Origin of the sequence: Ruegeria sp. HKCCD4315 (assembly GCF_013112245.1) — a bacterium.
GTDB lineage: Bacteria > Pseudomonadota > Alphaproteobacteria > Rhodobacterales > Rhodobacteraceae > Ruegeria.
In genome coordinates this window covers 1-57,671 of the sequence record NZ_WVRN01000001.1, presented here as the reverse complement: position 1 = coordinate 57,671, position 57,671 = coordinate 1, and the positions used below count along the sequence as shown (strand labels likewise).

The 57,671-nt window shown below is 52.3% G+C and carries 52 protein-coding genes and 1 tRNA gene (1 of these 53 running past the window's edge); 28 read left to right on the top strand and 25 right to left on the bottom strand.

All coding sequences use genetic code 11. The annotated features are described in order from the left end of the window. The 3 genes from GS646_RS00265 to GS646_RS00255 all read left to right on the top strand — a co-directional run. On the top strand, positions 1–217 hold the 3' end of the coding sequence (locus GS646_RS00265) for a DUF3299 domain-containing protein (protein WP_171648985.1). It extends 548 nt beyond the left edge of the window; 217 of the gene's 765 nt are visible here — the last part of the coding sequence; its start codon lies beyond the left edge, outside the window; the stop codon is at positions 215–217. A gap of 487 nt (positions 218–704) precedes the next feature. Next, positions 705–1,481, top strand: coding sequence for a 2-keto-4-pentenoate hydratase (locus GS646_RS00260; RefSeq protein WP_171648983.1), 777 nt, complete (start codon positions 705–707; stop codon positions 1,479–1,481). 108 nt (positions 1,482–1,589) lie between these two features. Then, on the top strand, positions 1,590–3,062 hold the full coding sequence (locus GS646_RS00255) for a DUF2779 domain-containing protein (protein WP_171679250.1): 1,473 nt from the start codon (positions 1,590–1,592) through the stop codon (positions 3,060–3,062). 84 nt (positions 3,063–3,146) lie between these two features. Here GS646_RS00255 and GS646_RS00250 read toward each other — a convergent pair whose 3' ends face one another. The 4 genes from GS646_RS00250 to GS646_RS00235 form a co-directional block, all read right to left on the bottom strand. Further along, positions 3,147–3,617, bottom strand: coding sequence for an adenylate/guanylate cyclase domain-containing protein (locus tag GS646_RS00250; protein ID WP_371732103.1), 471 nt, complete (start codon positions 3,615–3,617; stop codon positions 3,147–3,149). A gap of 192 nt (positions 3,618–3,809) precedes the next feature. Continuing rightward, entirely contained in the window at positions 3,810–4,346 is a 537-nt protein-coding gene (locus GS646_RS00245) for a hypothetical protein (RefSeq protein ID WP_171648979.1), read from the bottom strand. Then, positions 4,330–5,064 carry a hypothetical protein gene (locus tag GS646_RS00240; protein ID WP_253746802.1) on the bottom strand — a complete coding sequence of 245 codons (735 nt, stop codon included), beginning with the start codon at positions 5,062–5,064 and terminating at the stop codon, positions 4,330–4,332. Before GS646_RS00240 ends, GS646_RS00245 begins: the two co-directional genes overlap by 17 nt. Before the next feature lie 109 nt (positions 5,065–5,173). Then, positions 5,174–5,689, bottom strand: a complete 516-nt coding sequence (locus tag GS646_RS00235; RefSeq protein ID WP_170555158.1) for a DUF805 domain-containing protein — start codon at positions 5,687–5,689, stop codon at positions 5,174–5,176. A gap of 571 nt (positions 5,690–6,260) precedes the next feature. On the opposite strand from GS646_RS00235, the gene GS646_RS00230 reads away from it, so the two are divergent. From GS646_RS00230 to GS646_RS00210, 5 genes are all read left to right on the top strand, one after another. Further along, complete coding sequence (locus GS646_RS00230; RefSeq protein WP_171679251.1) at positions 6,261–6,560, top strand: hypothetical protein; 300 nt, start codon at positions 6,261–6,263, stop codon at positions 6,558–6,560. A 363-nt stretch (positions 6,561–6,923) separates the two neighbouring features. Beyond that, positions 6,924–7,223: a hypothetical protein gene (locus GS646_RS00225; RefSeq protein ID WP_171648752.1), complete on the top strand. Its 300-nt coding sequence runs from the start codon at positions 6,924–6,926 to the stop codon at positions 7,221–7,223. A gap of 55 nt (positions 7,224–7,278) precedes the next feature. Beyond that, the gene (locus tag GS646_RS00220; protein WP_170568101.1) at positions 7,279–7,893 is read left to right on the top strand and encodes a hypothetical protein; all 615 of its coding nucleotides are present in this window, start codon (positions 7,279–7,281) and stop codon (positions 7,891–7,893) included. A 1,359-nt stretch (positions 7,894–9,252) separates the two neighbouring features. After that, a complete protein-coding gene (locus GS646_RS00215) occupies positions 9,253–10,686 on the top strand; it encodes a hypothetical protein (RefSeq protein ID WP_171648750.1) in 1,434 nt (477 codons plus the stop codon). A gap of 61 nt (positions 10,687–10,747) precedes the next feature. After that, positions 10,748–11,617: a metallophosphoesterase gene (locus GS646_RS00210; RefSeq protein WP_171648748.1), complete on the top strand. Its 870-nt coding sequence runs from the start codon at positions 10,748–10,750 to the stop codon at positions 11,615–11,617. On the opposite strand, the gene GS646_RS00205 is transcribed toward GS646_RS00210, so the two are convergent. Beyond that, the gene (locus GS646_RS00205; protein WP_170428316.1) at positions 11,618–12,376 is read right to left on the bottom strand and encodes a hypothetical protein; all 759 of its coding nucleotides are present in this window, start codon (positions 12,374–12,376) and stop codon (positions 11,618–11,620) included. Between the two features lie 182 nt (positions 12,377–12,558). On the opposite strand from GS646_RS00205, the gene GS646_RS00200 reads away from it, so the two are divergent. Continuing rightward, a complete protein-coding gene (locus GS646_RS00200; RefSeq protein WP_170515920.1) occupies positions 12,559–13,488 on the top strand; it encodes an SdiA-regulated domain-containing protein in 930 nt (309 codons plus the stop codon). A gap of 88 nt (positions 13,489–13,576) precedes the next feature. Here GS646_RS00200 and GS646_RS00195 read toward each other — a convergent pair whose 3' ends face one another. Together GS646_RS00195 and GS646_RS00190 are read right to left on the bottom strand one after the other, a co-directional pair. Beyond that, positions 13,577–15,949: an autotransporter outer membrane beta-barrel domain-containing protein gene (locus GS646_RS00195; RefSeq protein WP_371732000.1), complete on the bottom strand. Its 2,373-nt coding sequence runs from the start codon at positions 15,947–15,949 to the stop codon at positions 13,577–13,579. Positions 15,950–16,662: 713 nt separating this feature from the next. Further along, complete coding sequence (locus GS646_RS00190; protein ID WP_171649057.1) at positions 16,663–16,860, bottom strand: DUF3955 domain-containing protein; 198 nt, start codon at positions 16,858–16,860, stop codon at positions 16,663–16,665. Positions 16,861–16,983: 123 nt separating this feature from the next. Here GS646_RS00190 and GS646_RS00185 point away from each other — a divergent pair, with 123 nt between their 5' ends. Both GS646_RS00185 and GS646_RS00180 read left to right on the top strand, forming a co-directional pair. After that, complete coding sequence (locus tag GS646_RS00185; protein WP_171648983.1) at positions 16,984–17,760, top strand: 2-keto-4-pentenoate hydratase; 777 nt, start codon at positions 16,984–16,986, stop codon at positions 17,758–17,760. A 108-nt stretch (positions 17,761–17,868) separates the two neighbouring features. Continuing rightward, complete coding sequence (locus tag GS646_RS00180; RefSeq protein WP_171679250.1) at positions 17,869–19,341, top strand: DUF2779 domain-containing protein; 1,473 nt, start codon at positions 17,869–17,871, stop codon at positions 19,339–19,341. A gap of 84 nt (positions 19,342–19,425) precedes the next feature. Here GS646_RS00180 and GS646_RS00175 read toward each other — a convergent pair whose 3' ends face one another. Beyond that, positions 19,426–20,400, bottom strand: a complete 975-nt coding sequence (locus tag GS646_RS00175; RefSeq protein WP_171679249.1) for an adenylate/guanylate cyclase domain-containing protein — start codon at positions 20,398–20,400, stop codon at positions 19,426–19,428. Positions 20,401–20,865: 465 nt separating this feature from the next. On the opposite strand from GS646_RS00175, the gene GS646_RS00170 reads away from it, so the two are divergent. The 7 genes from GS646_RS00170 to GS646_RS00140 all read left to right on the top strand — a co-directional run bounded on the left by GS646_RS00170 (position 20,866) and on the right by GS646_RS00140 (position 24,131). Continuing rightward, positions 20,866–20,959, top strand: a tRNA-OTHER gene (locus tag GS646_RS00170). A 19-nt stretch (positions 20,960–20,978) separates the two neighbouring features. Further along, a complete protein-coding gene (locus GS646_RS00165) occupies positions 20,979–21,485 on the top strand; it encodes a hypothetical protein (RefSeq protein ID WP_171649018.1) in 507 nt (168 codons plus the stop codon). Next, complete coding sequence (locus GS646_RS00160; RefSeq protein ID WP_171649020.1) at positions 21,464–21,664, top strand: hypothetical protein; 201 nt, start codon at positions 21,464–21,466, stop codon at positions 21,662–21,664. Before GS646_RS00165 ends, GS646_RS00160 begins: the two co-directional genes overlap by 22 nt. 3 nt (positions 21,665–21,667) lie before the next feature. Next, positions 21,668–22,726 carry a hypothetical protein gene (locus GS646_RS00155; RefSeq protein WP_171649022.1) on the top strand — a complete coding sequence of 353 codons (1,059 nt, stop codon included), beginning with the start codon at positions 21,668–21,670 and terminating at the stop codon, positions 22,724–22,726. Next, positions 22,719–22,883, top strand: coding sequence for a hypothetical protein (locus tag GS646_RS00150; RefSeq protein WP_171649024.1), 165 nt, complete (start codon positions 22,719–22,721; stop codon positions 22,881–22,883). The genes GS646_RS00155 and GS646_RS00150 overlap by 8 nt, the downstream gene beginning before the upstream one ends. Positions 22,884–23,027: 144 nt before the next feature. Further along, positions 23,028–23,339, top strand: coding sequence for a hypothetical protein (locus GS646_RS00145; protein WP_171649028.1), 312 nt, complete (start codon positions 23,028–23,030; stop codon positions 23,337–23,339). 195 nt (positions 23,340–23,534) lie between these two features. Beyond that, the gene (locus GS646_RS00140; RefSeq protein WP_170668435.1) at positions 23,535–24,131 is read left to right on the top strand and encodes a hypothetical protein; all 597 of its coding nucleotides are present in this window, start codon (positions 23,535–23,537) and stop codon (positions 24,129–24,131) included. Between the two features lie 362 nt (positions 24,132–24,493). Here the strand turns inward: GS646_RS00140 and GS646_RS00135 are convergent, their stop codons facing one another. After that, on the bottom strand, positions 24,494–25,450 hold the full coding sequence (locus GS646_RS00135) for an AraC family transcriptional regulator (protein ID WP_171649030.1): 957 nt from the start codon (positions 25,448–25,450) through the stop codon (positions 24,494–24,496). Between the two features lie 276 nt (positions 25,451–25,726). On the opposite strand from GS646_RS00135, the gene GS646_RS00130 reads away from it, so the two are divergent. From GS646_RS00130 to GS646_RS00120, 3 genes are all read left to right on the top strand, one after another. Further along, complete coding sequence (locus GS646_RS00130; protein WP_170641941.1) at positions 25,727–27,400, top strand: sulfatase-like hydrolase/transferase; 1,674 nt, start codon at positions 25,727–25,729, stop codon at positions 27,398–27,400. Between the two features lie 95 nt (positions 27,401–27,495). After that, on the top strand, positions 27,496–28,233 hold the full coding sequence (locus tag GS646_RS00125; RefSeq protein WP_170477049.1) for a hypothetical protein: 738 nt from the start codon (positions 27,496–27,498) through the stop codon (positions 28,231–28,233). Between the two features lie 613 nt (positions 28,234–28,846). Continuing rightward, positions 28,847–29,143 (top strand): hypothetical protein, encoded by a 297-nt coding sequence (locus GS646_RS00120; RefSeq protein WP_171649032.1) that lies wholly within the window; start codon positions 28,847–28,849, stop codon positions 29,141–29,143. Here the strand turns inward: GS646_RS00120 and GS646_RS00115 are convergent. From GS646_RS00115 to GS646_RS00100, 4 genes are read right to left on the bottom strand one after another with little or no spacing between them, the layout of a single operon-like run. Continuing rightward, complete coding sequence (locus GS646_RS00115; protein WP_171649034.1) at positions 29,140–30,969, bottom strand: TniQ family protein; 1,830 nt, start codon at positions 30,967–30,969, stop codon at positions 29,140–29,142. The genes GS646_RS00120 and GS646_RS00115 overlap by 4 nt on opposite strands. Further along, on the bottom strand, positions 30,941–31,921 hold the full coding sequence (locus tag GS646_RS00110) for a TniB family NTP-binding protein (protein ID WP_171649035.1): 981 nt from the start codon (positions 31,919–31,921) through the stop codon (positions 30,941–30,943). Before GS646_RS00110 ends, GS646_RS00115 begins: the two co-directional genes overlap by 29 nt. Then, on the bottom strand, positions 31,902–33,854 hold the full coding sequence (locus GS646_RS00105; protein ID WP_171649037.1) for a Mu transposase C-terminal domain-containing protein: 1,953 nt from the start codon (positions 33,852–33,854) through the stop codon (positions 31,902–31,904). The genes GS646_RS00110 and GS646_RS00105 overlap by 20 nt, the downstream gene beginning before the upstream one ends. Continuing rightward, a complete protein-coding gene (locus GS646_RS00100) occupies positions 33,851–34,504 on the bottom strand; it encodes a hypothetical protein (protein ID WP_171678576.1) in 654 nt (217 codons plus the stop codon). The genes GS646_RS00105 and GS646_RS00100 overlap by 4 nt, the downstream gene beginning before the upstream one ends. Positions 34,505–34,625: 121 nt before the next feature. Between GS646_RS00100 and GS646_RS00095 the strand changes: the two genes are divergently transcribed. Next, a complete protein-coding gene (locus GS646_RS00095) occupies positions 34,626–35,450 on the top strand; it encodes a hypothetical protein (RefSeq protein WP_171678578.1) in 825 nt (274 codons plus the stop codon). A 97-nt stretch (positions 35,451–35,547) separates the two neighbouring features. Here the strand turns inward: GS646_RS00095 and GS646_RS00090 are convergent, their stop codons facing one another. The 6 genes from GS646_RS00090 to GS646_RS00065 form a co-directional block, all read right to left on the bottom strand. After that, positions 35,548–36,291 (bottom strand): DUF3299 domain-containing protein, encoded by a 744-nt coding sequence (locus tag GS646_RS00090; protein ID WP_171678580.1) that lies wholly within the window; start codon positions 36,289–36,291, stop codon positions 35,548–35,550. Position 36,292: 1 nt separating this feature from the next. Beyond that, complete coding sequence (locus GS646_RS00085; protein WP_216600526.1) at positions 36,293–37,642, bottom strand: amidohydrolase family protein; 1,350 nt, start codon at positions 37,640–37,642, stop codon at positions 36,293–36,295. 212 nt (positions 37,643–37,854) lie between these two features. Beyond that, positions 37,855–38,976, bottom strand: coding sequence for a linear amide C-N hydrolase (locus GS646_RS00080; RefSeq protein WP_171649045.1), 1,122 nt, complete (start codon positions 38,974–38,976; stop codon positions 37,855–37,857). 223 nt (positions 38,977–39,199) lie between these two features. Next, positions 39,200–40,135: a hypothetical protein gene (locus GS646_RS00075; RefSeq protein ID WP_171678582.1), complete on the bottom strand. Its 936-nt coding sequence runs from the start codon at positions 40,133–40,135 to the stop codon at positions 39,200–39,202. Positions 40,136–40,599: 464 nt separating this feature from the next. Next, complete coding sequence (locus GS646_RS00070) at positions 40,600–42,093, bottom strand: DUF1254 domain-containing protein (protein ID WP_171648600.1); 1,494 nt, start codon at positions 42,091–42,093, stop codon at positions 40,600–40,602. A 34-nt stretch (positions 42,094–42,127) separates the two neighbouring features. Continuing rightward, a complete protein-coding gene (locus GS646_RS00065) occupies positions 42,128–43,639 on the bottom strand; it encodes a DUF1214 domain-containing protein (RefSeq protein ID WP_216600506.1) in 1,512 nt (503 codons plus the stop codon). Positions 43,640–43,735: 96 nt separating this feature from the next. Between GS646_RS00065 and GS646_RS00060 the strand changes: the two genes are divergently transcribed. Further along, complete coding sequence (locus GS646_RS00060) at positions 43,736–44,758, top strand: AraC family transcriptional regulator (protein ID WP_171679248.1); 1,023 nt, start codon at positions 43,736–43,738, stop codon at positions 44,756–44,758. Between the two features lie 914 nt (positions 44,759–45,672). After that, positions 45,673–46,194, top strand: coding sequence for a hypothetical protein (locus GS646_RS00055; protein WP_170556203.1), 522 nt, complete (start codon positions 45,673–45,675; stop codon positions 46,192–46,194). 460 nt (positions 46,195–46,654) lie between these two features. On the opposite strand, the gene GS646_RS00050 is transcribed toward GS646_RS00055, so the two are convergent. Then, a complete protein-coding gene (locus GS646_RS00050; RefSeq protein WP_170556202.1) occupies positions 46,655–47,536 on the bottom strand; it encodes a LysR family transcriptional regulator in 882 nt (293 codons plus the stop codon). A 104-nt stretch (positions 47,537–47,640) separates the two neighbouring features. Between GS646_RS00050 and GS646_RS00045 the strand changes: the two genes are divergently transcribed. The 3 genes from GS646_RS00045 (at position 47,641) to GS646_RS00035 (ending at position 49,607) form a co-directional block, all read left to right on the top strand. Beyond that, a complete protein-coding gene (locus GS646_RS00045) occupies positions 47,641–48,474 on the top strand; it encodes a VOC family protein (protein ID WP_171648596.1) in 834 nt (277 codons plus the stop codon). Next, entirely contained in the window at positions 48,471–49,241 is a 771-nt protein-coding gene (locus GS646_RS00040) for a nuclear transport factor 2 family protein (RefSeq protein WP_170556200.1), read from the top strand. Before GS646_RS00045 ends, GS646_RS00040 begins: the two co-directional genes overlap by 4 nt. Before the next feature lie 63 nt (positions 49,242–49,304). Next, positions 49,305–49,607 (top strand): antibiotic biosynthesis monooxygenase, encoded by a 303-nt coding sequence (locus GS646_RS00035; RefSeq protein ID WP_216600505.1) that lies wholly within the window; start codon positions 49,305–49,307, stop codon positions 49,605–49,607. Between the two features lie 407 nt (positions 49,608–50,014). On the opposite strand, the gene gyrB is transcribed toward GS646_RS00035, so the two are convergent. Together gyrB and GS646_RS00025 are read right to left on the bottom strand one after the other, a co-directional pair. Then, complete coding sequence (gyrB, locus tag GS646_RS00030) at positions 50,015–52,432, bottom strand: DNA topoisomerase (ATP-hydrolyzing) subunit B (protein WP_171096492.1); 2,418 nt, start codon at positions 52,430–52,432, stop codon at positions 50,015–50,017. A 114-nt stretch (positions 52,433–52,546) separates the two neighbouring features. After that, the gene (locus GS646_RS00025) at positions 52,547–53,119 is read right to left on the bottom strand and encodes a TetR/AcrR family transcriptional regulator (RefSeq protein WP_171105908.1); all 573 of its coding nucleotides are present in this window, start codon (positions 53,117–53,119) and stop codon (positions 52,547–52,549) included. A 99-nt stretch (positions 53,120–53,218) separates the two neighbouring features. Between GS646_RS00025 and GS646_RS00020 the strand changes: the two genes are divergently transcribed. Next, entirely contained in the window at positions 53,219–53,785 is a 567-nt protein-coding gene (locus GS646_RS00020) for a carboxymuconolactone decarboxylase family protein (protein ID WP_171188061.1), read from the top strand. Here the strand turns inward: GS646_RS00020 and recF are convergent. From recF to dnaA, 3 genes are all read right to left on the bottom strand, one after another. After that, complete coding sequence (gene recF / locus GS646_RS00015) at positions 53,782–54,879, bottom strand: DNA replication/repair protein RecF (protein WP_171188063.1); 1,098 nt, start codon at positions 54,877–54,879, stop codon at positions 53,782–53,784. The genes GS646_RS00020 and recF overlap by 4 nt on opposite strands. Before the next feature lie 59 nt (positions 54,880–54,938). Continuing rightward, on the bottom strand, positions 54,939–56,060 hold the full coding sequence (gene dnaN, locus GS646_RS00010; protein WP_171188064.1) for a DNA polymerase III subunit beta: 1,122 nt from the start codon (positions 56,058–56,060) through the stop codon (positions 54,939–54,941). A gap of 225 nt (positions 56,061–56,285) precedes the next feature. After that, a partial coding sequence (gene dnaA / locus GS646_RS00005) for a chromosomal replication initiator protein DnaA (protein ID WP_171188066.1) occupies positions 56,286–57,671 on the bottom strand: 1,386 nt, incomplete at its 5' end.

The following is a 57,671-nucleotide window of genomic DNA, read 5'->3' as shown; positions in this document are numbered from 1 at the left end:
GCCCATCGTTGTAACTGGTCAAATCAGGATTGAGGCGACGCAGAAGGAATTGCTGGTTGTTGATGGTCCCGTCCTCATGAAGGCTGCGTTTACGTTAGAGGTCGATGACGTGCAGACTTTTGGACCAACCAAGACTTCCAACGAAGATTCGACCAATAGGGCAAGTGTGCTGATGGGAAGAAAAAAAGCGACTGGCGGGGCTACCAGAGACGATTAGTGACACAGCCCAATTGACCAGAATATGGTTCAGAACGAGCGTTTGGGCTGTTGTAGATGAACTATCCGCGGTCAGAGATGAGACCCGAGAAAGCGATATGCTTGAGCGCGATATTGATAAGTTTTGTGGCAAGGTCCAAACCGCAATTGAAGGGTTTTAGTCAACCGTCTTGGACAATTGCAGTCCATTGCGGCTGGGGGGTGGTTTGTGAGTGGGCCATCCCCCAACTTATGGAAAAGTGCTCTTCGATGGGTCTTAGTTACATTTTATCGAAAGGTAGTCAGTGAGTGGCAAAACCACACGGCTACTGTGTTCGCAACTAAGTTGTTGCCCCGACTATGTCGAACATCCGGTGTTGGTAGAAACTGCCGTTAAAGCTCGAGATACTGTATAGGTCCTGAACCTAGACTTAGGCGGAGATCACTATTCTGGCCCTTCAAAACCTCGCTTGCATCGCAATCCAGCCTTCGGCAGGTATAATGCGAATATGACAAGAGATATTGAAGCTAACGCTCAGAAAATCGCCGATGCCCTGACCTCTACCCATCATATATCTCCACTGTCCTCAGAGGCAGGACAGCTAACGCTGGATGACGCTTATTCGATTGCAAGTCGCGTCCGAGAGCTTCGGGGCAAAAAGAGAGTCGGCCGAAAAGTCGGCTTCACGAACCGCACAATTTGGCCTGTTTATGGTGTGGATCAACCCATTTGGGGAGAGGTCCACGCAGATGGTCTGTTTTCGACTGATCAGCCGGTAAGTTTGGCAAGGTATTCAGAACCGAGAATCGAGCCAGAAATCGTACTAGGCCTTGGCTATGCCCCGACGGCTGAAATGAACAATGAACAGTTGGCAGGTTGCGTGGATTGGGTTGCCCCGGGATTTGAAATTGTTCAATCGATTTTTCCCGACTGGAAATTCTCAGTCGAAGATTCAATCGCAGCACAAGGATTGCACGGCTGCCTTGTTCTTGGCGACAAAATCGCGGCGACGCATGATGTTTTGATCGGCTTGGCCGAAGTGCCACTAGCATTGTTCAAGGGCACAGAGGCCATCGAGTCCGGCAAAGGCGAAAACGCGCTTGGAGGCCCAATTGAAGTCCTGGCTCATCTTGTGTCTGTGCTCTCCGAAGCCGACCAGCTTCAGGGAGGCGAGCTGGTTACAACCGGTACTTTGACAGACGCATGGCCAGTGTCTCCGGGTGAAGAATGGTCAGCTGGTTTTGGTGGCGTGATGGACACCGAGCTATCGGTACGATTTACATGAGGCTTTGGTAGATAGGTGACACCGACTGCACCAAAGAAAAGTTGCTCTCAATAGCTGACCATGATGGTCTTTCGCTGGTTTCATCAATTCTGGGAAGCAAATTACACGATGCTATCCAAATCAGATTACATGATGTTTCTCAGGCACCCTGCCTGGCTATGGATCAAGAAGCACGCCAGGCATCTGTTGCCGCCGATTGACCCCTCATTGCAAGCGCGCTTTGACGAGGGGCACGCGTTTGAGCCTTATGCAGAGGAGCTTTTTGGTGATCTCGTTCGCCTCGGTTTTTCAGATTTTTCAGAATACCAGGCTCTGCCCGCGCGTACTTTGGAGGCTTGGAGAAACGGTGCAAACGCAGTGGCGCAGGGACGCTATGAAGATGGAACCATAACTTGCATCTCCGACATCGTGAGCCGCAATTGCGATGGGTACGTTCTGACAGAGATCAAGAGCGGAACATCTGCAAAGCCCGAACACACTTTTGATCTCGCATTCCAGCGTGTCGTGCTTGAGGCGGCCGGGTTCCCCATTACGCGCTGCGAAGTGGCACATGTGAACCGTGATTACGTCAGAAACGGCGAAATCAATCCGCAAGAGCTTGTCGGCATCACTGACATCACGGACGCGGTGACTGAGCACCTCGAAAAAACACGCACGCGTATCGATCAGGCATTGAGCGTCGTTGCCAGCGGTACGATGCCTGATCCGTCCCCCGAACGTGCGCGCCTTAAATCCTATGGTGAATGGCTGGAGATCCGCGAAAAACTCGACCCACCTCTCGCGCATGACAGTATCCACCGCCTTCCGTTCATGAATGCGGAAAAAGCCTCGGAACTCATCGCAAATGGGACCACAAAGATTGACGAGATCAGTGATCCATCTGTGTTAGGCAAGTCGACACAGCGCTACTTGAGAGCAGTGGCGAACGGTGAACGCACAATCGATCATCAGGAGTTAAGCAGGTTTCTGAGCGAGATTGTCTATCCGGTTCACTATTTTGACTACGAGACATCTCAGAGTTTGCTGCCACCCTGGGACGGAACGCGTCCCTATCAGCAAGTGGCTTTCCAGTATTCCTTGCATATCCAGCATGAGCCTGGCGGAGAAATTGAGCACAGGGAGTATCTCCACCGAGACGCCAGTAACCCAATGCCAGCCTTGCTGAAAAGGCTTCGTGAGGACATAGGAAACGTTGGCTCTGTAGTGGTTTGGTATGCTCCGTTCGAGAAATCGCGCAATACGGAAATGGCGGAAACTTATCCAGAGCATGCAGAGTTCCTGGAAGGCCTAAACGCCCGCGTTGTAGATCTTATGAAGCCGTTTGCAGATGAAGTGATCAACGATCCCGCGTTCAAGGGAAGCGCCTCTATCAAGGCCGTTCTTCCAGCGTTTTTGCCAGAACTTTCATACGATGATCTGGACATCAAAGAGGGGGCGAGCGCGTCTCGCCTTTGGAAGGATGTAACACTGGCCGAACCGGGTGATCCAGCGCGCGAGAAGGTATATTCTGATCTTGTTGCGTATTGTACGCGCGACACCTGGGCGATGGTCGCAATTCATCGGGAATTGCTGGCGATGTGAGGTGTGCTGCGAACCAAAAGACGTTTTACGACTTTGCTCTACTGGATATCTGTGTGGGTTTTCGGTGTTAGAGCAGCCGCAAACTCAATCTTGCCACTCCAACCGATACAAGACGTGGTGACCGCGTAGACCTTTCAGGAGTCTGGGTTCTATTTCAGAAAATGAGAAATCGGTTCGCGCTCCGACCATGGCACGAGTCGCATCTGAAACGAGTATCTCGCCTGCCACACCAACGGTCGTTATGCGTGACGCTTTATTGACCACAGTACCGAAAAAATCTCCACGAGATTGCACGACATCACCTGTATGAATCCCAATCCGAACACCGAAAGATGGCTCCTCGGAAGCCGATGCAATGGCCCCCTGAATCTTGATGGCGGCCGTTAGTGCTTCTTTCGCGGACGGAAAGACGGACAACGTTCCGTCTCCGAGGGATTTCACGAACTGGCCATGATACTTTTCAATGATCGCCGCCAAGACTTGGAAGTGGTTTTCGATCAGCACCGACCAACGCTGATCGCCCAACGCCTCCGCCAACGTTGTGCTGCCCTCCACAACCGGTGTAGGTGCGCTCAAAACGCTGCATTCCCAACATTGATTTCATTGAAGAAAATCTTGGAAGATTGCCTATAACTCTGCGCGGTATTTGCGCATAACTTTGCACGATTTGCCCATAAGTTTGCGTGCCACAGGGAACCCATCGAACAAACCAGCTCCTATGGCTTATCTGCAATTCTCAAATGCAACTTATTCCCAATCGCCAGCAGACGAGCGCCACGTCTTAGCGTCCGCATCCCAAACACTGGCGGTGACGCAAGGCGTTGGGTTTATTCCGTCGCAATTGGATCCATGAATATCCGCAACAACAACGCGTTGACGCCCAAAATCAACAACCGTCCAGCCCTGGTTGAGCAAGGATTGAACCTCCTCTTCAATAAAGAAGTGCGAAATGCATCCGCCAGTTCCGCAGTAAAGAGATGCGGCGCTTGAACACGCAAAACCAGACTCATTCAAAACCCAGTCGCGTTGTAGATCTCCGTCGAGATCGACCCTTTCAACCGCGCCCCAATCTAAGTCAAACTGACCGTTGTTGAACTCCGCGCAGGCTCGTGCCGCCAGATCAACCTTTGCTCGCAAACCGGTTGGAAGTTGCGAAACGTCAGCCGCGACAACTGGTGAGGTCCAAACCAGGCCCGAACCAAGCAGGATCGCAGATACCAAACGTTTCAAGTAGCTTGCCAATTGGGAAGCCGGTTGGAAGGTGGCTTCAGTTGCATTGTTCATACCTGTAGTCCCCGTATTCCAGCCAGTTTGCCGAGCCTTCGTTAAAAATCAGAAATTCAGACCTGTCTTCACCAAGAAGGGCGACGACAAATCCGGCCGGTGGCTCAGAGTTTCCGAAGTAACTGTAGGCCGTCATGGCTCTGATCGACTCGCCGTTAACCGCTACTCGCGCGTCCCACTGCCCCTCTGGATTGTCCAAAATTACGGGTTCGATCACGCGTTTTTTCGCTCCGCCACCACAATAGACGATGCCTTCGGGCGCTTCGTAGGAGGTCTCTTGGCTAACTTCTGAATCGCACGCAGAACGAAGGGACCGAATTGCTGCGCTGGAACCTTTCAAGTCAAAAATTCCGTAGCTGACATCTTGATCAATCATCGACAGAGAAACCGATGCATTGGCCGCAAGCTGGTCCAGAACAAAACCATAGTCCGGCTGACTATTGAAACTGACCTCGACGGGATAGTTGTCGACGATCTGCACGGCAGCGTTTTCTGCGCCAACCTGAAATGCTCCAACTTCGGTGGTGCCGTTCTTCAAGAAACGAATGGAAAGCCCCTGCTTGTCCGCAATGTCCTGGCTGTCCTCGAATCCAGCCGGAGCAAAGCGAATACGGTCACACTGAAGTTCCAGCGTCATGTTTCCTGTCTGAATAAACGCATTGGGGTTGGGCCCGGAGCTGAACGACCACTCCGCTGATGCTGTGGTCGCCACTGCCATCAGTAGCATTCCAATGGAAATGGTTTTGCAGCTCATTTTTTCTCTCCATTGAGTTACGGTTCGCGCTGTCGTTCAGCAGAAGTTCCAGCCAATTGCCCGGACAGCCAGATCAGGAAACAGGTTCGCCGTATTCGTTTGCGCCTTCTTGGGAGGGTCGTGTCAGCCACCAGATCATCAGAATGGACAGAACCAATTGAAGGATTGAGACAACAACGATACCGGTCACACCCAGGACGGCCGCAGGTCCTCGCAATGCATCGGGGTTTTCGGTCCCTTGCTCCAATACTGAAAAGAACGCTACCCCACCCAGCATAACAAAAAGCGTTGTAATGCTGAGCGCCATCGGCAGCAGCAAATACCAGCCAGGTCGTCCTGTATCATGCAGCCTCCGCCAACCGGCGGCCAGCATAGGTATGAGAACGGCCAGTTGGAAAACAGAGGACAGAACCCGAGATCCCTGCCCTGTTTCAGGGTTGGTCCCGAATATGATCGTATCCAGCACAGCTAAACCAGCACTCACGACAACCACAAACAAGAAGAACCACCAATATTCTGAGCGTAAAGCCCGGCCGGAGAACTGGAAGTACTTCGAGAAACACGTTTTAACGGCTTCACCAAATCCCATCTTTCAATCCTTTTTCAGTTTCTGTGCGGCCTCAGAACGCCTCGCCGAGCCAAAAGATCACATTCGCCCTTATGGAAGCTCCCACTTACCTTTTTGTTTGAAAGCAGAAGCCTATCGCACGAAAGCATAGTGAATTTTACGCGCGGAAAAAATATTGATTTATTAAAAATTAGATTCAAACATGCGAATTCGACACAACTTTATTTTACCTCCGTTGTTGTCGTTGCTGCTCGCTGTGCCGAGCCCTTCCGACTGTTGGAGTGAGTGCTAGCGGTCGGAAGGCACTTTACAATGATTGAGCGCTGGGAGGACGCGATGCTCAGACTAAACGTACTCGCCCTATTTCCAGAATTCGCTCGAGCTTTTGCCAGTGTCGTCATTCAGCTTTCACACGTCGTCGGCGGTCTCGGTAGTCAAAGTAAAATCGCTCTGCCCGCCAAGCCCCCCGCGACAAGTTGTTGGAAAGGGAAATCACAGGGTCGAAGTATGTTCCATAGCCCGCTCTGACGCGAGAACTTCAAACAAGCCCATCCAATTTCACTAATTTCAAGGGAACCAGAGGGAGAAGAAAATGTCTAACAAGATGGTGATGATTGCAGGCACGACATGTTTCGCACTGCTTGCGGCCTGCGACGATACGGGTACATCCAGTGCGTCCGCCGAGCTCACGCCGGCTCAGCAGGCGTGTTTGCGAGATGTAGCAAGCACAACAAACAATTCACAAGTCGTGGTTCTCTCATCCGCGTTTAGCGAGGCGGGAACACAAGTCACTGTCGGTGTTGGTGAGGATCGTGCTCCTTGGAATTGCATTGCTTACACTGATGGCGCGACAGCTGGTATCGAGTTCCTGGGCGACGAAGGCGCATTGTGAGCAGTCTACCGCGTAGCCGAAATCGGCTGCGCAGCACTGGCTTGATCTGCTGAGGCTCGACTTGGTTTGTAGAACCACCATCATCGTATTCGCGGTCCTGTACCTGTTGGCGTTGGTTGCATTCTTGACAGGCACATTTGGCTGGTTGGGACAGGAACGAGACCCTTTGTCCGGAGTGTACCTACTGCCGTTGGGACTACCTTGGATACTTGTAGCGGACTTAATTTCGGAGTCCGCCAAGCCGTGGTTTGCAGCGATTGCTCCGATGCTCAACATTTTGGCGCTGGTTTTCATTTGCAGATGGGCTCGCAGTTTACACCAGAAATGAAGGTGGAGCTCTGTCTCACCAAAAGGGAGGAAAACATGGGAAAAGTGATCTTGGGAATTGTGATCGGGCTCGTCCTCGGCGTCGTTGGGGCGATGACCTTGGGTGGTGGGGCCGCGATGGGTGTCGGCGTTGCGACAGGCTTGTCCGCCGGTGTCTGCACCACATTGAAAGGAGCACAAGCTGAGAACCTTATCACCGCCGAGCAAGCGGATCAGATCCTCAACCGCGTAAATTCCGAAATGGCGTCACTGCAAGGAATTGAAACGACGGGCGAGATCGTCGGCAGCGCACAGGCATGCGATGAATTTCTGTCAAAGTTACGAGAAGCGAAGTGAGGTTCCGCTTTGTAAGGAACAAATCTCTAAGGACAAGCCAACAGGGAACCATCTGATGAAACTCGTTTTATTCAAACTCCTCACACCCATGTTCGCAATCGCGGGCGCAGCTGCCTTTGCAATGTCAGAAGCCGACGACGCGTGTATCGACCATTTGCGGCAGGTTGGTGGACCAGACGGTCAGTCCGGTACGATTGAAAGCTCAGAGTTCTCAGAAGCGGGCACGCTCGTCATGCTGCGAGATGCAGGTGGAACACTTTGGCGCTGCATCGCGTACAAGGATGGAAGCATCGGCGAGATGTCGGTTGTCGAAGCGATGGATGATGGCGGTGGAGCCATGGCAGGCGCCGCCGGGTCTACTGGTAGCCAACGTGTCAAATTTGATTCTGGTTCCACTGGCGCAGAACTTGTTGGTGAACTCGCGCCCGGAGCGTCGCAGCAATACGTTCTGGGTGCCAAAAACGAACAGTTCCTCTACGTTCGCGTTGCTCCGCGAAATGGCTCCTTGGACTACGTTATTCGCAACCCCGATGGTTCTGAACTGTTGGGATTGATGTCGGCGGACAAGGAGTATCGAGGACAGCTTTGGCAATCTGGTGATCATGTTGTGGAGGTCATCAATCGCAGCAACTCTTCCGTCGGCTACAACGTAATTTTCGGAATTGAATAGGTGATCAATCAGAAACCCAGGAACGCAAGTCCAAAAAAGAGAGGGAAAAACAGATGAAATCCAAGGTCCTAATTGTGATCGGCACGATGTGCGTTTCGGCGCTTGCAGCATGCGATGAGAGTAGCGGTTCGGTGGATGCAAGTGCACCAACTGTGGGCAGCTCTAGCGATCTTTCGTCATTTGAAGGGGCAAGAGCGGGCCAAGCTGAAATGGGCATTCAAAGCCTCGGGTTTGAACTCATCCGAAGCGAAGGTCTGACCTCGTACTGGTTTAACAAGGATACTGGTGCATGTGCTCGGATCACGACGTCTGAGGGAAGGTACTCAGATGTAGCTATGCTGCCATCAAGTGACTGCTGACAAAATTCCATCAATCCCAAATCTGAAAGAAGGAACTCACACTTGCATTTCGACCTGGCACATGCGGCGGTCATCATCGCCGCTCTAGTTATCACAAACATGGCATTGAAATCGGCGGGGGTGATAAACGAAGAAAACAAGCACCAATGGAACTGGAAAGTTGTTCTAGCCTACTTCGTAGTCGTCGTTATTATCAATCTGGTGTGGCCCATCTAAAGTTTCACAACGGAAAGCTAATCGCCCACTTGAAATGGTTATCGTGAACCAGCCCTTCCGAGAGACTATCAGGTCGGAAGAGTGTGACCATCAAGGGTTCAAGAATAGGAAGGAGCTGGTATGCGGTTTTTGGCGACCCTCATATTTATTGGTTTTCTGGCAACCGCTGCGAATTCTGACGTTACCAGTCGAAATGGCGGTCCAAGCAACAGTCAAATGCTCTCAAAGGGTGGTGACGGAGGCGTCGATGGTGTCGCTTTCTTTCGACCAGTCCTAAGCGGTGTCTTGTATCGATCCGGTTTCAAGGGTGGCGACAAGGATCGAACTGGCCTAAGTGAGGGTCAACGCGACACTCTGTGCGGTGAAGGGTTTTCAACCGGGTTTTATGCCGACTTTGGCAAGAACACTGAATACGGTCGCACAAGTTGTGGAAACGGATCCTTTGACTATCAAAGTGCCAGATCCTCCCGACCCGATGCTGTCATGGCTTCCATACACGAGGTGATTCAAAACCCTGGAAAAGGCCCTGTCCTGGTGCATTGCATGTGGGGCGTTCATTCCTCGGGGGCATTGTCGGCAATGGCGCTCGTTCAATTTTGTGGTTGGACGGAAGAAAGGGCCAAGGAATATTGGAATGATGCCCGAAACGGGGCCCCATGTTCAGGCGGATGCGACCAGTGGATTGACTCAAAATTCTCCAACTTCAGTGTCGACCCAAAGTTGAAAATCTCCATCGAACAACAGGCAGCGATTTGCCCTAAGTGATACCAGGAGGACTATCCAAATGAAGTTCAATCTTCTGTGGTCACTTGCTTTCATTGCACCTACTGCCTTGTGGGCGAACGACGATATTCTCGGTGAAGCCACGACATTTGATAGTCCCAATGGTGTTACGGAACGCTGCATTCGGATCGAAAAAGTTCCAACGGGTGAGTATCGAAAAAGCGATCTTGAGGAAGAAACGGCCTATTGCGAGATCGATTTCTATGCCTCCGAAATTGCTATTTGTCCAAAAACCTGGAGCACCAGCCCAGGAATGGCAGTCTACGATATTTCGGAAGGACCCTACGTGGGGAACCGAGCTGAATTCGAGAGAAACGCTTGCAAGGAGGGGAAGGCGGCAAAAGATCTGGCCAAGGACAGGGTGGCTAAATTCAAGTCCACCATGAACCAAAAAGGCACCAGTGGAACGTTTTCCACCTCGTCGCTGCTTTACTATCATTTCTCCAGATATTTCGACGCGACTGTCAAAGTTCCAGTCGCCGTTTGGCGTAGCATGGACGCCCAAGCGCATTTTTCCGAGGTCGCAGAGCCTGGCCTTGCGATTTCTGGTGGCTCTCATGGCGGGCGCATGAACCATGAAGGCTGGCGGGTCTTCGCAGCTGCGGATTCCGACCCAAACTCATACAAACCGACCGATGATCTGTTCACATCGGATCGAACGCAAATATATGGTGTTCTGCTTGATAGTCCTGGGCATCGATATGGCTCGGAAATCAACGGCACCCGAAAATCTGGTTGGGGAAAAGGACAAAACCGTGATTTTCAGGAAACCCCCGCTTTCTTGGCTTTGCGTTCTTCAAAACCCTTGCCAGAGGCCATTGCAGAGGGCGTTAAAGAAGGCCGAAAAGACCGGATCATCAACAAGGATCTCGGCCCCGATGTCAGCGACCAACAGATCGCATTTTGGATGCAAGAACTTACCGAAATTGTTCTACTCGACTTCATCTTCAGCCAGCAGGACCGTGTAGGAAACATAGACTTCACACCCTATTGGTATTGGGTCGAAGACGGAAAGCTGAAGCATAAGAAAGCCAATCACCATCAGCCGAACGATGGAGATATTCCCGCCGAGGCATTATTGATCCGTCGCAGCAATCTAAACGACAACGATGCTGGTGGGCGGGTCGAGTATGCTAACTTCGCGAAATCTACTCAAATGCTGGAAAAAATGCGGCACTTCTCTCCAAGCACCTACCGGCGCTTGGTTGCTTTGAATAGTGATCTTCAATCTCAAGGTCCCGTCTATGGCTGGTTGTCGCGGAGCCTTGGGTTGTCAGATAGGCAGATTGCCCAAGTTGTGAAAAACACCGAGCTGGCAACGTCCATTCTCCAGGACAATTGTTCTAATGGTGATTTGATGTTCGACTTGGATCCTGTCGCATTCTTTTTGAGAAACGACACCGAAGTGGAGGTCGTGAACTGTAGTGACCGTTAGGTGTTCTGCACTTTTTGCAGCGCTCATTTGGACCGCTCTGCTAACCTGCAAGGCCGCGGCATTGGATGTCATCGTCATATCGGATCTGAACGGAAGCTATGGTTCGGTACGATACGATGCCCGCGTCGACAAAGCGATTGAGCGGATAATCGAGATTGATCCCGATTTGGTGATTTCGACCGGAGATATGGTAGCGGGACAGCGCATTCCCAACTTGTCAGACAAACAGGTCAGGGAGATGTGGAAGGCGTTTCACGAGGCCGTATCAGATCCTTTAGAGGCTGCCGGCATTCCATTTGCGGTCACGCCAGGAAACCATGATGCCTCTGCGTACCGTGGGTTCGAGCGTGAAAGAAAAATATACGCAGAGGAATGGACACCAAGAAAGCCAGACGTCGACTTCCTGGTTTCAGATGACTACCCGTTCTTCTACGCATTTGAGATGCAGGGCATTACGTTTGCGTCTTTGGATGCTACGACCTTAGGGCCGCTATCCGGTGATCAGCAGGACCGCCTAAAGGAACTGGGTTCAGACGGAGACCCGATTGTCACTTTCAGTCACCTCCCACTTTGGCCGTTCGCAATCCAGCGCGAACGCGAAATCATCGGTGACCCAACACTTGAAAAAATCTATTTGGAAAGCGGTGTCGTTCTGCATCTGTCAGGCCACCATCATGCTTTCTATCCCGGTTGGAAAGACGGTGTAGCTTACGTCTCCCAAGCTTGTTTGGGAGGTGGCCCGCGACGGCTTATCGGCTCAAAAGCCAGATCGCCTCACAGCTTCACTCATGTTACGTTCCAGCCAAACGGAGAGTTTGGGATAGCAGTATATCGAGGCCCTGATTTCGAAAGGTCGGTAAACTTCAAGTCGCTCCCGAAAGAGATCAGATCCCCGAATGCGGTGTTGAAACGCTTAGACCTTGTGAAATGACTAGAGGTTGAGTTTCAGCTCAACTTTCTCAGGGACCAGGTCGTTTATCATCTCTTCGATCCGGGCTTCCGAAAGCCCACCCGAGGTGATGAAAAGCAATGAGACGCGAGATTTTCCAGGAACGTGGTGTTTTCTGACCAGCTTCCATCCAGCGTCTGCGGCCATGGCTTCAATGTCCCCGCTGACTTTCAATGAGTGCTCTTCGTTTGAAGCCTTGAGCGAAATTTCCACGCCCTTGTTTCGCCCACCGAGCCAAATGAAACACCAACATACAACCGCCACCAGTGTGGCCATCAAGGGCAAGCCCAGCCCTACCGCCAGCCCAAGCACGGTGACTATAATCATTTCCACCGTGTCGACCGGGTCATCCATATTTGATCGGAACCTTAACAGAGCTCCTATTCCAAAAATCACGAACCCGATCATCGATCCGTGCTGTACGACCAGAAACCCAACCGCCATGCCGACAAGCGCATAAAGGAAGAACAGTCGCGGCATGACGATATCGCTGACACTTCTACGGGCTTTACGTCTCACCGGATGATAGACGATCAAGCCAGCCAGAATGATCGTAACGATCACATCGAGAGTAAAGAAATACAGTTCCTGTTTGCCACGAAACTGCGTCCACCGGCGTTCGATAACGATTTCCGACCCCGAAGCCCCGGCCAGCATCGTCGCAGGGTCGACTTGTGACACCGCAGCACCTGGCAACAGCAGCATCAACAACACGGTCACAAATGTGAGGGTCGTATTCAACTTGTCTTCCTTCCTGCTCACGCCAAAGGCTTACGCTTCACCAAAGGCACATCGTGCCCTATTCAATTCAATCGCAACAGGCGGGATCAGGTAAAGAGATTACAGTGCATTCTTCGGACATCGCGTCCGGACTGTGATACGAACGCTGATACAAGGATATGGTCCAAGCGCGAGAAAACCCAATGTCAGAACACAAGCTGCTTCGGTCGAAACTTGGGTTTTCACGGTGCTTCCCCAAGCTTGGAACACTAGCTTCTTTTGCAAGCGCTACTGTTGCATTTCTGGCATGGATCGAGCTCGCCCACGCCGAGAGCCCCGGTTTGACTCTCATCGACTCCTTCAAGGTGGCGGATAAATCGGAAGGCTTCTCGGAGCCTTCCGGATTGTCTCTGTCCAACGCGGAAGGCTTCTTATGGTCAGTAAGCGACGCTGAACCTAAACTGCACCTACTTGGAATCGACGGGGCATTAGGAAACTCATTCAAGCTGCCTTCATTGGCGGGATCAGATCTGGAGGGCGTCGCATCACGAAAAGATGGGTCTGTTTTAGTACTTCAGGAAACTGATCGATCAATTCTAGTCGTTCACCCGACAGACCCCATTCAACTAACTACAATCCCTCTCACATCTCTCAAAGGCTACTCGGACGCCTCTGAATTTCTCGTCGGCAACCCTTTGAACAAGGGACCCGAAGGCATCGCCGTTGACCCGGAATCTGGGCGGGTCTTTGTTGGCATTGAGGGACAACCAAGGTTGTTAATGGTGTTATCGCCAGAACTAGACGAAATTGTTGAGATTATTCCTTTAGCCCGCGATGCAGGTTTTATCTCCGAGCGTGTAGATGATAATGAACTGGATTTGAGTGGCCTGGCATGGTCTCGGTCCTCGCGTTCACTTTGGATTGTGAGTGACAAAAGCCGTCAGATCTTCGTCTACAATCCAAAATCCAAGTCAGTAAAGTCTATCAGTTTGACGTTCTCAGAAGATGGCAAACAAAAGGAAGTTAAACATCCCGAAGGGATCGCTCTCGATGAGACCAAAGGGCTTCTCTACATCCTGACAGACGATGCCAAGAAATCGCGGCTCTATGTTTTTAATATCCCCAAATTTTGATCGCTGGGGAATGAAGCTCACATCGCCACAATAGCTTCCGCAAGTTGTTGCAGCTAGACTACTACTCCTCTTCGTTGGTGCGCCCTAATCAGAACCGAACACTTAAATTCGCGCCTAGGCCATGTTCTTGGCCATTGGAGCGAACAGAATAGCCATATCCTGCCGTTAGTCTTGCCAGATCAGAAATCTGATAGCCCAGTCCAAGCCCAAGAACGAAACCATTGGCGCCTCGGTTTTGTCCGACTTGCGTGAATGTCCCAAATATCGGGCTCGTGACAGTGATTTCGTGTTCACTGTCCTTGTTGGCAAAAAAATCATACTCGTAACGAGCAAAGGCGATTGGGGTTAGCACACCATTCTCTGTCAAGAAATCCCGCTGGTAGTCAATTCCAATAGAAGCGACCAGCGATTCTGCGTTCGCTTTTTCAATCGAGTAATTGAAATCACCACCGCCCGTCTCTGTGCCTGAACCTTGTTGAATACGCCCGTAGTTCAATCCAAAAACCGTGGAAACCCTTGCACCGCTGTCCAGGTTAAACAGCTTCCGTGCCTGGATACCGGCATGGATGCCCTCTTGGTCCAAATCAGACTTTGCCTCGCCTCCCGTAAAGCCATCGACAGAAGGGTTATTTCGCTTGGCGTCGGTTTCACCGAACATGTAACCGACCAGCCCGGAGAACTCCCAAGTTCCGGTTGTTGTGCGCCCATAGACGCCCACATGATAGCTGTCGGTCGAAAAGTCCTGATCGACTTGATCGTGTTCATCCATGGAGGATGTCCCAAAACCTGCGTACACGCCGACCACACCTCTATCGGTGCTTGCGACATCCGCTCCGACCAAAATCGTACCCAGCGAATAGTCGAATGTCCCAAGGCCATTGCTTCCATCAACGTCCCCGCTCACATAGGCCGTGTCGATCCACCAGCGCCGATCAGAGCAGTCTATTGCGCCGCTCGGGCTCTGGGCCGAGTCGATGTCGCCTTCTGCAACGGGTTGATCCGCATTGCTGAAGCCAACCGCTTGATACTTGCGGCAGTCAGCATGGCTCAGCACAGTGTTGGTTATCAGGTCAAGTTGCTCAAGCCCAACGGTCAAATTGGAGGAATAGGGTTCTGCGTGCACACGATTAAACGCAGCCAAACCTGAATTGGTAAGCGTGTTAACGGTATTACCCAAGGTTGAGCCATTGGTCAGATTAGTTCCAGGTGACGTGTTTGTGGTGTTAGCCACCGCACCAGCAAGGTTGCTTGCATTGGGAGATCCAACAACTGATGGATGTTGTGGTAAACTCGAGACGGGGAGGGTCGAAAACGCTATGTCGATTCTACCGTCTGCGGTTGGCGTGTTTGAGATACTCAGATTGGATAGGGCGGGCAGAGATCCCCCGGCAACAAGAGTTGGGGAGTTTCCGTCGAAACGCGAGGCTTGAAAAACCGTGTAGTCGTTGCCAGCAGCATAGTCCTGCGCAGTCAGGCCGGGACGAGCGGCATCGACTTGTATAGTGGCGCGGTTAATCCCTGTAACGGGCCCGCTGGATGACACCAAATCGGCTTTCTGACCGGCCGTCGGATCGACTTCACTTAAGATCCTTGACCCAGTTTCAAAGGCGATACCGCCACTATTGTTAAGCGTACCAATTGAAAAGCCCGGCGAAAGCACCCCTCCGTTCTTAACTGTGAAGTTGAATGCGTTCACGGTTCCCGTTCCGGCCAGCGTGCCAAAATTCTCAAAGTTTACGGTGTTCAAACTGCTTGCTGCATCGAGCCGAACGGTCGTGCCTGCCGCTATCGTCATGTCACTGGTTGAAGAAATCGAACTATTCGTCAGCGTGAAATCAGAAGCCTCAGCAACCCGAGTCTGAATATAGTAGGCCCCAAAAACGACTTCGGTCGCTCCCATAACGGTAAGGTTGTCATAGGTTAGCGGGCGGTCGGACTGGAAGTAGACTTCCGTGGGGTCGATATTCGCGCCGTTGAAGGGAGCGAACGTCATTGATCTGCCGGAACCAATCGAAGTTCCAATGAGGTTTACTCTGAGCTTCCCGTTGATGTTTGTTGCCAACGCTTCCCGGGATACAAAGTCTCCGCTGCCTGCGGCGACATCAACATTCAGAAGAGTTAAAACTGAAGCATTGCTTGAAACGATACTTTGGCCAGGAACATACAACTCAATTTCACCTGAGGACGTGATCGAGGAGTTTCCAATTGTAAGTCCTGTAATGGGTCCGTTTGGGATCGGCAGACACGTGCGTTCCGTCGTTGAGATTGTTTGATTACCGCGAGTGCTTTCAGATCCAGAAGCGTACTCATTTCTAGGAGAACCCAATTCCACGCAGGCCTGTGAGCTTTGGGCTTGTACTTTGGTTGGCGACATCAAATAAGCCAAAATTACGAATGCGATATTCGCCAGAGTGATGAGCTGAGCAATTCGACTTAGTGGGAACGGCCTATTGTTTGTCACCAACTTTCTCCTCTCGCGGTACAAGCGAAGCTACCTCAACTTAGGTCTTGAAAAACAAAGTTTATCTTTTTGGATTTTTTGTTGTGGCATATTAGCAAACTCACAACACGGGAAGGTCTGCCCAATGCAGACCTGCTCGTGCAATTGCTGCGAGGCAAGACAAGCCGGGTTTTGCATTCCGACCATACCCACCTTTGCGTAGAAGCAGTCGCAAAAGGTCAAGCCTTGAAACGATTTTCCCGAGCTTGACGGGCGCTGAACAGCGCCATTGAGTATAGGCATGGATCATTGGATTTCGGAGTCGATAGCTAAGATCAATGCAGATGCTCACCGCTCTGCCGATACGCACCTTTTCAAGCTAGTAGGCCAAAACTTCTGGACCGAGATTGATCTGATCGAGGGCGCGTTCCTTATTTAGAAACTCGACGAAACCAAATTGAAGTTTGAGTTTTAGAGTTTGCCAATTTTCGACAATATCTGAAAGCTGGTTGACTGACACCAAGAGAATGAAACAATAAACTGAGCAATGACACGGAGTACGAAGATACTGTTGGCGTTCACCGTATTGACGGTGGGGTTATGCATGTTCCTAGCGGGACGTGCGGTCGAACGTTACCAATATTAGGAGGCCTGCCTAGACTTGGGCGGAGGTCGCCATCCTGGAGATTACTCGATTTGCGTTTTGGAACAGCGTTCTAACTGACGGACGCGTCTCAGTCACGCCGCGATTGGAACAAAGAAGCTACGAGCACAACGATGCCAATTGCTGCGAGAATGAAAGTCAGCGGCAAAAAGAAGCTTTCTTGCAGAACGCCGTTTGGGTCGACACCGCCATAAAACAGATGCTCTGAAAGCCCACATAGTGCTGCAAGGAAAAGGATGACGATACCAAAAAGGCGAAGTTTGGTCATGTCAGGTCTCCTAGGGAATGGACCAATAGTTAGCATCGTTCTTCATACCTGTGAATTGAGGAACCTAGTTCTTCAATACCTTGATTGCATCGCGATCCAGCCTTCGGCAGGTATAATGCGAATATGACAAGAGATATTGAAGCTAACGCTCAGAAAATCGCCGATGCCCTGACCTCTACCCATCATATATCTCCACTGTCCTCAGAGGCAGGACAGCTAACGCTGGATGACGCTTATTCGATTGCAAGTCGCGTCCGAGAGCTTCGGGGCAAAAAGAGAGTCGGCCGAAAAGTCGGCTTCACGAACCGCACAATTTGGCCTGTTTATGGTGTGGATCAACCCATTTGGGGAGAGGTCCACGCAGATGGTCTGTTTTCGACTGATCAGCCGGTAAGTTTGGCAAGGTATTCAGAACCGAGAATCGAGCCAGAAATCGTACTAGGCCTTGGCTATGCCCCGACGGCTGAAATGAACAATGAACAGTTGGCAGGTTGCGTGGATTGGGTTGCCCCGGGATTTGAAATTGTTCAATCGATTTTTCCCGACTGGAAATTCTCAGTCGAAGATTCAATCGCAGCACAAGGATTGCACGGCTGCCTTGTTCTTGGCGACAAAATCGCGGCGACGCATGATGTTTTGATCGGCTTGGCCGAAGTGCCACTAGCATTGTTCAAGGGCACAGAGGCCATCGAGTCCGGCAAAGGCGAAAACGCGCTTGGAGGCCCAATTGAAGTCCTGGCTCATCTTGTGTCTGTGCTCTCCGAAGCCGACCAGCTTCAGGGAGGCGAGCTGGTTACAACCGGTACTTTGACAGACGCATGGCCAGTGTCTCCGGGTGAAGAATGGTCAGCTGGTTTTGGTGGCGTGATGGACACCGAGCTATCGGTACGATTTACATGAGGCTTTGGTAGATAGGTGACACCGACTGCACCAAAGAAAAGTTGCTCTCAATAGCTGACCATGATGGTCTTTCGCTGGTTTCATCAATTCTGGGAAGCAAATTACACGATGCTATCCAAATCAGATTACATGATGTTTCTCAGGCACCCTGCCTGGCTATGGATCAAGAAGCACGCCAGGCATCTGTTGCCGCCGATTGACCCCTCATTGCAAGCGCGCTTTGACGAGGGGCACGCGTTTGAGCCTTATGCAGAGGAGCTTTTTGGTGATCTCGTTCGCCTCGGTTTTTCAGATTTTTCAGAATACCAGGCTCTGCCCGCGCGTACTTTGGAGGCTTGGAGAAACGGTGCAAACGCAGTGGCGCAGGGACGCTATGAAGATGGAACCATAACTTGCATCTCCGACATCGTGAGCCGCAATTGCGATGGGTACGTTCTGACAGAGATCAAGAGCGGAACATCTGCAAAGCCCGAACACACTTTTGATCTCGCATTCCAGCGTGTCGTGCTTGAGGCGGCCGGGTTCCCCATTACGCGCTGCGAAGTGGCACATGTGAACCGTGATTACGTCAGAAACGGCGAAATCAATCCGCAAGAGCTTGTCGGCATCACTGACATCACGGACGCGGTGACTGAGCACCTCGAAAAAACACGCACGCGTATCGATCAGGCATTGAGCGTCGTTGCCAGCGGTACGATGCCTGATCCGTCCCCCGAACGTGCGCGCCTTAAATCCTATGGTGAATGGCTGGAGATCCGCGAAAAACTCGACCCACCTCTCGCGCATGACAGTATCCACCGCCTTCCGTTCATGAATGCGGAAAAAGCCTCGGAACTCATCGCAAATGGGACCACAAAGATTGACGAGATCAGTGATCCATCTGTGTTAGGCAAGTCGACACAGCGCTACTTGAGAGCAGTGGCGAACGGTGAACGCACAATCGATCATCAGGAGTTAAGCAGGTTTCTGAGCGAGATTGTCTATCCGGTTCACTATTTTGACTACGAGACATCTCAGAGTTTGCTGCCACCCTGGGACGGAACGCGTCCCTATCAGCAAGTGGCTTTCCAGTATTCCTTGCATATCCAGCATGAGCCTGGCGGAGAAATTGAGCACAGGGAGTATCTCCACCGAGACGCCAGTAACCCAATGCCAGCCTTGCTGAAAAGGCTTCGTGAGGACATAGGAAACGTTGGCTCTGTAGTGGTTTGGTATGCTCCGTTCGAGAAATCGCGCAATACGGAAATGGCGGAAACTTATCCAGAGCATGCAGAGTTCCTGGAAGGCCTAAACGCCCGCGTTGTAGATCTTATGAAGCCGTTTGCAGATGAAGTGATCAACGATCCCGCGTTCAAGGGAAGCGCCTCTATCAAGGCCGTTCTTCCAGCGTTTTTGCCAGAACTTTCATACGATGATCTGGACATCAAAGAGGGGGCGAGCGCGTCTCGCCTTTGGAAGGATGTAACACTGGCCGAACCGGGTGATCCAGCGCGCGAGAAGGTATATTCTGATCTTGTTGCGTATTGTACGCGCGACACCTGGGCGATGGTCGCAATTCATCGGGAATTGCTGGCGATGTGAGGTGTGCTGCGAACCAAAAGACGTTTTACGACTTTGCTCTACTGGATATCTGTGTGGGTTTTCGGTGTTAGAGCAGCCGCAAACTCAATCTTGCCACTCCAACCGATACAAGACGTGGTGACCGCGTAGACCTTTCAGGAGTCTGGGTTCTATTTCAGAAAATGAGAAATCGGTTCGCGCTCCGACCATGGCACGAGTCGCATCTGAAACGAGTATCTCGCCTGCCACACCAACGGTCGTTATGCGTGACGCTTTATTGACCACAGTACCGAAAAAATCTCCACGAGATTGCACGACATCACCTGTATGAATCCCAATCCGAACACCGAAAGATGGCTCCTCGGAAGCCGATGCAATGGCCCCCTGAATCTTGATGGCGGCCGTTAGTGCTTCTTTCGCGGACGGAAAGACGGACAACGTTCCGTCTCCGAGGGATTTCACGAACTGGCCATGATACTTTTCAATGATCGCCGCCAAGACTTGGAAGTGGTTTTCGATCAGCACCGACCAACGCTGATCGCCCAACGCCTCCGCCAACGTTGTGCTGCCCTCCACATCAGTGAAAAGTACTGAAGCCAAACCTTCGGTTTGGATCAGCTCGGGTCCATCTTCGCGCGCAGCATCAACCAGTTTTTGGATGGCCAGCTGCTCTTTACCCACGAGTTCAATATTTGGAGTTGGCACTGAAGCGTGGCGATTGATGATCTTCCAGGCTGCTCCCTCCAGGACAAAAATCAGGACGGTGCGGTAAAAGACGGCTTCATCAAAGCCGACAAACTGAATCTTGTGGACGAAGGATGACCATCCTGTTTCTCCGTTTTCGAAGGCCTCAGCTTCAACTTCTTCGAAAACGACGGGTGCCGGGATCTCCGCAAAAAATCCGCTAACCCCATCGCGAACTGCTTGCCCGCTCCAAAACTCACCTTCGCCTGTGCCAACGAACCTTAGTTCATCTGCTTGCGACAGAAAATCCTGCAACTCGTCAGTATTCTTTTTGGTTCTGAGTATTTCATACCAACGCCTCGAAACCGCCAGCAGCTCAGGTGAGGAACGTATCATCACAAATGACTCGAGACGCTAAATCGAATGAGGCTTACAAGGTCTTGCAACCGGGATCTCCATTTTTCGAAAGATGCAGGTCAATGCTGCCGCTGACGTTTGGTCAGATCAAGACTTTTGTATTTCTCCAGAACACAGCGCGTCAGACGCAGATCAAAAGACGCGCGTCGGTTCAGAGCGAACTATCGACGGAGTTTCTGAGCTCGAGTCTGGATCACAGGGCATCGAATCGCTTCGCTGTCTGAGAACTACTCGACGCTGTACTGGCCCGCAAAATAGGATGCTTCATTCTTTTTGGCACACGCTAAGCTAGAAGGTTCCCAGAACTACGCGGTGAATTTCGAAGTGCAGCACGCTCCGTCTTGACATGGTTATGCGAACTGGTTCAGCTTGCGGTCATGACGTTCACACGCATCCACTGCCATCGAATATCGGCCTGAAGTCGATAACCCACGCGAAATCCGCGGGAGGCAGCATTGGTATGCGGGCGAGGCTTATATCCTTGTAATTGCTCCAGATTAGAGTGCACGAGTCGGTTCGATTCCGACGCCTCCTACCATTCTCAGGAGGAGTCCGACATGGCGGACGACGCGAAGAACACAATTGACTTCAACGATATCAAGCAATCGGTCGAGGAGAGCCTCGGACGAACACCCGAAGGCTGGTCCGGCTTGACCACAAAGCTCTTCACAGAGGTTAAGAAATACTGCGATCTGAAGGGTGCCACCTACCCCTTTGTCCTCCAGATCAAGGGGAAGCTGGGAGAGCTCCGCATCTACCACAGGTGTGATGATCGACACATCCAGTCGATGATCATCGCCACGATTGCACGAGCAAATCGTACCTGTGAGCGCTGCTCAAACGCTGCCGAGACCCAGCTGTTGGACGGCTGGTACACGACACTGTGTTGTTGGTGCGCGCATGATGTCGCGACCAAGCGCCATCCGAAACGGCACCGGCTATTTGGCGTTCGAAAAAAGCGTGTTCGAGATCGAATGACCTGCGGTGTCTGCGGATATTACGGCCAGATTGACCGAACGGATGACCGTAATCGGTGCCCCGCATGCGTGAAGAAGGACTGGTGATGACCGCCGAACAACAAGTGATCTTCAATAAGATTATGGAAGACTACGATGATGAGGACTACGCCCGGAAGCTCATGAATACGAGCTCGCTGGCCACCGGTCATGTCCCGCCGATTGCCCTTTGCCAGATCTCGAGAGGGGTCTTCCATCTCAACAAGACCAAGTTCTGGAGAGTGTAACTGATGGGTGATGTCGAAAAGAGCTGGAAGGAATTCCGGGAAAAGGTCCGAGGTGTGATCGAGGACCATGGAGCGCCGGCTGATCTCCGCTCATTTGACGCCTGGTACGCCGAAGAGATGCGTTTGGTGATGGCGCACAACTACCCAGCTCCGCACGTCCCTGACGTCACATGGTCGACCGAGGGTCTGCATGTCGAGTGTGATGACCGCGAAGTGGTCGACCATATGATGACTGCTATGGCGCAGGTTTCACACGATCTCAAAGAGGCGCGCGCCCGGAGGTCAGTGATGAGCAGTGTTGTCGACTGGAATGATATTCATGGAAGCGTCTTCAAGCAGCTTGGTGAGTATCGTGCCGGGTGGGCGGAGCAGCTTACGCTTGCACTTGAGAAAGTGAAGAGGTTGATCGACGAGCAGCCCGACCTGTTTGGTGATGAACACCCGTCCATCGTTCAGATCAAACAGAAATGGGGAGGCTTGCGCGTCTATGAGGGCCCGGGCTGCAACCAGGCTACGAGTGAAGAGATTCAATGGCGTGTCGATCAGATTGAGCAAACCTGTGAAGGTTGTTCTAATTCTGCTCAACGCCAGAGCATCCTTGGGTTTGTGACGACGCTTTGCAGCTGGTGCTACAATGATGCTCTGCGGCGGCGATTTGAGGGCGCCGAAGAATCCTGGCCCGACAGCCTGAGGCTGGACATTGTGGAAAACTATCCAGACCTCGTTTCTCCGAATTGCGCATCTCTTGTCCCTGCTGTCGGAAAGGGCTGGCTCGTCATGATTTCGCAAGCACTCCACAAGCTTTCCTTCCGTCAGGATTTCAGGGCACTGGACCCTGGAACTATTCAGATCTCGGACATTAAGAAAGGCCAGGATGGCAAGATCTGTATCGGGTTCAGTCGATACCACGATCTCATTCAGGAGTGCGCTGACTGGATGGAATTTCGATGCGGTGTGACGTGTGAAGAGTGTGGCCACGTTGGTGACATCGTTCGGACAGCCGACAGGTCTCAAGTGCTCTGTTCTCACTGTTACTGTACTCGGGAGAGGTCTGATGGGTGATGACGACGACGTTGAGCTGGATGAACAAACCTTGCGTTTGCTTAGACTTCGGGAGGCTGAAATTGCGGCTGGTCGAGCAAAACTAACCAAGCCGATCTCGGCGGATGAGATCCGGGCGCGAAAGGTTGCTGAGCCGAAAGACAAGACAGATGAGTGACGAGACTACAGAAGAGGAAATCCCAATTTTCGTAGTCTGCGAGACTTTGGTGAACGGCAAACTTCGAGAGATTGAAGGAAAAGAGATCACTGTAAAACCAAACAAGATCTTAGTCTTGACGATCAGTGTCGAGGATGTTGAGCGATGACAGATGATTTTTCAGAAGACGAGATCTTCGGGCGCCCGTTGCAGGATGTTCCTCTGGATGACTTGATGGCAGAGTTGCAAGCTCGTCGCAAAGAGGGTCCGGAGGTCTGGCTTGCATTGCGCAAAATGATTTTCGAGCAAATCGCCGATTTTGCACAGCGTCCGGCCGATGCGCCCAAATGGCGGGATGAATGGGTCAAAGAGAACACCTGGGATCTAGTGACTGACGACGATTATGTCGAGATCACTGATGGTAGCGGCAACGTGTTCGACGAACTCGGGATCGAAGACCCAAGGAAGAAGACTTAGTGATGGGGGCGGAGCATATCAGCTTGATCTTATCCGCCGTGATCATTGTCGCGTTGACGATCTACGTCAGACACATCGTCCACACTGCTGGAAAAGATCGCGAAGTCGATCCAGAGCGAGTTCGAAGGATAATGCGAGATCTAGACTACAGCCACCTGGACCAAGTGATGAACCGGCGAAGGAAGAGGTAGCGGGATGTTGAAGGTGGTTGTCTATGTTGGTGATCAAGAGGTCGCCCGAGCTGTGGCTGAGAACGCTTCAGATCTGGCTGACGTGTCTAATTACGATATCCGCATGAATGAGAGGGCATCTGAACAGCTCGGTGTTGAAGAACGAGGCCTTGGCGGCAGAATCGAAGACCACCCACGAAATCAAACTGTTTGGTCGCTTGTTCGCAAGATCGCAGACCTTTGGCTTGCAGGGACTGGTGCTGGTGAAGAAAGCGCTCAGGCAAAGCTGCTGCCGTTGATCCGTGAGTCCATTCGCGAACCAGACGAGAGGATCGAAAAGGCATCGAACCAGAATGACGATTGGAATGCTGTGATCAAACAGATTTCTGATGACGAGCCGTATTCCCTAGGCTTCTACGCTGACAAATTTGAGTCGTGGACAGCGGACGAGATTGAAACTCTTCGATGTGATGTGGTTGAATCAGCCACAGAGGAAGAACTAATGGCCGAGGTCGAACGCCGGCGAAGAGCTGGTCTACTGCCCCAGGAGGCCTCGAATGATGGCTTCTCAGAAATGGTTGATGATCTCTGGGGCAAGCTCGATACAGACCCAGACCGCTAGTACAGCTTACCTGCCGCCACTAACCAAAATTTGACATAAGAAGTCTATGGCGACTGTCGTTGTAGTAGTGCGTGCTTCTTCTAAGCGCCTCTCCTACTAGGAACCAAAGTGCCCCGGATAAGCATTTCCCCAGCACTGCTCTGCGGAACGATGTACCACCAGTCTCTACGATGAGCATGGTTGACCGCAACCAGCCCGAAGCGGACCTTCAAAATCCGACTTTGCAATTCTCGTGTTGCGGACAAGTTAGGCCGCGTACTGCCAAGGTCTCAGCGTCGCTCGCCACTGAACTCTGACAGTGGCTCCGCAACTACAATTGCTTAACACAAACTTTGCGCCAAAGACTGTTGCTAAGCTCTGTTTCAGTTCACTTTGCCTGACAACGTTTGTGTCGGCAGTTGTCCAAAGAGTGCTCTGTAGTCTCGCGCGAACTGACCCATGTGCCAAAATCCGTAAGCGTTTGCGATGTCCGATATACTCTCCTCTGGCGAGCAGGATACCAATTCATGGCGCACAGCACCGAGACGGGCTCTTAGATAAAACTGCTTGGGGCTCACCCCATATGTTTCCTGAAACGCGCGACGAAGAGTGCATGCGGATATCTGAGTATCTGCACATACTTCACCGATTGAAACGTTATCCATCAAATGGGCCCGCATGAACTCAACGGCTTGTTGTGCTAAACGGGTTCTATTTTTACTGTTTCGCCGATCACTCCATTTTTCGCCTACCACCAGTATTTCCAGAAGCTCAAAGATCATATCACTCTCTTCACTATCAGAGCTTGGTCCGGCCGCTGATCCAATTAGAAAGCGCGCTTTGTTTTTGACTAAGGAATGAAGCTTTCCAGCGTCGCTAACGAAAGATCTTAAAGCGTCATTTCGCACGGCGCTGATATCAAGACCGCAATCGTCGGCGATCCGTTGAGCCCTTCGGATGTCGATGCCAAAGGTCAGGCCTGTGAGCGTTGAATTGCTCACGCCTTCAAAAGGGTCTCCGCTACCAAAATTCATCAGAGCGGTGTCTGAGGGTGAGCCGTTAAGCCAAGTCCGTACACTCCCTTTGTCTGGTAAGCCAAACGCTAGAATGCCAGGGCGAGAAACACCGGTTTGGTACACAGCCTTATCAAACGACAAATCAATCATTTGAAGGTCAAGACCTGCCCAAACGGATACCGAAGAGTTCATAGTTCCCTCTTCAATTTGGCGTAGCTCGACATCCCATTGGGACAGCTCGCGGAATTGCGAAGGGTCCTGCAAAAAAAGTGTGTTTGGGGCGCAGGTTTTTTTGGGGGCTGATCGTTTTTTGATGTCGTCCATTCCGCCCCGCAGGTAGTTTTCATGAAATGTTATTCGAATATGTAGGCTTGGACAATTGCAAGACAAAGCAGACAAATCGAGAGGGAAGAGGTTCGGACGCCCATCGTTGCCTGACGATACTGCGCGCACCGAACGCGTCGTAACACTGCTAACCAAAAGCGAAAAAGAGTTGTTGCGCTCACAGGCTGAAGACAGCGAACTCTCCCTTTCAACCTTTTGCCATCATCTGATCCTTGAAGGTCTGAAAACAAGTAAATCATGAAACAGGGGTATCTCATGAAATCAAAACTGTTCCTCTCCGCGCTGGTCTTTGCCGGCTCCGCTATCTCGGCGGCAGCTCAGGACAGCAATATCGTGCATGATGCGGAATACTATGTGCTGAAGCAGCAAAACGAAGCCGTTTGGGTCGAGAACGACGCACAGGTTGACCAACTGCTGGCCGACTTTCGTGAGAAAAACGGAGGGAACCCTCCAAACATCTTCTACATCCTTATTGACGATATGGGTTTTGGCGACATGGGTATGCCCGAGATGAACGCGATACGCGGGTATTCGACGCCCAATATCAACGCGCTCGCAGAGGAAAGCATGCGGTTTGCGCGCATGTATACCGAGCCGTCCTGCACACCGTCGCGGGTCGCCTTCATGACGGGTCGCCAGCCGTATCGCAATGGGATGGGCGATACCGCCGTCGATATTTCAGGTTTTGGCCTTGCCGATGAAGAAGTCACAATTGCCGAAGTTCTGAAATCCGTGGGCTACAACACCTCGCATGTTGGCAAATGGCACATGGGCGACATTCAGGAATCCTGGCCTACTTATCAGGGCTTTGACTACGCCGCGTTCCCCATCCATCAGCAGGGCCAGTTGGCCATCTTCAACGAAGATGCAGCCAAGGAAGAAATCACCATGGCCATAGGGGAAGACAACTACAACTCCAAATACACGCTGGATGATTGGTTTCGCCCTGATCCGGGACACATGATTACCGGCCTTGAAGCTGTTATTGGCGGGGAGGTCCGCGAAGTCCATATGGAACCGGGTGAGAAATGGACCCAGGACAAATATAATGAAATGAACATCCGCTATCAGGCACAGGCGATGGAACAGTTGCGCCTGCTAGCAGAACGGGATGAACCGTTCTTCCTGCAATACTGGCCGCTTGTCCCTCTGTCGACAACGCGCACGACGAGAGAGGCGTTCACGACACCCAACGGCGGTACATTCGTTGAAAGCATGGAAGAGCTGGATGAATGGATCGGGGTCATTCTGAACGAAGTCGATGCGCTGGGGCTCAGGGACAATACCCTGATCGTTTTGATGGGCGACAACGGTCACTTCACCAAGTATGCCCCCGGCAGTGGGTTTTCGCCGCTGGTCTTCCGCGGCGGCAAGGCCGATACGTCTGAAGGAGGCGTTCGGGTGGACGCGTTTGCCCGCCTGCCCGGCTTGATCGAGGGAGACTCGATTGTATCTGACATTATTCATATCTCTGATTTGTTCACGTCAATTGCGCGTATCGGCGGAGCGATGGATGCCATCCCCCGCGACCGGATCATTGACGGTGTCGATCAGACGTCCTTGATGTTTATTGGCGATACGCATGGGCGCAGGGATCATGTACTGATCTACTCGATCAATTCGCTGAAAGAGGTGGTAAAGGAACACATCAAACTCAAAGTTCCGGCCAAAGGTGAAAATGCTATCGTGGCCAAGTTCTACAACCTGTTCCGCGACCCCCGCGAAGAACAGAGCGTATCGACCGAGATCGGAGCATGGGCTGGACATGAGTTTAATCGCATTATTGCCCGCCACCTTAAATTCAAGGAAATGTACCCCGATCAACCGGCCGCGACTGGACGTCCCTATGAAGGTATCGTGAACCTTCGTCCTGAAACCGTCGCAGCGGTGGATGCCTTTGTCGCCAAGCGGGACATTCAGCCCGACTAAAAGGTGAAGCTGATAAGAGTAATGCAAGCCCCGCATCAGATAATGATATGCTTGATATGGGGCTTGGCATCCACAACAAAAATTCTGGAAACAATATGAAAATCCAAGCGCTTGTCCTTGCATTGGCGACTGGCATTGTTGCGGCCCCAGCAATCGCCGATGAAAACGCTTCAAACCCTTTGGCCGCAGTCAATAACACGGACATCCGGTATCAGTATTTTGATTTGGGCAACGGTGCTGACAAGCAGGACGCCTTCATAGATGGCGCATACATGCTGCGGCCTGATCTGAAACTGAAATATGAGTTACACTACAACTCAACGGATGTGACTGGAACTCGGTTCACTGACTTTGAGAAATTGAGCCTCAAAGCGATCTATTTCCCTTCTCAGAGACCGCTCAACGAAACGTGGGCCATCAAGTCGGCCATTGGTCTGGAGTGGATACTGGACTTTGGCGACCCGGAAAAAGGGATCGGAACCGGGTCCGATCAAATTGCGCCTTTTGGCGGGTTCGCCTTTGCAAACACAAAATCAGGGCTGACGCTGATCCCACTGCTCCAGCATTTTGCTTCATACAATGGCCCGACGGACATAAACCAAACCGCGATGCGGTTGATTGCGCTACAACCGTTTGGCGATGGGTATTGGGCCAAGGCGGATATCAAAGCACCATATGACTGGGAGAACGATGCTTGGCCAGCGACCGCTGAGTTCCAGATTGGCAAGAACCTCAGTCCTGGCATCGCAATTTATGCTGATTTCCTAATCGGTATAGGTTCCGACCGCCCCTACGATAAAGGTGCCGGCTTGGGTTTGCGTTTCAACTACTAGTTCACCCACACCCAACCTCGGCGAAGATCATCTATGTCACAGTCCAGAACTCTGTTCAGCCATTTGTTTTCTGCGTCTATCTTGCCCCTTCCTGGAACTGCCGTGAGCCAATCCCTGCCCGCTCCGGGTTGGTAGGAAATAAATTGGCGTCACTCACGCCGCATCATTCTATCTGGTCGCTCCGCTCTGAACTCGGGGAAGATCAACAGTCTCTGGGCGATCCGCTGAGATGGATTTGAACCTTGAAACTGAATCCGTTGTTCGCGCTTCTAATCCCCAGCCAGCGATGCTTAGGCCCAGAGTTCTGAGAAAAGAGACTTCTATTACGATCTGTACCCAAGACTTTGCAAAGTCCGCTTTCTGCGCATAGCTGACCTTAGTATCCGGTGAAACATTTTGTACCTTGGGCTCAAGGTAACCACTGAAAGTGTACTCACGACTGGCCGTTTTTCTCGTGCGGCGGTGGTTGGCTGACGAGAGCCCAAACGCTCTATAATTGCGACTTATGTTAAATCCCAATCAGTCTCTGGATCGGGGCAAAATTCGCATTTCTTATACGTGAGATTAATTTCGACCTGCAATGGTTGCCCGGTATTCTACATGAGGATTTGACATGAAAAAACTTGCAACCATCGACCTGCCCAGGACAAGCGTCAATGCATTTGAAGTGCTGGCACGCTGCCAGGCCGCAGCCCAAAAAGCCGGAGCAGAGCAAGCGAGAATGCAGGCTTTTCTGGAGGACGCCGTCCAGGGTGATTATGAGCACTTGTTGCGTGTGGTGAAAACCCACTTCGAGGTCTCTAGCGCCGGGACTTGTCTAGAGAGTGCCTGGTATGCCGCCAGGCAACCACGAACCCGCAATTTGGCAGCGCATTTCAGTCATTTTTCGGATGGCGCCGGCGAACACTAGGCAGCTTCAGACAGCAGCGAAACCAGGTCACTTAGTTTTACTAAGTGCCCTCGCGTCGTCTTACCTTCCATTTGCGCACCATGGGTCTCAATCCCTTTGCTCTCAAAATCAGACAGCAGCTTTCGGGACGTTGTTCCTCTTGACCTAGCCAGTGTCGCAACGGGCATGTACTCGCTTTGAAAGACCGCAAGCTGCTGCGGCTTGACCAAGAAAGACTCGCTTGGACCATGCGGAACGGTGCGAGATCCGAGTAGGCCCAGCTTGCACCAGTGAGTTACAGCCTGTGCCTTCCAGCCCGTTAACTTTGCGACATCATTTGCGGTCCAGTCTTTTGATAACCGCTGCGTCCCAAGTTCGCGGTCGATGTCGGAAACTGAAAAATGAAACTCCCCAAGTCGCATGTTTTCTTCCGCAACAACAGGTTTGATAACTCCTTTGGAGATTTTCCGAAGAACATGTATCAAAGCAGCTCGATCAGTTGTGCGCCTCAGGTTGAGCTGATTGAACGGTATAGTTTCTCCCGCTTGAACTTGAGTGCAGTTTCGAATTTTTGTTGTGAGCTCTTTTAGGCTTTCACTGTCAATGCAACCATCAACAAGTGGAGGACGGTATTTAGCAGCAACCTCGTGGATCAATTCTGACGCGCGAAGCAGATCAAATTGCTTTCTTGTAACACCAAGGTAGTCTCTGGCCTGCAACCCATCCCAATACCGCTTCCTATCCAGATAGATGTTCGAAATTTCGAAGCGTGGAATCATCGTATGTCGGTGCCCATACCCGCTACGGGCTTGCTTTCCGGCAATTTGACCTGACTGAACCTCAGCCACCAAGCGCTGTGCAGAAATTCCCAGTTCCTTGGCCGCTTGTTTAGCCGAGACCCATTCCTGAGCTTGCAACGGCGTTAGCTTTCCCAGGTAGGTTCCCTTGAACTCGGTTGAAGCAGCACGCGACACTGCATCTCTGAAAGGCTGGTACGCATCATCTTCGAACTTCATAAGTCTTTGATACCAGCTTCCGAGCATGGACGGCACAGAGTTGGATTCTGAGTTTCCTGCCAGTATCAAACCTCGAACGTGTTCTTCGAACCCATTTGGCCAATGTTCAAATACAGTTGCCAACGGCTCAATCAGTTCCAACGAATCTGCGATGCTTTTGGGTGTTTGTGTTTTACCAGACTTGCCCGTGCGGTTCTGAGCGAAACCACTCGCTAGGAAATTAATAAAAGCGCCAATGTCTTTTGGGACCTGACGCCCTCCTGCAAGGTCAAGAAACCGCTTGCCAACCGTTGAATCTCCCGCAATCAAGGCGGAGATGATCACTTCGTGGTCCTTTGCTGCCACCCGTGGGAAATTTGAGTAGCTAAAGCCACATCTGCATTTATCAAAGCCGCCGGACGTCGGACGCAATGTGGTTTTGCAGACAGGGCAAACATCTTGAAGACGCGTTTTGTGATGGTGACAGGCTGTCACCAAGTAATGACGCCAAGTTTGTTGAAAGGGTAAGCCATCGGCAAGACATGAAGGGCAAATCGGATCGCTATGATGCCGCTCGAAACGCCAGCTTAAGCTGGGTGACTCAGGTTTGGCAGAAGGGGAGATAGCAACCAACAAACCTTTCTCTAAGCCCATCTCTTGCTCAAAGTGCTCGATGTTCTCGACTAGAATTCGCCCATACTTCCGCCGGAACCGTGTCAAAAATTCAGAGACATCTCTGTATCCATTTACATGGGCTAGACGACGCAAGTATCCGATAAGGCTCTCGCCTTTCAATGGTGGTACTGCAAACAAACCCGGCACCTCATACACCTCGCATAATCGCAAGCTCATGCGACGTCATAGGCTCTACTTCGAGACCAGCATCTGCCATGACTCTAATGTATGACCTGATCAGCTCAGTATCCGATGGTGGTTCTTCGTGAAAAAACGACTGATACGGATCTCGCTCTAAACCTGAATCCGTCGCTGCCCTGGCAATCGTTTTGGTGCAGTAGGGTAAATTTTGAGCACCCAATGCCAGGGGCGCGCGCAGCACTTCCAACGCCACTGGCACACGTCCGCCGGAAACACCGTACAATCGCCGCACCATATCATCTTGGTCAAACTCCAAAAGGATGCCGGACTTCTCAAGACAATCGAAGGCCGCAAAAATTGCATCGCAGAACGCGATACGATCAGCTTCAACGCTCCACCAATAGGGGTTCATTCGAATGGTGTTCAAACAGCGCCCCGCAAACTGCTCGTTGCTGTCCATAACCGCTTCGAACATTGGCAACCCAACTAAAATCAGAGTGACTGAGGTTTCATCAACAATAGTCTTGAAGTGATCAGCGGCTTGTCGACGCGAGTGCCTAGTCAGAGTTTCGGCGCAATGGTTCACTTCGTCGATAATAATTGTCTGAATGCCGTGCTCAACTACGAGCCGAAAGAGACGTTCTCGAATTTGGGCAGGTCGCTCTCGTTCTACAAAATCAAAGCCCATGCTTCGCAAGCAGGAACCGTAATAATCCCGCTCGGAAGGCCGTGGTGGAAGTCGACCCAGAATGACATCTGAAGATACCAGAATAGCACTTGGGCCCTGGCGGTCATTTTCAACTTGTGTCTTCAAGTCCTTTGTCAGTTCTGTCTTTCCACATCTCGTCGGCCCCAAGATTGGTATGATCCGTCCACCCTCGGTTGCAGCAACTTTCAAAAGACGTTTTATCTCCGAGACAGCCCATTCGTGGCGGCTATGTCGAATGAATGCACCTTGCAGAGCTCCACTAGTTGTTTGGTCCAGCATCTTTTCTTTCGACCCTTGGCAAGTTCTTTGATCTCGTAACCGCAAGCTTGTTGGGACCAACTGCTGACCGTATTTGGGCAATTAGTTGTGGATCCCTTAAACTTCTGTTCTGCATTTCAGCAGCCCGTAGCTTGTCGATTTCCGCAGCGCGGTTCTTTTGCATTTTTGTCTTCGGGCCTTGCTTGTATGCCCTACGCGCTTCGACCTCTGCATGGAGCTCCGCAGCCGTTTTGATTGGTCCGTCGTGTTTCGGCTTAGGCGGTCGGCATTCTCTCAGCTCACGATAAGAAAGTGCTGCCAAGTCTTTTGCTTTATTGGACGCGCGCACCAACTCGCCAGTGTGCGGATCGACCACCAAAATTTCCCTTGCATCAAGGGGAGCGTAGCGAATTTCAACACGCTGGCGCGGGCCTAGTCGTCGGTACAGCCTTGCCAAGTCTTCTGAGTTGTATTGCATACTCTCGAATTCGATACCGTAGTGCCACAGAGTTCGAGATTCGGATTGGATCATCAGCGCTGCGTGATGCTCGTCCAAAGACGGGGGTTCTGGCACTATGTGTTCATCTGCCAATCTGTCCCAAGCGGCGCTAGGTGTTTCACCCCGTTTAAAGATGTCTTGGACTTTTCTCCTCGGAGTTCTTCCATATTCGTCGTAGCGCCAGCGTTGCATTATTGAATTGAACACTCTTAGCGTCAGACGGGCCTCATCCATTGCTTTTTTAGTTCGATCCCGGTCGGGATATGCCTTTGACTTAGTCGCACCCGGAAGCTGGCTGACTTTGTTTCGAACTGCCCCGAACAAGTTTTCGATAAACGGCTTTTCCTGGGGTTTTCGAGGTTGCGCCCAATGGCCATGGACACCAGCAACTTCGATAAAAGCATCGATGGGTTCGCCCACGTTCTCTGAACCCTGATCCATGACGACCACTTTCGGCAGTGCGGCGATTTTTTTCCTGTTTACAATTTCGTGCTGTTCGAAAAAGTCTTCCTCTGGGTAGCTAATCATCTCCTTTAGAGCTTTGGCCACATGTTCTGATGATGGATCTGGTAGGAAGACCTGAAATGCGACAATCCAACTAGTAGCACAGTCAATCGCTGCACAAATCCACGGCCGACCTATTACCTCCCCGCTATCATCAACCAGCATTATGTCAGCTTTTGTGCAGTCCAATTCTATTTGATCGTAAGGTGCTGTTATATCATAGTATTTTTGGGCAATTCGCATGTGTTGGCGCGCCTCGTTACTGCCCAGTTGCCACTTTAGAACGTCAAAATGAGGGATTGTGTGCACAATCGCTTCGACTGCCTTGCGTCCGCAGCACCCAGGTTTTATGCCATTCTCATGGCAAACCAACTGGTATTGAATATAAGCGTCGCTAGACAGACTTGTTAGATTTTGTCTGTCCGACGACGTATATTGCATTTCCAATAGATCGAGCACTATCTCGTGGAAAACGCTGTCAAACCTTGGCATACGATTTCCTGAATTGCTGCGCTTGGGCAAAAGCGCGTCCGGCCCGCCGCGCCGATACAATTTGACCCAATTCTGAACAGTCGATTGCCTCGGAAAACGGTTACCCTTGATTTTGAAGGTGGGTTCTTCGGCGAACTCGCGTTGAAGTATCGGTATGCGTTTTGCCCAATGAACGCCCTCCTCCCCAAGCTTTAGTGCATTTTCCACAATGCGTAGTCTGAGCTGAGCTTCACGTGCATCTTTAGCGGTTACATTACGAGGACGTTTGTCGAAGCCTTCTTCCTTCACTAGCCCATCGTGCACATGGTCTCGATATTCTTGTCCAGATATCTCAAAAGGATCAACTTGGGAGTTCGATATCTGATATGCATCCCGCCCAGCTATCGCTCCATCGACAGCATAGGTTTCTCCCCTATATTTGATGGTTCTCTGGTGCCGCCTTTTGACAATCTGCTTCAAAATTCGATTACCTCCAGATGTCTTCGGTCGCGGTTCGCAGTATTCAGGTTCGTGGATGGCCCAAGAGCTTCACATGAAAAATCGAACACCAGATAGCCATCAAGAATAAGGCGAAGAATCTTCGCTTGGGGGATGCCAATATTCTCTCTTAGTTCTTTGAACGTCACACGTTGCTGTTTGAGACACGCTATTTTGCTTGAAAGTTTAGGGGCGGTCTCTTCGGCTTGTCCTTGCAATAGCAGCCAAGCATTTCGATCAATCGGCCCCTGCAATAAGGACTCAGTTACAATGACAAGCGAGATTCCGACTTCGGCAAGAAGTGAAGGATAGTCCAGGTACTCAGGTTTCTTATCTATGTGAGCGCTGTGCTTGGCGTCCAAGTAGAACAAACGGCCGTCGACAAGTTTGACTTCTAGGTCTGGTGTATAAAGCTTAGGCCTGTACCGACGCCCTTCATAAGCCTCTAGCGCCGCTTCTTTGTTTGCAAATGCTCTTCCGGTTCCCATGTCGATTGTGCAAGGCTGTGGCTTAAGCGAGACCACACGAGGGTCGACCTGCATGCAACGAACCAGTGCTGCTTCCATTTGGCTTTCGAGCTGAATGACGCCTGGGAACTTGACGCCAGACATTTTGCCAGCGCGTTTTTTCATTCCGCGCTTGTGAACGCGTCGGGCCGTCGGGGGTGCGTGTCGATCTATCCTCATACGGGCTCTATACATGCATCCATTCGCATTGGCAATGGACTCGATGCGAATAAAATGATTGCGACCGATGATGACTGAAGACGAATTTCAAGATTTGGCCAAAACTGAAAACTGGATTGCCCTCGGAGCGTGGCTGAATCGCGTTGTCCAAGACAGCCAAGCCTGCGGGTACGCGTTTCCGGACGATGCACTCCAAAGCGTTGCCGCTATTAGAGGCACAAAGCCTGCAAGCCTTCGCAATCCGATGTCCGCGGCGAAATGGTTAGAACAGAACCGACCCGATCTTTTTGAATCAAAGCCCGACTGGCTGGCCATGATGCAAGTTATTTTGCTTTCAAGGATAGATCGGTATGACCCTAGGAAATCCAAAGAGATAGCTGATGCCGTTCTTTCAGGGGAGTTATCTCAGGCGGAAACTAAGTCTATTCTTGATGAAGTTCGATTGGCGGAGAAGCCTGCGGTCGTGATTGCTAGAGGTGGTTTTGGCGGCCAGCGAAGAGCCCGAGACTTCGAAGTAAACGCAAAAATGCTTTTCAAACAGAAAACTAGTGACATTTTCAATATGGAAAATTTGACTGTTCGAGAAGGCAGAACGTTCGAGCCTCTTGCCACAGACTTAATCGTATACAAAGGCTCGGAGCCTTTTGCGGCGATTGAGATCAAAGGCCCGAGGAATAGAATTGATCCTGGCTACTTGATTGACCAACTGGCAAGAGCAGCACTTCTTTTGAGAAAGGTTCCTCAAGTACTATACGTTGTTCCTGAGCAATCTGAGTACAAACTGGGTGAACTTGTAGCGATACGAGACAAACTCGAAATCGAAGGAATTAAATTTGGGACATTGCCGGAGAAAAGTCGGCTCGCACCAAAAGATCTAAAAGTTCTGGGATGATCCACTCTCTAATGTTGGGTGGTATGCCGTGCGCGAAGGTCTGCAATGCGCAGAAAGCGGACTTTGCAAAGTCTTGTGTACAGGTCGCAACGGAAGTCTATTTTCTTAGTATTCCGGGCCTAAGCATCGCTGGTTCGGAAGTAGAATCGCGAACGACGGATTCAGCTTCAAGCAACCAGGAGCTTTTCATCTCAAGCAGGCCGTCTACAACGTTGACCAATTCAGTAGATCTATTCTCGATCAGAGTTCCGATTATCTCGACAGGCTCCATACGACCGAACACCATTTCCTCGGTCTTCGCATCCCCGATTCTGATAAGTTGGTTGGGGGGTGGAGGCGGAAGATGGCTGCACATACCAGCTTGTGGAACAAAAAATGCAACCAATTCTCCTGTCGAAACCTGCATCGTTGGTACGACGTAGCCCACAAGGCTGACGCGCTTGTTTCGCAATTCGGCATTACCGCGCCAATAAGCATTGTGCCGCCGTTCCGCGACGATCCAACGTTGTGAGATTAGCCAGTCGACATCGACACCTTGAGCCCGCAGCTTGCCTTCAAGCACTTCAAGCCGAGTCTCGGCCTTTTGCATCAGCTCAGCTTCAATGGATCCTTCTGTAGCGTCCTGTCTGATACGAGCGATCTCAGAAAGCTGAGACAGCTGCGTTGAGTCGAGCTCAGTAAACGGATCTTCAAAGTTTTGAGCTTCGACATCGACCAGTTCGCTCCATTCGATTTGGTCGTGCGGTTCCAACGCTTGCACAGGGATCGGCGAAAACAAGCCCGAAAGCGCTAATGCAATCGCAACCCACGCTGACAGTCCAATCGACGGAAACTGCACCATCCTACTCCAAAGTATCTTTGAAGACCTCGCCATTCTTCATTATCAACTTGATATTGTCTGCATTTGTGACCGCAGCCAAATCTTCCAATGGGTTTCCGTCAACGATCAGTAGGTCAGCGTATCCGCCCTCCACAACTCGCCCAATTGGTCCATCTGGATAAGGGTTCTTATCTCCACTCATCGCTAGAAGGGCTGTCGCATTGCCTGTCGCTTGTTTCAAAATTTCTACGGGCTTGAACCAAGGCAGCAATCGCTCCAGCTGCTGCACCTGATCTGCCGCGTCGGGCACATTGAACAGGTCAGTTCCCCAAGTAACGTTCAGTTCGGGTAGCTCACTCACGATTTGATACATGTTTGCCGTCCCTTGGCAGACCGTATTCAGTTTAGAGTTGGAAAACGCATCAAGCTGCGGTTCGTTGCAGACCGTGAATGGCTGCGTGCTTAGAAAGACACCTTCTTCGGCCATACGTTCCAGAGTCGGTCGATCAAGCAATTGCCCATGCCCGACGTCTTTTATCCCAGCATCGATGGCGCGATTGACGGCATCCGGGGTATAGGCGTGCATAGTCACGTAAGTTCCGAAATCTGTTGCTGCATCAGCCGCCGCCTTCATCTCTTCAAATGTGAGTTGCGTGGACAGCAGCGGATCTGTTGGAGAAGAATAACCACCACCTGCGGCAATCTTGATTTGTGAAGCGCCAAGACGAAGGTTCTCTCGAGCAGCAGCCAACACTTGAGGAACTCCATCTACCGTAAACACCCAGCCGAGCCTGTCGCCGGTTGGTTCAATTCCGCTGAATGTCCGGTGCGTTTCGGTTTTGGTCCGAAAATCGAAGTGTCCAGAAGTCTGCGATAAAAAGCGCCCGGATGGGTAGATGCGAGGGCCGGGAACGACGCCCTCGTCAATTGCACGCTTCAGACCAAATATGTTGCCTCCCATGTCACGACCTGTCGTGACTCCACGCATCAACATCTCTTCTGCGTCCCGCACGGCACGGACCAGCGGATAGGTTGGTTCACCAAACAAGAGATCTGGGATTGTCACGGTCACCATCGAAAGATGCACGTGGTTGTCGACCAACCCAGGCATTAGCGTCCCGCCATTACCATCGATTACAGTAGCACCCTCGGCAGAAATCGCGTCTGCTGAGATCATGGATATGAGATGGTCCTCGATCAGAACATTGACGTCTTCAAGCCGTTCATCGCTGACGCCGTCGAAGAGGTGAACGTTGGTTATTACGGTGCGTTCGACGTCGTTTTGTCCCAATGCCACAGTACCGATGAAACACAATGCGAGCGACAATACTGACTTCATCAAAACTCTCCTCGAGGAATGGTGTGCATGCACGGCAGCTTACAATTGCATTGGTTTTTGGCAAAGATGTTGCTTCGCTACGGAAAAACCAGAAGATTAAGCGGAACACGTAACACTTTTCCGCCCCCGATCCTTAGTGACCCGCGCGGCGGCTTTCCGTCTCCCGGAACACTGTGACGCTCGCTTTATGCCAAAAAGGTTAGTTGTACGGCAAAATCAAATTGCCCAGTCCAGAAGAAGCGATTTCAGTTGTCGAACATCACTTCCTCGACCTGTGGCGCGCCACCGCGACGGAGAGTTCTCGTCATAGGTTCTGAAAGTGTGTCCCATTCAATCTGTTTGAGATCAAACTTACGAACCCGCGCTTCGTCATCCGTAAAATAGTAGACCTGCATATTGGCTGTATCGAAAGACACGGTGTATTGCGTACTTCCGTACCGGATCGGATCCAACCCATCCGGTAGATCAGAGAAATCGGTTTCCAAAGGCAATTGGAAATGCCCCAAGATGCGGAAGTGCTCAAGAGTCGTGTCGTAAGCACCTTGTGTCTCTCGGGCCGTTTCTTTGTATGCTGTTGCGCGAATAAAGCGGGATGGTGGGGTATAGTCGCCGGGAAGCCCGAGCAATCCAGTTCCATAACCAATCCCGCCCACAGTAAGCCCAGCTACTTCTATGTCGGGCCAATTGACCGGACGCAGATTGAGATAGTTTCTCAGGTTGGTCAGGTGCCAGTTATAGGGCGGGGAATTTGTCATGACCCCAATTGTCTCTTCAAAAATGTGAAGCTCGCCATTGATGTATTCAACTACGATTTCATCACCAGATGGATCCGAGACCACCACGTGTACTGGTGCAGCAAAACCAAGCGATGGCTCAATCACAGGAACGACCCGGACTTGTTTTGTCGCCTCGATGACCTCCTGCACGGTTGCGAACTGGCTGACCATGTACGTCATATAGTCGGTCGCGCTGATTGAATTAGCCGCCTGTGCTGGATCGTAGGGCTGGTATTCCGCAAAACCTGGGAAGTAGAGCAGATTCATGACCAATCCCTTTTCGTTGATCACGTCGCCGAAGAAACCGGCACGCTCCAACAAACTAACACCTGCGTAGCCGTATTTGCCGCTCCACTTTGCGCCATCGGCTCCGTCCGGCATCGTCATTGCACTATGCTCATGTCCTCGTGGGATAACAGAAAATCCTGGCTTAATGTCGAATGTACCCCACTCCATGGTGCGGCCAGGATGTTGCGAACCATCCGCTCCAGTGAGCCGTACATAGGTGCAGGCCTCGGCTGCAAGCGCAACCGAAAGTGACGCCAAAGTGGCAATTGCGATTACAACTTTCGTTACAGAGAAGTGGGTCATCAAAATCCTCCTGGACGCATACATTGGCAGCTAAGGCACTAAAATGTAGAATTGATACTTTGATTTTCGGCTTTAGTCTGATCAGTCGACCTTTGGGGGTCTTCTGAATGACCGTATTCTGAGCTGCAAAGTCAAATGCGTCCAGAGGCCCGACACCATTGCTGCCGAGCACGGTCTCCAGGCAGATTTGGACTGAAGTTTTGTTCTCTGCCGCCATGCAGATTTAGTTTTCGGAACGGCTTTCTATACGTTCCCAGCACCAACTGATCAGGAAAGATAGCCCTCCGACTACGAAGACTATCATCGCCGCCGCTTCTATTCGGAAGACCGCAAACTCAATCGTTGGGGCTGTCACCAAAAGAGTGGCAATCGTAAAGAACATCGCGGTCCATAGCGTGTTACCACCTATTCTGTGCACGCCTATGACAGCGGAGGCAAACCCGAGGATCAATAAGACTTGATGAGACAATCCGCTGAACTCGAAACATAGGGCTGCCAAAGACCCAAGCGCTACGCCAAGACCAAACCGCAATGCAGCATCAGGCACTTTTTGAAGTGGAGCCAAGACGCGGAATACGAACAACAACGAAAGCCAGTAGGATTTTTGGTTTCCGATTATGTGAGCGAGAAACGACGTCAAACTCATGCCGTCAATCAAGAATAGCCAGATAGAAATTGCTTCCTTGAAAGACATGGGAGGTCGTATTGCTGATCCCGCCAAGTCAAGCCAAACGCTGAGCAAACTACCGACTGTCGCCGCGGCCAGAAAAACCAAAACATGAACGGCAATACGCTCGTCGGGTGGGATCAGTAAATACAAGAGCAATCCGTTCAATGCAGGGACTGTCGCAAATCCACCGTTCTTGTACCCTTCAAAAGCAGCCCAACTGATCAAGACAAAACCACACAGAAAGGCGATCCACTGAATCGGGAAGAGTGTGCATACCAGTATGCTCACCAGCACTATCGCAAACGTTCTGGCGTTAGAAGCAAGACTAGAAAAGACGGACCCTAAAAAACCAGCTGAAAAACCCGCGACTGCCGCGATACCACCAAACGCAACGACCTGATCGCCTAGCAGTACGACGAGTACGGCTGTTGTACAAATTGCCAGCGCCGTACTCCAAGAGAGCAATCCCCCAACGAACTTAGTCGGCACCCTTGTTCCTCCACCTAGAGGCTCTTCGTCGTGAGTTCACTGTAGTCCGTACGAAGCAGGCCCTTTCGAATATTCTCAGTTTTTTCGCTGACGCGAACTAGCGCTGGCTGACTGAACAATGTTTCTCCGCCGGACCCCGTATTGCGTCAGAATACGGGGAATGGGCACGCTTCAGTCAATGATGAAATTTGAATTTGATTGCCTGCAAGCGCGTGTTGACTATCGCAGTCTACAACCGCGACACAGCACAGTGCTCCCCTACGGAAACAGCAACCACGCAAATCGCTCGCGCAGCGAATGACTGGGTAAACTATAGCTTAGAGTAGCTGTAAATGGCCGCTTTGGGCTGCGACCCGCCAACCATGCTTGCCGCAAAGAATGGCCGCATCGAGCCCAAAGCGGACACCGAAAAAATGTCAGACGACGCCAAAAAGTAGCGTCGCCCGATAGTCGCGGTTGTCGTTTTATTCTACCAGTTCCAGATCACCGGGACGCCAGGTCTTGTCGAACCAAGGCTCGAGCGGGCCGTAGAGGCGCATCATCACGTTGAAGCTTTGCCCGGGCATGGTTTGCGCCCAGTTGTTCTCCCAACCTTCTGGGGCTTCTGGACCAAAATAGATGCTGGTACTCCCATCCTCGTTCTGTTTTATCCCCGGTCTATTAGAGTCGATACCACCGGATTGCTGGTCAGTTTCAAGGATTGACCGAGTCTGTCCGCTATACAACATAAACGACGCAAAATTTTTGGCGGGAACCGGCGCCGGTAGCGTTACCTTATAGGTTTTTGAGCCGTCAAGGTACTGTCCGTTGCTGTCTCGCGCTGTCATCGCATAGACAGACCCCGTCCCGACCGGTGGCGAGGTCATCGCAGGCGTTATGCCCGTTGCCATATAGAAAAAGTACGACCGATCATCGAGGATGCGCGCGCCGTCCTCGAGAAAAAGATAGCTCTGGCGTTGGAACGGTGAGTTCCATTGCCGGTCGTCATAAAAGAACACTCCTGGATCGCGCGAGGCATACGTGATCGCTCGCGCCGTGGCGTTTGCGATTGCTGCTGCCTCCTTAAATATGCCCTGCATACGGGCATCGGGCTCAAAGGGCTCGCCTTTCTTGATCCCTATGGAAGCGAACGTGCCTACGATCTCCGGATTGAAAGCGCCTATTGGATTGTTTTCGAGTGCAACATGGATCTCTTCAAAGAAGTCTTCGTTGTTTGCGTGAACAGTGTTGTGTTGGACACCAGAGATATTCAAGAAGGTTTCAACAGGCGGGTTATCCGCTTCGCTAAGCGGATAGATATTCAAACCTGCTTTGATCTCAGCAACAGGCCCAGCCGTATCGCCATCTGGCCCGGGCTGCCTGCGAAGGATGAGCCAGTGCTCGTAGGTCTTTGTGCGCAGCTCAAAGTACCCTTCTGGCACAGGCGTTTCATCGTCTTTGTGAAGAAGAAGGTATTTGCCGCCTTCGCCTTTGTCAGCGCCAAGCGCACCAATGTCCGTCACATATTCGAATGCCGCATCGTCCAAAAGGCCAAGCAACCCGGGCGGCACCTCAATCACCATCGGACCCTCAGATATGTCAACGTTCGAACCGGTGTAGATCGTCGTTGTATTGGGTGTCAGCCAAATGGAACGAGCATCAAGCAAATCTTCTGCAATGACAACTTCGTTTGGCTCCACTCCAAGATCTTCGTAAGCTTGGAACATCGCTCGAAGCGAAGCGATCTTCATGCCATCCAGGAAAGCCGTCGTTGCTCTGATCAGATCAAGGTTGTCGAAGACTTTCTCCACCGTCTCAGGTGATGGCATACCATCGAAGAATTCCAGATCACCAAGCGTCTGAGTTTCGACCTTGTCTGGTGTAAGAACATTCTCAGGCACGTCGGCTTTGAATTCTTGGGCTGAAGAATGCGATGCGAGTACCAGGGCAGTCAGCACAGCTAACGACTTTGTTTTCATTGTTCACTCCATTGGGAATTTCTGTTTGTTTTGATCAGTTTACTTTTTCAAGATCGCCCAGCATCCAGCCACTCTCCAGCCATCCTTCTTGCGGCCCATATAGACGAAACAAAAGGAAGTACGGCTCTGTGGTTGGTATCCAGTTGCTTTCCATGCCTTCCGGTGCTTCTGGTCCAAAAAAGACGTCGTAAGAACCGTCTTCATTAGCCTGCATCGCATCAGTGTCGCGCTGGGACAAACCGACAGGATCAACGTTCCGAATGAAGCTCTTGGTCTCCATCGAATAAACAATCACGGACCAGAAATCGTCGGCAGGTGTGTCCGCTGGGACGTTCAGTCTGTAAGTCTGATTGTGGTCGTACATTTCACCGTCGCTGTCGCGAAGGCCCGTCAGATAAAATGTACCGCCACCGAGTTGTTTCGGCAGGTACGTGATCCAGAAGTAGCTGCCGCCCGCACGCGCATCCACAAGTACCTCTGTCTCAGTCTCATACGGGAATCCTGCCTCGGGTTGACCTTCGGCAAAGTCCCATATCAGCCACTGGCTCTTCATCTCGCCGCTATCGTCGACCCAGAGCGGGATCATGGCTTTGCCGGGCGTTACAAAGTAGTTCTGCATTGAGGCATACGCCAACAACAAACCCTCATTCATAGCTTGCATCTGAATTTCCGATGGCTCGAAAGGTTTTCCCTTTTGGATCCCGAGATCCTTCAGGAAATTTATCATGACCTTGTCTTGTGGTCTGACAGGGTTGTTTTGAACGTAATCGTTCAAGTCCTGAAAGAATGTCTCGTTGTAGTATGGAAGCGAGTCGTACGGCACTTCTGACGCTTCGAGATAGTTGTTGGGTGGCGGATTGTCGGCCTCAGACAGGTAGTACACCTTGATCGTCTGAGCGTACTCGGCCGCATCGGCGTCCGTTCCGCCATTCGTCAGTTTTGGCCGGAACGAAAAACCATATTCGTAGGTATCTGTTTCAAAGGGAAGGTATCCCGCCTCAGTTAATTCCTCCAGGGACATATCCCCTTCGTAGCCTGGGGGTAGCATGAGGTACTTGCCGCCGGCACCTTCATCGAAACCATCGGGACCAACGTCCACGATAGGAACATCCCAAGCATTCACGATTGTACCGAAGTAGTTCACCTTGTCGGTGGCAGCGGGCACTTCAATGACAAGGGGACCGGGTTCCGAGGTCATTGAAGCCCAAGCATAGGCCGTAACGTCGTTAGCTGTAAGAAACCCATGTTTGGAATCGAACGGCTTATTGAGATAAATGATGTCGTTGTAGTCGCCACCGAGGTCGCGACGAATGCCCTTGAGGAAATCGATCATACCGGCGGCAGGCATTCCCCAGATGGCCGTCTGGGTGGCACGCTGCACCATAATCTTGTACTCGATGTCCTCGACCTCGGCTGATCGTGCAAGGATGTCGCCCGTGTCGTTGAAGGACTGTGAGAAAACTGGTGAAGCAGAAATACCTGCGCCGAGCACCATTCCCAAAAAGTGCATCGAAAAACCGCCGTGTAGTGGCCGAAGTATTTTCATATTGCAATGCTCCCAGCTGTTTAGGGAAAGCTTGCACATCCGTTCAGCCGATGCGTATCATTTCACGACACGCGGGCGAACAAGCGGGTTGACGGATTGAACCTACCACCGATGATTTCGGCCAAGGCCTTGGGCGCGATGCCCCAGTTCGTGCTTGAGGCCGCTGGGGAAAGACGCCTGCTGCGTGCTTTTGACTCTGCCGATCTTCCTGTTCACTTCATTGAGGAAAGAGGCGGTTACATCTCGGAGCATGCCTTGGCGACCTTTGTGCACGAAGCCGCACGATCCACGGGACAACAAAACATCGGATTGTTGTGGTCACCGTATCTCACTGTCGCTGACTATGGCGCTTGGGGGAGTTACGTTCTTTCTGCTCCAACGCTGGGGGCAGCGCTAATACGAGCTTCTGCCGTCATGCCATTTCATTCGTCCACGGATCGCGCGTGGCTAGAAACTTCGGGCACAAGAGCGCGCTACTGTTATCGTTTTGGACTTCGCTCGCATTTCGCGTATCCGGACATCGGTTTCTCGGCCGTTGGGGTTTTTCTGAGCATATTCTGCGCGTATTTAGGAACCGACTGGAAACCATCGGCCGTGCTCTTGGACTTCCCGAAGATTCCTGGATTTGTCGAGGCAGAAGACACCTACGCTTGTCCTGTAATCTGGAACGCCACCCGGCTTGGGGTTGAGTTTGAAGCATCGGCTTTGCGAGCCGAAGCCACGCCCAAAAAACTTAGCAGCGGCTCGACAACTGTCGGAGATATTTCTCGCGAACGATTGGGCGGCCCACCTCAAACACTTAGAGGACAAGTCGAGGAAGTGGTTTGGCAACAACTTCATCGGGAGGAAATGTCGATTGATGCCACCGCGCGTTCGCTCGATCTTGGCATTCGCACACTACAGCGGAAGTTAGCAGGCGAAGGGGTTCGTTTTCGCGAAATCGTCAACGATGTCAGGGTAGCAAGGGCCGAGGAACTCCTCACAGATACGCGCGAGACAGTCTCCAGCATCTCCTCCATGCTAGGATATGAAACCGCAAATAATTTCAGCCGCGCATTTAGGAAGGTGACGGGACTGACGCCCTCTGACTATCGCAAGATGAACTCCGGTCATACTTGAATGGTCGTCTGCAAAATCAAGCCGTTGGCGTCTGCATTGCTCACAAATTTAAGTTAAGGTTGGATGCGACGAGTAACCGCGTCCAGTCCGAGTAGGGCAGGAAGCTAACCTAGTTCGATCACTTTTTATGTTTTCTTTTAGGATCAAGAAACAGTGTGCGTTGGAACAATGACAAAGTTACAGAGTATTTGCTTGCGGAGGTGGTTTTATCAGATGCCCCGCGTCGATTACCCTGGGATAGGTTCAACGCGGGGCTGTAGGAAAGTGCTAGGTACTCAAATGATGCCCGCACTCACTACGGGAAACATTCTGATATTTCGATGCTTGCTCTGTTTATGTATCCAACTTGGATATTTGATAGGTCCAACTGCTTAAAAAGTCGGAGCATGCAATGCGCACACCCCTCGAGATGGAGAGCTTTGGTCGCGAGTTTCCCGAGCACCTTCTTAGAATTGTTTGGTTGCTTATGTTGGTTGACACTTTTTTGGAGCTATTCCAAACAATCACTCAAAAAGCATCCACGAGATGGAAAATACTTCTGCAAATGCAGCGACGAGCTTTTGTAGTGCTGTTTTGGGCGCAGCCCCTAGTCATTTCCAGACACGAACCAATGAAATTGGCGAAAAAACCCACGGTCGTTCATGGGATGGGAGACGACCGTGGGTAGCAGTTAGGGGTATGATAGGTACGAAGCCATCATGAGTTTGGATCAAAACTCTTACAAAAGATTTGTATTTTGAAAGAAGAGCTTGCGAGCTATTCAGGCTATAGGTGTTCACCGACGTTCCGCAGTGCTTTTCCAGCAGTTGTTTGCAGAAAACGCTTTCACACGTTGAAATAAGTTCACATCGAAATATTTGCTTTTGTCGCGTTGTGGGTAGCTTCGCGACGCATCGTCTTATTGGGAGGAATACATGAAATATGCTGCCATTTTTGCCGCCGTGGCAATCTCCGCTTATGCAACTGTCGCCGCTGCCAAAGACCCGGTTCCGGCAAGTAGCGATAACTTCGAGATTTACAGTGAGGTTGAAGGCTGGACGGTTTATGCTGACAACGACTCTGGTACATGCCTGATAGAAAAAGTCTTCGAGAGCGGGAACGTCATGCAAATGGGTCTAACCAAAAACCAAAAACACGGTTACTTGGGAGTATTCACGCAAGCTGACATCGACATCAAAAACCGTCAAAAAATAGAAATAGCAATTGACGACTTCGTGTATGAAGGTCGTGCAAAAGGCATAAAAAGCAAGAAGCTAGCGGATAACTACTCAGGTGGCTATATCGTTGTAAAGGACGCAAATATGGCGACTGCCGTGGCCGAAGGTCAGACCTTGATCGCATTTCCAAAGAAGTCTGCAAATTTCATTGTGGACCTAACCGGTACGAAGAAGGCTATGGAAGAAGGTCGTAAATGCAACCTAGCACTTGCCAGCTAGCTTAGGCCGTTGCTCAACTTCAAAGAAAGTTGAGTTGCCTTTTTGTCAAACCATTAGTGGCCCCGCAGATTGCGGGGTCACTTGTTAGTAATTTTTTGTCTTTTCGCCTCAAGCATCAAGCTTATGGTTAGCCAGCCAAAACTGGTGCGGGCGTTGTCTGGAAAGCAACGAATTTTGGTTTATCCGAGTGAGTGGCAAGATCGAGTGCGATACTCAAACAAGGCAACGCGGTCTATTATTGCCCGTGTCTGCTTTGACCGAAACTCTGCCGTTCAGCAGATTTCAAAGAACGTCCAGCGCCGTTCAATGCAGACGTTCAGGCGAAATTTCTCGGAATGACCACCAACAATGACCGCTATCCGTTCCTAAGCCGTCATCTGACTTAACGACTCAGATGACTGACTTGAGCCCATACCTACCAAATGCTGCACACTGCACGAATGGTCACTTTCGAGCCGACCTACGCCCGAATCTCTTCACGCATAAACTCCACAAAGGCCCTTACACGCGGCTTTCGAAAGGCCGAAGGTAACTGCACGCTTTGGATCGGCAAAGTGCGGGAATGGAACTCCGGAAAGAGTTGCACAAGACGTCCGGTTTCAAGGTCGTCCCCCAAAAACACATCTGGGCATATGAAGATGCCGCTCCCGGCACGCGTCGGTACGAGGCAGGCGGGAGGACTGTTTGCCAGAAATGGGCCAGAGACAGGCACCTGCACGGTTTGCCCTTCGATCTGGAATGGCCAGCGGTTTGGATCGGGGTTGTTCGCATCTCGAATGCAAATGTGGTCCGAGAGTTCCGCAGGATGTGAAGGTGCGCCATGTTCTTCAAGGTAGGAAGGAGTCGCGACGACTTTCATATGCGTTTCACCGAGCTTGCGAACGACCAAACTGGAGTCACTGAGCGCGCCGATCCGTATTGCGATATCGAAACCGCCCTTGGCCAGATCGGCATAATGATCCGACAAGTCCAATTCGACTGTGACGTCCGGGTGTTGCTCTACGAAACGGCTTGCTGCTTTAGCCACCGCCGTGTCGCCATAGGTAAGGGGCGCAGCCACACGAACGATGCCCTTCAAGCCCTCTGAAGCGTCAAACTCAGTCTCCAACTGCTCCAATTCAGCCAGCACCCGTCGCGCTCCTTCCAGATATCGCTCCCCCTCGTGGGTCAACGACATAGACCTGGTGGTGCGATGGAGAAGATTCAGCCCAACCATGTTTTCGAGCTGGGCCACACGTTTGCTGACCAGCTTGTTTGAAATGCCAAGCCGTTGTCCGGCGGCGGCAAAAGAACCGGATTCCACAACAGCCACGAAGCTCTGCATCCCGTCGATCCGGTCCATATCATTGTCTCCATTTGCGCGATACACACTCGCTCTTATCGCCATTTCATGGAGAAAAGACCATCGCTAAGTTCCTCTCAAGCTGAATCGCAGGAGAAAAGAACATGGCAACGTCAGACGCCCCCATCTCAATAAGTCAGGTCGCCCTGACGGTGCGCGATCTGGATAAGACCGCCACCTTCTATGAAGACGTGATTGGCCTCGGCCTGATCGAACGCAACGGTGAAAGCGCCTTCCTCGGCACCGAGGCCGGAACGCTGATCGAGTTGCGCCAGGACCGAAACGCTAGACCCTTTCCTAAAGAGGCGGGGCTGTTTCACACCGCATTTCTGTTGCCGTCCAAACAAGACCTCGGCGCATGGCTGATCTACGCGGATGAGCGTGGTGTTCGCCTGGATGGCGCATCCCACCACGGTGTCAGCGAGGCGCTGTATCTGAACGATCCCGAAGGAAACGGCATCGAAATCTATCGTGATCTGCCTCGCGAAGCGTGGAAACGCCAAGGCGATACCATCCACATGACAACGCACCCGCTCGACCTGAAATCACTAACGGTAGATGCCACACAGTGGCAATGCGCACCGCCAGGCACAGTCATCGGACACGTTCATTTACGTGTCGGTGATGTCGGCAAGGCAGCCAAGTTCGTTACTGACGAGCTGAGTATGGTTCAGACATTTGAGCTGCCCTCAGCCCGCTGGTTCGGGTCCGGTGGCTACCATCACCATCTTGCGGCGAATGCTTGGCAATCAAAGGGGGCAGGCTCGCGCTCTGCTGGGGCCACTGGTCTCACAAGTGTTGAACTGTTGGCTGACCCGGCAGATCTCACGCCCGGCCACAAGGTCGATCCGTGGGGCACAGAATTCACAATCACCTCGGCGCAAGCCGGCGCCGCGAGAATGTCGTCAAATCAAACCAAGAGAGGACTACAACGATGACACCTAAAGAACTCGTATTGGAGGCTGTAGCCGCCATTTTCGTCAACTTCGACGCAACCGCCGCCGAACAACTGCTGGCAAATGACTATATTCAGCACAACCCTGCTGTCCCCACAGGTGCCGCCCCGATCCTCGGGTTAATCCCCGGTCTCAAGGAAAGCGGGATCGAGGTGGACATCCACCGGGTGATCACGGAGGGCGATATGGTCGTCCTGCATACGACCTATAACAACGCCCAGGCGTTTGGCGCAGACACCTTGGTTGGCTTTGATGTCTTCCGCGTCGAGGATGGAAAGGTTGCGGAACACTGGGACAACCTGACACCGCTCACACCGCCAAACCCTTCGGGACACACTCAGACCGATGGTCCGACTGAGATAACCGATCTGGATAAGACTGCTGAGAACAAGGCGCTGGTCACAGACTTTGTGAACACTATCCTGAAGGATGGCGACGTTGACCGGATAACCGAATTCCTGTCCACGGAGACCTACATCCAGCACAACAGCAACATTGCTGACGGTCTGGACGGTTTGGGTGCGGCACTTGCAGGCATGGCCGAGCAAGGCATCCAAATGATCTACTCGGATGTCCACATTGTTGTGGCCGAGGGCAACTTTGTCTTCACCGCCTCTGAGGGTAAGTTTGCCGATGAGCCGACTGCCTTCTATGACCTATTCCGCGTCGAAGACGGCAAGATCGTTGAGCATTGGGACGTGATCGCAGAGATCCCTGCTGAAATGGCCCATGACAACGGCAAGTTCTGATCGGGTGCCAATATGAAAGCATTCCTGGTCACCCTAATGATGACGAAGCTAGGAAGTACGGCAATGGCTCAAGATGCTGGCGTAATTGAGATTGTGACAATGGATCTTGCCGCAGGGATCACAGCTCAGGAGTTCGAACCAGTCGATAGGGCCATTGAGAACGAGCACGTTAGTAAACAGCCCGGCTTCATCTCCCGGCAAGCTGCGTTCGCAGATGGCAAATGGGCGGTCGTCGTCAATTGGGAAAGCGCAGAGGCAGCGCAGGCGTCCATGGACAGCTTTGCCTCTGCCCCGGCAGCCGAGAAGTTCATGAACATGATCGACGCAACTACAATGTCGATGACCCGCTACGAACTGGCGCGGTGAGCATTCCCAAACCAACGAAAGCACCCGTGGCAATCATGGGTGCTTTGTTGTCCGATGTAATGCAGAGTTCCGGAGCTATCAGATTGTCTGGCTAGCAGAATTGGTCAGTTCATCATTCGGCTCTAGCTCTTTTCAGCGCTTGGCTTGTAGTTTTCCATAGCTCAAACCGGCTTCTTTGCGCTTCTCGGGCGCTTACAATTCTCGTATCGAATGTCCGGTTTGGGCTGGAAGCGGCCATCCGAAAACCTTCCCCGGCAATACGGCGATGGCGCGAAACAGGCAAAGAATGAGACCCGAAGATATGGAGCCTCGAACCAAGAAAGTTGAAGGTTAATGCGCCCAAAGCTTTGGGCCAAAAATGCAATTCTTTGGGCGAAATGCAAAGCTATGGGCGCACCTACAACCGGTCAGAAATCAAGATTCTCCACGCTCAGGGCGTTTTTCTGGATGAACTCCCGACGCGGCTCGACAACGTCGCCCATGAGCTTGGTGAACAGATCATCTGCCTCGACCATGTCATCGACGCGCACCTGCAACAGCGTGCGGGCGTCCGGGTCAAGCGTTGTTTCCCACAGCTGGTCTGGGTTCATCTCACCGAGGCCTTTGTAGCGTTGCAGCGACAAGCCCTTTTCGCCCTCTTCCAAAATGGCACGCAGCAGGTCCAGAGGGCCGTGGATAACCTGAGATCGGTCACGGCGGATCAGCGTCGCTGGCGTGTTATACACCTCTTGCAGGCTTTGAGTGAAACTGCCGGTCTTGCGCGCCTCACCCGAGCGCAGCATGGGGCCGTCCAAAGTGCGGACCTCTTCCACACCGCGCAAGATGCGGGCCAGACGGATGCCGTGATCCTGCGTAATCCGGCCCTGCCAGCCGCGTTCATATTCCAGCGCGATCAGGTCAAGACGGGCAGCAACCTTGTCGGCCACGCCTTGCAGGTCGGCATCAACCGCACCCGGCACGAAAGCCCCCGCGACGGCAGCCTGTTCCAGAATGTGACGCGGGTAATGCGTCGGGAACGCGTCCAGAACACGTTTCAACTGGCGCGCTTCGTCCACAACCCGCGTGAGGTCTTGGCCGATGATTTCTTCACCCGAGCCAAGCTTCAACACGGCCCCTTCGACGCCCTGATTGATCAGATAGTCGTCCAGCGCCGCCTGATCCTTCAGGTAAACCTCTGATTTACCACGCGAAACCTTGTATAGTGGTGGCTGTGCGATATAGAGATACCCACCCTCGATCAGTTCCGGCATTTGCCGATAGAAGAAGGTCAGCAGCAGCGTCCGGATGTGTGCACCGTCCACGTCGGCATCGGTCATGATGACGATCTTGTGGTAGCGCAGCTTTTCGATGTTGAACTCATCGCGGCCAATACCAGTGCCCAGCGCCATCACCAGGTTGCCAATTTCCTGCGACGACAGCATTCGATCAAACCGCGCGCGTTCCACGTTCAGGATTTTCCCGCGCAAGGGCAGAACAGCTTGTGTCAGACGATCCCGACCTGTTTGCGCGGAACCACCTGCCGAGTCCCCCTCGACCAGGAAGACTTCGGTTTTGGACGGGTCTTTCTCGGAACAATCTTTCAGCTTACCGGCCAGATAGTTCACATCCATCGCCGTCTTGCGGCGGGTCAGTTCACGGGCCTTTCGGGCAGCCTCACGGGCCAGAGCGGCCTCGATGATCTTGCCGACGATACCCTTGGCTTCATTGGGGTTTTCTTCAAACCATTCGGCCAGTTTTTCGTTCATCAAACCTTCGACCGCAGGTCGCACCTCGGACGAGACCAGCTTGTCCTTGGTTTGGGATGAGAATTTTGGGTCAGGCACTTTCACCGACAGCACGCAGGTCAGGCCCTCACGCGCGTCGTCACCTGTAAAGCTGACCTTTTCCTTCTTTGCGATCCCGCTGGACTGCGCATAGTTGTTGATCGTCCGTGTCAAAGCACCCCGGAAACCGGCGACATGCGTGCCACCATCCCGCTGCGGGATGTTGTTGGTAAAGGGCAGCACCGTCTCATGGTAGCTGTCATTCCACCACATCGCGATTTCAACGCCGATGTCGTCACGCTCGCCCTTGATATAGATCGGCTCGGGCATGGCCGGGGTCTTGGACCGGTCGAGATACTTGACGAATTCCTTGACGCCGCCTTCATAAAACAACTCGGTTTCCAACCGCTCAGCAGGGCGTTCATCAATCAGGATGATCCGCACGCCTGAGTTCAGGAAGGCCAACTCGCGCAGGCGCTTTTCCAGCGTTTCAAACGAGTACTCGAGGTTCGAAAACGTGTTGGTCGAGGCCAGAAACCGCACCTCGGTCCCGGTGCGATCGCCGCATTCACCCACGACCTTCAGATGTTCAGCCGTTTCGCCGCCCTCAAAGCGCGCGACATGTTCCTTGCCCGCACGCCAGATGCGCAATTCCAGCCAATCGGACAGGGCGTTCACGACCGAAACACCCACGCCGTGCAGACCGCCCGACACCTTGTAGGAATTGCTGTCGAACTTACCGCCCGCGTGCAGTTGGGTCATAATGACTTCAGCCGCTGAAACACCTTCTTCCGGGTGAATATCGACCGGAATTCCGCGCCCGTTATCACTGACCGAGACGCTGGAATCCGCATGGATTTTTACGGTTACATGGTCAGCATGACCCGCCAAGGCTTCATCGATCCCGTTGTCGACCACCTCATACACCATGTGGTGCAGACCAGAGCCATCATCCGTGTCCCCGATATACATGCCGGGGCGCTTTCGAACAGCCTCCAACCCTTTGAGAACCTTGATGGAATCTGCGCCGTATTCTTGAGGAGCCTGTGCGTCTTCGGACATTCAGTCAGTACCTATATTATTTTGGTAACTTATACGTTTTCTGGTGGGGAATGTCACGCGATCCCCCAAGATTTTGTGTTTGCGAGGGTCGTTTTTTGCCTGCTGGTTACAGGCTCACAAGCGATCAATGTCAGCGGCGATGTCCGCAGCGATTTCATCTGCGTCGACATCCTCGCGCTCAGCAGACAATCGCAATCCAAGAATGTCCGACTGATACCGCGCCGCCAGTCGATCCGGGTCATGTTCAGACCGGATTTCACCAGCATTCTGAGCGCTTCGGAACAGCTCGGCAAAACACGCTTTCATCTCAGTCATGTGCCGCGCGGCCTGATCCGCAAGGTCGTGATCTTTCGCCTGCAACTCCGCATATGTCTTTGCCAACATGCAGGCTTTCGTCGGGTTCTCGACCGCTTCGATCACCAAACGGGGCTGCGCTTTCAACGCCCCTTTTGGCCCCAACTTTTCAGCCAAAGCCTTTAGGCGTGCCACGCCTTCCCGTGTGTAGCTTTCCATTGTCAGCGCATAGAGCGCGTCCTTCGAGCCGAATGCCGCATAAAAACTGCCGGGCTTTAGTTTCAATTCCCGCTCCAGATCCTTCAGCGACGTCCCGGCCCAGCCCTGACGCCAGAAGATGTCCTTTGCTTTAGCAATCAGAGCATCACGATCATATGCGGGTTTCCGAGGCATCAACATCACCAATTCTTGAACGTTCACTCAAATATATACTTGAGTGATCGCTCAATAAACCCTAAATACGACTCATCGCGCCAAAACAGGAGTTCCGACATGGCCAATTTTCCGTCGCACGACCTCGAATCCGCCCCTGAAGGGTCCAAACCTCTTCTCGAAAAATCACAGGCCGCGTTTGGTCGCTTGCCCGGTTTGCACAAGGTGATGGCCGAAAGCCCGCAGCACCTGGAAGGTTATCAGGTTCTGCATGGCCTCTTCTTGCAAACCGATTTCGACAATGATGAGAAAACCGTTGTTTGGCAGACCATCAACGTAGAAAATGAATGTCACTACTGCGTGCCAGCGCACACCGGTATCGCCAAGATGATGAAAGTCTCGGACGAAATCACCGAGGCGCTGCGCAATGAAACTCCGCTGCCTTCGGCCAAGCTCGAGGCACTGCGCACCTTCACTCTGCAAGTGATGGAAACACGCGGCAACCCGACCGAGGAGCAGTTGCAGGCGTTTTTCGACGCGGGATATTCGCACCGCGCGGTTCTGGATGTGGTGCTGGGCTTGGCTCAGAAAACAATGTCGAACTACGTCAACCACATGGCCAAGACACCGGTCGACGAGGTTATGCGCGGCTTCCTGTGGGAACGTAAAGTCAGCGAACTAGCCTAAGCGGTCACGACCGAGCCCTCATCGCTTTCGGTGACAACCACCGTCTGGGCCCGGTCCCCCAATTCAGCAAACAACTCAGGCCCGGTGCCCGTCATCCAGGCCTGAGCCCCCAGAGCGCAAATTTCGTCATAAAGCGCCGCGCGCCGATCTGCGTCCAGATGGGCGGCCACTTCGTCCAACAGAACAATCGGAGGTGCCCCAACCATCTCTGCCAGCGCCCGCGCGTTCGACAAAATCAAAGACACAAGCAACGCCTTCTGCTCGCCGGTCGAACAATCCTTGGCCGGAACGCCCTTTGCAGCGAACACCCCATACAGGTCTGACCGATGCGGCCCTACCAAAGTCCGGCCCGCCGCCAGATCCCGGAAGCGACTCTCGTTCAAGGCGTCACGCAGATCCTCTGCTGTCTGAGGCATCGCACCTTCTGTCTGGACCAATTCCAACTCAGCTGACGGAAAAGCCGTCTCCGCCCGATCCTGCGCGGCGCGCAAATAATCCAGCGCCGCAACGCGAGCGGCATGTATGCGATGCCCGGACTCCGCCATCTGACCCTCCAGGGCCGCATACCAATGGGCATCCCGCGCCTGCTCTTTCAGCAAACGGTTCCGCTCGCGCATAGCTTTTTCATAAGTCAAAGACGCTTCGGCATGGGCTGGGTCAAAACTCAGCGCGATACGGTCCAGAAATCGCCGTCGCCCTTCGGCTCCTTCAATCCAAAGCCGGTCCATCGAAGGGATCAGCCAAACAACCCGCGCCAGTTTCCCCAGCTCGATCTGGCTCGAGGTCTTTTCGTCAATCCGAACCTGCCGCGCCGCGCCACCCTCGGACCAGGTTTCCACCTCGTAACGCTGGCCCTGCGCATCCAATATCCCCGACAGCTTCCACCCCAACGCCTCGGGCCGACGTGTCATTTCGGCCGCGCTTGCCCGCCGCATCCCACGACCGGGCGAAAACAAAGAAACTGCTTCCAGAATGTTGGTCTTGCCCGCCCCGTTGGGCCCGTGAATCGCAACCGGCCTCCCGTCCAGCGACAGGCGCGCCAGCTTATGAGACCGAAAATGCGAGACCGTAAGCTCGGTCAGGGCCAATCCCATGACCCCTCCCTTCATCTTTTCAAAAATACTCCCGCCGGAGGCGTCGCGCGTCAGCGCGATCAGACGCGCATCGGCATCACAACATAAACCGCGCTTTGATCATTGCCTTCACGCATCAGGGTCGGATCACCTGCCGAGTTGAACAGGAACACAGCATTCTCACGATCGACCTGAGACGCAATCTCCAGCAGATACTTGGCGTTGAACCCGATCTCCAACCGTTCATCCCCATAGGCGACGGCCAGTTCTTCTTCAGCCGCACCACTATCCGGAGCATTGACCGAAAGGACCAACTTGTCGCCATCCAATTGCAGCTTTACCGCACGCGACCGTTCGGACGACACTGTCGCGACCCGGTCTACGGCCTGCGCAAACTCGGCAGCATCGACCTCAAGCTTGCGGGTGTTCCCTTGCGGGATGACGCGTGTGTAATCGGGGAAGGTGCCGTCGATGACCTTCGAGGTCAGGGTGATATCCGGCGTGGCAAAACGTACCTTGGTTTCGCTGACCGAAACGGCGATATCCATTTCATCGTCGTCCAGCAGCTTGCGCAGCTCGCCTACTGTTTTGCGTGGCACGATCACACCAGGCATATCTGCGGCCCCTTCAGGCAGGTCCGCATCAATACGCGCCAGACGGTGGCCATCGGTGGCAACGCAACGCAGCACTTTACCGCCATCCGAGCTGTCAGCGACATGCATATAGACACCGTTCAGATAGTACCGCGTCTCTTCCGTCGAGATGGCGAATTTCGATTTGTCGAACAGCCGGCGCAGCAGCGCGGCAGACGCGGTGAAATTCGACTGATATTCCGAGGACGCCATAACCGGAAAATCCTCTTTTGGCAGCGTTGCCAACGAGAAATTTGACCGGCCCGCCTCGACGGTCAACCGGCCTGCGGCACTGTCTGCGGTCAGCGTTACCAGCGCCCCATCCGGCAGCTTGCGTACGATTTCATGCAAAGTGGTCGCTGCAACCGTGGTCGCCCCGGCTTTCTCGACCTGCGCAGGCGCTTTGTCGACCACTTCGATGTCCAGATCAGTGGCGCGGAATTGGGCCACATCGCCCTCGGCCTCAATCAAAACATTCGCAAGTATGGGTATGGTGTTGCGCCGTTCCACAACGGATTGGGCCTGCGAAACGGCCTTGAGAAGGGTGCCGCGTTCAATGCTGATCTTCATACCCTCAGTTCCTCTGACTTGCGTACCGACATGGGCGGGACTGGCACGTTAGCGGTTCCACCCTGAGGCACAAGGATTTTTTACGGATTTCTGGGTTGGAAAGCCCTTAGCGTCAAGGGCATCGTGCCCAACAAGCCTCAGTTCTGGTCCAACCGTGGATTAATGCGCACAAGAAAACACCCCGGACGCAAAGTTCCGGGGCGTTTGCTTCATGAAATGCTCAGATCAGGCTTCCAGCGATCGCCGCAGCATTTCCACATCTTCAGCGATCTGACCGTCGGTCAGCTTCAGCTCTTCGATACGCTTCACGCCATGCATGACAGTTGTGTGGTCGCGCCCGCCAAAACGGCGGCCAATTTCGGGCAGCGAACGGCTGGTGAGCTGCTTGCACAGATACATCGCAACCTGACGCGGACGCGCGTATGACCGCAGACGTTTGGGGCCGATGATGTCAGACAGACGGATATTATAGTACTCGGACACTTTCCGCTGAATCTCTTCAACGCTTATTTTGCGTTCCGACGCGCGCAGCACATCAGCCAGACAATCCTGTGTCAGCTCCATATCGATTTCGCGGCCCACCAGCGATGCGAAGGCGAACAGACGGGTCAAAGCGCCTTCCAGAACGCGGACATTGGTCGAGATGCGGTGGGCCAGAAACTCAAGTACACCGTCAGCAATCTCCAGATCAGGATAGGTGCTGCTGTACTGCTGCACCTTGTTCTGCAGAATGCCCAGGCGCAGCTCGTAATCGGTCGGATGCAGGTCGACGACCAGACCGCATTGAAGACGCGATTTCACACGGTCTTCCAGATCCTTGATCTCACCCGGGGCGCGGTCGGCGGAAATGATGATCTGCTTGTTCTGATCCACCAGCGCATTGAAGGTGTGGAAGAATTCCTCCTGGGTTGAATCCTTGCCTGCGATGAATTGCACGTCATCCACCATCAGCACGTCAACCGACCGGAACAGGTGTTTGAAATCCATCATCCGGCGTTCGCGTAGGGCCTGAACAAAACGGTACATGAATTGTTCGGCGGACAGGTAGAGCACGTTCAGCTCAGGATGCTTGGTTTTCAATTCCCACGCGATGGCGTGCATCAGGTGGGTTTTGCCCAAGCCCACACCGCCATACAGCACCAGCGGGTTGAATGTGACCGGACCACCTTCGGACACACGGCGCGCAGCGGCATGTGCCAGTTCGTTGGGTTTGCCGACAACAAAACTGTCAAACGTAAAACGGGTGTCCAACGGCGCAGCCTGCAAAGACTCGAGCGCATCCTGCGCAACCTCTGTCACAGGCGCGGCAACAGGATCTGCACGCACCTCAGGAGCAGCTTGTACAGCAGGTTTCGGACGCGCGGGCGAGTTCGCGGGAACCCGAAAATCCAGCCGCTGCACAGTTTCCCCTGCCGTGTTCAATTCATACAATATGAGGTCTGCAAAGTTCTGGCTGACGTAGTTGCCCATAAAATTGGTCGGCACGGAAAAAACCGCCACACCGTTTTGCAGCTCTTTAAATTCCAAAGGCTCAATCCAGGTGGTGTAGTTATTCCGACCGACGGCCTTCAGCAATTTGTTACGCAGTAGTCCCCATTTCTCTTGTGTCAT

Coding starts and splice junctions, on each gene's coding strand:
- GS646_RS00260 (WP_171648983.1), top strand. CDS start 705: ATGACAAGAGATATTGAAGCTAACGCTCAGAAAATCGCCGATGCCCTG.
- GS646_RS00255 (WP_171679250.1), top strand. CDS start 1,590: ATGCTATCCAAATCAGATTACATGATGTTTCTCAGGCACCCTGCCTGG.
- GS646_RS00245 (WP_171648979.1), bottom strand. CDS start 4,346: ATGAACAATGCAACTGAAGCCACCTTCCAACCGGCTTCCCAATTGGCA.
- GS646_RS00240 (WP_253746802.1), bottom strand. CDS start 5,064: ATGGCAGTGGCGACCACAGCATCAGCGGAGTGGTCGTTCAGCTCCGGG.
- GS646_RS00235 (WP_170555158.1), bottom strand. CDS start 5,689: ATGGGATTTGGTGAAGCCGTTAAAACGTGTTTCTCGAAGTACTTCCAG.
- GS646_RS00230 (WP_171679251.1), top strand. CDS start 6,261: ATGTCTAACAAGATGGTGATGATTGCAGGCACGACATGTTTCGCACTG.
- GS646_RS00225 (WP_171648752.1), top strand. CDS start 6,924: ATGGGAAAAGTGATCTTGGGAATTGTGATCGGGCTCGTCCTCGGCGTC.
- GS646_RS00220 (WP_170568101.1), top strand. CDS start 7,279: ATGAAACTCGTTTTATTCAAACTCCTCACACCCATGTTCGCAATCGCG.
- GS646_RS00215 (WP_171648750.1), top strand. CDS start 9,253: ATGAAGTTCAATCTTCTGTGGTCACTTGCTTTCATTGCACCTACTGCC.
- GS646_RS00200 (WP_170515920.1), top strand. CDS start 12,559: ATGTCAGAACACAAGCTGCTTCGGTCGAAACTTGGGTTTTCACGGTGC.
- GS646_RS00190 (WP_171649057.1), bottom strand. CDS start 16,860: ATGACCAAACTTCGCCTTTTTGGTATCGTCATCCTTTTCCTTGCAGCA.
- GS646_RS00185 (WP_171648983.1), top strand. CDS start 16,984: ATGACAAGAGATATTGAAGCTAACGCTCAGAAAATCGCCGATGCCCTG.
- GS646_RS00180 (WP_171679250.1), top strand. CDS start 17,869: ATGCTATCCAAATCAGATTACATGATGTTTCTCAGGCACCCTGCCTGG.
- GS646_RS00175 (WP_171679249.1), bottom strand. CDS start 20,400: ATGATACGTTCCTCACCTGAGCTGCTGGCGGTTTCGAGGCGTTGGTAT.
- GS646_RS00165 (WP_171649018.1), top strand. CDS start 20,979: ATGGCGGACGACGCGAAGAACACAATTGACTTCAACGATATCAAGCAA.
- GS646_RS00160 (WP_171649020.1), top strand. CDS start 21,464: ATGCGTGAAGAAGGACTGGTGATGACCGCCGAACAACAAGTGATCTTC.
- GS646_RS00155 (WP_171649022.1), top strand. CDS start 21,668: ATGGGTGATGTCGAAAAGAGCTGGAAGGAATTCCGGGAAAAGGTCCGA.
- GS646_RS00150 (WP_171649024.1), top strand. CDS start 22,719: ATGGGTGATGACGACGACGTTGAGCTGGATGAACAAACCTTGCGTTTG.
- GS646_RS00145 (WP_171649028.1), top strand. CDS start 23,028: ATGACAGATGATTTTTCAGAAGACGAGATCTTCGGGCGCCCGTTGCAG.
- GS646_RS00140 (WP_170668435.1), top strand. CDS start 23,535: ATGTTGAAGGTGGTTGTCTATGTTGGTGATCAAGAGGTCGCCCGAGCT.
- GS646_RS00135 (WP_171649030.1), bottom strand. CDS start 25,450: ATGGACGACATCAAAAAACGATCAGCCCCCAAAAAAACCTGCGCCCCA.
- GS646_RS00130 (WP_170641941.1), top strand. CDS start 25,727: ATGAAATCAAAACTGTTCCTCTCCGCGCTGGTCTTTGCCGGCTCCGCT.
- GS646_RS00125 (WP_170477049.1), top strand. CDS start 27,496: ATGAAAATCCAAGCGCTTGTCCTTGCATTGGCGACTGGCATTGTTGCG.
- GS646_RS00120 (WP_171649032.1), top strand. CDS start 28,847: ATGAAAAAACTTGCAACCATCGACCTGCCCAGGACAAGCGTCAATGCA.
- GS646_RS00115 (WP_171649034.1), bottom strand. CDS start 30,969: ATGAGCTTGCGATTATGCGAGGTGTATGAGGTGCCGGGTTTGTTTGCA.
- GS646_RS00110 (WP_171649035.1), bottom strand. CDS start 31,921: ATGCTGGACCAAACAACTAGTGGAGCTCTGCAAGGTGCATTCATTCGA.
- GS646_RS00100 (WP_171678576.1), bottom strand. CDS start 34,504: ATGAAAAAACGCGCTGGCAAAATGTCTGGCGTCAAGTTCCCAGGCGTC.
- GS646_RS00095 (WP_171678578.1), top strand. CDS start 34,626: ATGATGACTGAAGACGAATTTCAAGATTTGGCCAAAACTGAAAACTGG.
- GS646_RS00090 (WP_171678580.1), bottom strand. CDS start 36,291: ATGGTGCAGTTTCCGTCGATTGGACTGTCAGCGTGGGTTGCGATTGCA.
- GS646_RS00080 (WP_171649045.1), bottom strand. CDS start 38,976: ATGACCCACTTCTCTGTAACGAAAGTTGTAATCGCAATTGCCACTTTG.
- GS646_RS00070 (WP_171648600.1), bottom strand. CDS start 42,093: ATGAAAACAAAGTCGTTAGCTGTGCTGACTGCCCTGGTACTCGCATCG.
- GS646_RS00065 (WP_216600506.1), bottom strand. CDS start 43,639: ATGAAAATACTTCGGCCACTACACGGCGGTTTTTCGATGCACTTTTTG.
- GS646_RS00055 (WP_170556203.1), top strand. CDS start 45,673: ATGAAATATGCTGCCATTTTTGCCGCCGTGGCAATCTCCGCTTATGCA.
- GS646_RS00050 (WP_170556202.1), bottom strand. CDS start 47,536: ATGGACCGGATCGACGGGATGCAGAGCTTCGTGGCTGTTGTGGAATCC.
- GS646_RS00045 (WP_171648596.1), top strand. CDS start 47,641: ATGGCAACGTCAGACGCCCCCATCTCAATAAGTCAGGTCGCCCTGACG.
- GS646_RS00040 (WP_170556200.1), top strand. CDS start 48,471: ATGACACCTAAAGAACTCGTATTGGAGGCTGTAGCCGCCATTTTCGTC.
- GS646_RS00035 (WP_216600505.1), top strand. CDS start 49,305: ATGGCTCAAGATGCTGGCGTAATTGAGATTGTGACAATGGATCTTGCC.
- gyrB (WP_171096492.1), bottom strand. CDS start 52,432: ATGTCCGAAGACGCACAGGCTCCTCAAGAATACGGCGCAGATTCCATC.
- GS646_RS00025 (WP_171105908.1), bottom strand. CDS start 53,119: ATGCCTCGGAAACCCGCATATGATCGTGATGCTCTGATTGCTAAAGCA.
- GS646_RS00020 (WP_171188061.1), top strand. CDS start 53,219: ATGGCCAATTTTCCGTCGCACGACCTCGAATCCGCCCCTGAAGGGTCC.
- recF (WP_171188063.1), bottom strand. CDS start 54,879: ATGGGATTGGCCCTGACCGAGCTTACGGTCTCGCATTTTCGGTCTCAT.
- dnaN (WP_171188064.1), bottom strand. CDS start 56,060: ATGAAGATCAGCATTGAACGCGGCACCCTTCTCAAGGCCGTTTCGCAG.